Raw genomic sequence first — 57,671 nt, forward strand, 5'->3', positions numbered from 1 at the left:
GTGATCCGCGGCTACCAGGCCAATCTCGACCGTGATGAAGTCGGGCTGGGGCTGACGGTGTTTGTCGGGGTCAAGGTCGAGCGGCATAACGAAGAACGCGCCGAGGCTTTTTATGCCGCTGTCACTGCGTTGCCTGAAGTGGTCTCAGCGTTTCTGGTGTCTGGGGAGTCGGATTTCCTGTTGCAAGTGGTGGTGCCAGACTTGCGCGCTTACGACCGCTTTGTCAGCGCGCACCTGCTGAAGCTGCCGGGGGTGAGCGATATTCGCAGCAACTTTGCCATTCACACAGTGAAAGCGCCGGGGGCGTTGCCGTTGGGGCATCTGCCGCTGTAGACCGGGTGGCGCCATTCGCGAGCAAGGCTTGGAGATTTACATCTGCGTCGCCATCCCCTCGACATTCATCGCTGCCTGACGCAAAGCTTCCGAGCGCGTCGGGTGCGGATGGCAGGTCAGGGCAATGTCTTCAGCCGATGCGCTGAACTCCATCGCCACACAAAACTCGCCGATCATCTCGCTAACGCTCGGTCCAACGAGGTGCACGCCGAGCACTTCGTCCGTGCGCTCGTCGGCGAGGACTTTGGCAAAGCCTTCTGTTTCGTGATTGATCTTCGCCCGGCTGTTGGCAGTGAAGGGAAACTTGCCGACCTTGTAGGCGCGCCCTTCGGCCTTGAGCTGTTCTTCGGTCAGGCCGACGCTGGCCAGTTCCGGCTGGGTGTAGATGACGTTGGGAATCAGCGCGTAATTGACCTCGCCGGCCTTGCCGTGGATCTGTTCGACGCAGGCCATGGCTTCGTCTTCGGCCTTGTGCGCGAGCATCGGCCCGGACGTGACGTCGCCAATCACCCAGATCCCGGCGGCTTCGGTGCGATGTTGCTTGTTGGCGAGCATGCCGCGTTTGTCGGTACTCAGGCCGACGTTCTCCAGTCCCAGGCCTTGGGTGTACGGCCGGCGCCCGATGGCCACCAGCACATAATCGGCTTCAATCAGCTCGGCAGCGCCGCCTGCGGCAGGTTCGACACTCAGCTGCACGCCTGAAGCGGAGCTGGTGGCGCTGGTAACCTTCGAGCTCAATTTGAAGGCAATGCCTTGTTTGCTCAGCGCGCGTTGCAAGGTTTTGCCGGCCTCGCCATCGACGCCGGGGCAGATACGATCAAGGTATTCGACCACGGTGACCTGCGCGCCGAGTCGCCGCCATACCGAACCCAGCTCCAGGCCGATCACTCCGGCGCCAATCACCACCAGATGCCTGGGCACTTCACTGAGCGACAGCGCGCCGGTGGAATCGAGGATACGCTGGTTGTCGATCTCGACCCCGGGCAGGGGAGTGGGCTCGGAGCCGGTGGCAATGATGATGTCCTTGGCGCTGAGCTCGGTCTTATTGCCCTGAGCGTCGGTCACCGTGACCTTGCCCGGGCCGTCGATATGGCCCCAGCCCTTGATCCAGTCGACCTTGTTCTTGCGAAACAGAAACTCTATGCCCTTGGTCAGGCCGGCGACGCTTTCGTCTTTCTGTTTCATCATCTGCGCCAGGTTCAGCGTCGGTTTGACCTCGATGCCGAGGTTGGCGAATTCCGTACCCGCCGCAGCGGCGTACAGTTCCGAAGCGTGCAGCAAGGCTTTGGACGGCATGCAACCGACGTTCAGACAGGTGCCGCCCAGCGTCGATCGCCCTTCGACGCAAGCGGCTTTAAGGCCGAGCTGACCGGCGCGGATGGCCGCGTTATATCCACCGGGGCCACCGCCCAGAATCACCACGTCATAGTTGCTCATGCGCTTGCTCCAGATTGCTCGATGGGGATAGCCAAGATTAGTTGCGATAAAAATTATGTGCGTAATATGAGCGTTGACGAACATTTCGGTCAAGGCTTCAGGCAAGCGACAGCTGCGGCGTCTTTGAATAAGTGTAATTGTGTACGAATATTTCACAGCCTTCGTTATATCGTAACGTCAAGACCAATGTAGCCGGGGTGATATGCAAGTCGATCTTGAGTTGGACGCCACGCCAGTGACCGGGCTGCCGCGCTTTCAGCAAGCAGCCGCGCAGGGACGCCAGTTGCGTCGGCTGGCTTATGGCGTCGGTGGATTAGCAGCGGTGGGCTGGGTGTTGGCGTTTTTCGTCGGCCTGTTTGCGCCACGATCACTGTGGTTGCCATTGTTGATCAATCAAAGCGCAGCGTTGGTGGTGCTCGTCGCCGGGTTGCAATCGGCCTGGTGGGTGACGCAATGGCGCGCGCGAGTACTGCATCCGTTGAGTTCGCAACCGGCAGTTGTGGAGGAGGGCGCCACAGCTGATGGCTGGTACGAAAGGCTTCTGGAGCGCCTGAATCAGCGCAGCCGGCATCTGCTCGGACAAATCGGCGCGCCGACGTTGTGGCTCGGCGGCTGGGCGTTGCTGGTTCTGCTCAGTATCGAGCAAGTATGGAATCTGGCGTTACCCCCAGCGGCGTTGGGTATTTCGGCGAGCATCGGTGCGGCATTGGCGTTGTTGCTGGCGTTCGCCTTGCTGGTGCTGGAGCGGCACCTGGCACAGGAGCCGCCGGCGCAATGGCCGGAAGCGGCGGCGCTCGCGCAACTGGCCCGGGTGGTGATCTTCTCGCTTCTGATCGGTGCACTGTGTCTGCTGTTCGCCAGTGAACACGCGGTCTGGCCAGTTCGCATCGCGGTGCTCAGCGCGATTCTGCCGATGCTGGTTGCCATCGAACTGTTGTTGCGCGCGGTGCTGTCAGTCTTCAGCCCGCGCCGCGAACAACTCGAACCGACCCTGCTGGCGCGCAGTTTTATCGCCGATATGCTGCGCTGGCCGCCGCAACCGTGGCTGGCGCTGCAGCATGAAATGCACAACCGTTTCGGCATCGATCTGCGCCAGATCTGGGCGTTCAGTTACATGCGCCGGGCCCTGTTGCCAGTGATGGCAGTGGTCGCACTGGTCGGGTGGATGCTGACCGGCTTACATGAAATCCCTCTGCAAGGTCGCGGCATCTATGAGCGCTTCGGTAAACCGGAGCAGGTGTTCGGCCCAGGTTTGCACGCCGGATTGCCTTGGCCGTTGGGGCGCGTGCTGAGCGTTGAAAACGGCGTCGTCCACGAACTGGCAACCAGCGTCGGCGACAAGCCGTTGGCCGTGCAGTCCGATTCCGCTGAAGGCCCGGCACCGCTGACCGCCAACCGTTTGTGGGACGCCAGCCACGTCAATGACAAATCCCAGGTCATTGCCAGCAGCCGGGACGCGCAACAGGGGTTGCAGATCGTCAACATGGACGTGCGCTTTGTCTATCGCATCGGTTTGAACGACGAGGCGGCGCTTGCTGCGACCTATAACAGCGCCGATATCCCGACGCTGATCCGCAGCACTGCCAGTCGCATTCTGGTTCACGATTTCGCCTCGCGTACCCTCGACGGATTGCTCGGCGACGATAGGGCAGGGCTTGCCGAGGAAATCGGTCGCGCGGTGCAAAGTGATCTGAACCAACTGAACAGCGGTGTGGAGATCCTCGCCACCGTTGTCGAAGCAATCCATCCACCGGCCGGCGCGGCGAATGCCTACCACAGTGTGCAAGCGGCGCAGATCGGCGCCCAGGCGTTGATCGCTCGCGAACGCGGGGCGGCTGCGCAGGCCAGCAACGAAGCGCAGTTGCAGGCGAGCACGGTTCGCGACCAGGCAACGGCAAACGCGCGGGAGATCAACGCCGCCGCGCAAACCGCCGACCTGAAATTCAGTGCCGAACAGAAAGCCTTCGCCAGTGCCGGCCAGGCCTTCGTGCTGGAGCAATACCTCAGCCAGCTCAGTCAGGGCTTGAGTAAGACCAGGTTGCTGGTACTCGATCATCGACTCGGCGGCAGCGCCAATGCGCCAACCATCGATCTGCGCACTTTCACGCTGCCGGCTGATCCGTCGCCCGCACGTATCAACGCTCAACCAGGAGCCACCCATTGAGCCAGTCGCCTGTGCATGACGTTCACGACCACCGCGGCCACGACCATGGCCACGGCGGGCATCACCATCACCATGGTCATCACCATCATGGCGATGCCGAGGACGCCGGGCCATTTCCCTGGCGGCGCATGGGTTGGGCGGCGTTGCTGGTGGCGTTTGCCATCGCTGCCGCCAGTCTGGTGCAAGTGCGCTCCGGCGAAGCCACGGTCATCACCCGTTTCGGTAATCCCTCGCGGGTCTTGCTTGATCCCGGATTGAGCTGGCGCTGGCCTGCGCCGTTCGAGGCGGCAATTCCGGTGGACTTGCGTCTGCGGACAACCTCCAGCGGTTTGCAGGATGTCGGTACTCGGGACGGTTTGCGCATCATCGTTCAAGCGTATGTGGCGTGGCAGGTGCAGGGTGATCCTGAACACGTGCAGCGCTTCATGCGTGCAGTGCAGAATCAGCCGGACGAAGCGGCCCGGCAGATTCGTACCTTTGTCGGCTCGGCCCTGGAAACCACGGCCAGCAGTTTCGACCTGGCCGATCTGGTCAACACCGATGCCAGCCAAGTGCACATCAGCGATTTTGAAGCGCAGTTGCGTCAGCAGATCGATCAACAATTGCTCGCCACTTATGGCGTACGCGTGGTGCAAGTCGGTATTGAGCGGCTGACCTTACCTTCGGTCACGCTCAGTGCAACGGTCGATCGTATGCGCGCCGAGCGTGAAACCATCGCCACCGAACGCACAGCGATCGGCAAACGCGAGGCGGCGCAGATCCGGTCCGCTGCCGAACGCGATGCGCGAATTGTCCAAGCCGATGCCACGGTAAAAGCCGCCGACATCGAAGCGCAGTCACGGGTAGAGGCTGCGCAGATTTATGGTCGCGCCTACGCCAGCTCGCCGCAGCTGTACAACCTGCTGCGCTCGCTCGATACCCTCGGCACCATTGTCACACCGGAAACCAAACTGATTCTGCGCACTGATGCCGCGCCGTTCCGCGTGCTGGTCGATGGCCCCCCGAGTCTCGACAGCAAATCCGGATCGCAACCATGAATGAACAAGTTCCACGTGGAACACATGCGTTGAACAGTCCGTGGATTCAGGCGGGGCGTTTGGCGTTTATCGCCCTTTACGCGGTAACCGTGTTGGCCGCCTTGGCGTGGGCGTGCTCGAATGTGCGGCAGATCGATCCGCAGAACCGCGCCGTGGTGCTGCACTTTGGGGCGCTGGATCGCGTGCAGAATGCAGGTCTGTTATGGGCATGGCCGCAACCCTTTGAACAGGTAATTCTGTTGCCAGCGGCGGATCGGGTAATCGAGCGTCGGGTGGAAAATCTGTTGCGCAGTGACGAGGCGCTGAAGGCTGATCGTGGGGCTTCTTTCGCCACGCCATTGAGCGATGCTCTCGCCGGGTCTGGTTATTTATTAACCGGGGATGCCGGCGTGGTGCAACTGGACTTGCGAGTGTTTTACCAGGTCTCCGATCCCTATGCGTTCGTGTTGCAGGGCGAGCATGTGCTGCCAGCGCTCGACCGGGTGGTGACACGCAGTGCGCTGGCGCTGTCCGCCGCGCGGGATCTCGACACTATTCTGGTCGCTCGTCCGGAGCTGGTGGGCGCCGACAATCAGGCGGCCGAACGCCGCGAGCGATTGCGCGGTGATCTGGTGCAAGGCATCAACGCGCGTCTCGCTGAGCTGAAAGCGAGCGGGCAGGGCATCGGCATCCAGGTGTCGCGGGTGGATGTGCAATCGAGCCTGCCGGAACCGGCGGTCAGTGCCTTCAACGCCGTTCTGACCGCCAGTCAGCAGGCCGATAAAGCGGTAGCCAACGCGCGTACCGATGCAGAAAAACTCACTCAATCGGCCAACGAACAGGCCGACCGTGCGCTGCAAGTGGCCCACGCGCAGGCGGGTGAGCGTGTTGCAAAAGCTTCGACCGATACCGCAACCGTCTCGAGTCTCGCCACGTCTGCCGACCCGCAAATGCTCCTGCGTCTGTATCGCGAACGCGTGCCAGAGATTCTCGGCCAGGCCGGGTCGGTCACCACTGTTAACCCGAAAGACGATTCCCGGTTGATCATTCAAGGAGCCAGTCAATGACGGCGACCACCGCAGCTCCGAGTCTGTTGTCCTCGGCCGAACAACGCCGCGCCGCGCGCCAATTGACCCTGGCGATGCTCGCGCTCGGGCTGTTGGGTCTGGGGCTGGTCTGGCGCTGGATGCTGCCGGAGCAGGTAGGTGTCAGTCAGTTATTGCTCGGTTCTGCTTCTTTATTGGTAGCGGTTCCGGTGATGCGTTCGGCGTGGTACAGCCTGCGTTACCCCAGCCTGCACGGCATCACCGATCAGTTGATCGCGCTGGCCATGCTCGGCGCCTGGGCGACCGGCGATCTGCTCACCGCGGCGTTGTTGCCTATCATCATGATCTTCGGCCATGTGCTGGAAGAGCGCAGCGTCATCGGTTCCCAGGAAGCGATTCACGCACTCGGCCAGTTGACCCGCAGCCATGCGCGCAAGCTGCAAACAGACGGCTCGATCATCGAAGTGGACAACGGCACGCTCAGCACTGGCGATATCGTCGAAGTGCGGGCCGGCGATCGGGTACCGGCGGACGGTCGTGTGTTATCCGGACAGGCGAGCCTCGACACCGCGTCGATTACCGGTGAGTCGGTGCCGGTGGAAGCTGGCCTCGGCATGCCGGTCTTCGGCGGTGCGATCAACCTCGATGGATTGCTGCGCATCGAAGTCACCCGCACTGGCGGCGAATCGACCTTGGGCAAAGTCATCGCTCTGATGCAAAACGCCGAACGCTCGAAACCGCCGATCACCCGATTGCTCGAACGCTACGCTGGTAGTTACATGGTGCTGGTGTTGCTGCTGGCGGCGGTGACCTGGTTCGTCACCAATGATGCCCAGGCGATGCTCGCGGTGCTGGTAGCGGCGTGTCCCTGTGCGCTGGTGCTGTCTGCCCCGGCCACGGCGATTGCCGGTGTCGCCGTCGCCGCGCGCCATGGGATTCTGATTCGCAGCTCGGCGTTCCTTGAAGAACTCGCCGATCTGACCTCGCTGGTGGTCGACAAGACCGGCACGCTGACTTACGGCACTTTGCGTTTGCAGTCGATCGCCAGCCTGAACGCGGACGCCGGCGAAGTGCCGGAGCTGGCCGCCAGTCTTGGCGCGGCGAGCAGTCATCCGGTGAGCCGGGCGCTCTCTGGATTGGTCGATCAGCAAGCCTATTGGCCTCTAACCAATATCCATGAGCGCCAAGGCTTGGGTGTAGTGGCGATGACAGAGAAGGGCGAAGCTGCGCTCGGTCGGCCTGAATTATTCGCGCAGCTGGGTATCACAACGACCCTTGTTCCTGAACACGACGGCCCGATCGCGGGTCTGGCTTTGCACGGTGAATTCCTCGCATGGCTGTTGCTCGCTGACAGCATCAAACCTGAAGCACGCTTTGCCTTGAGCGAATTGCGCGAACTGGGCCTGGGTCGACAACTGCTGCTGACCGGTGATCGTCAGAGTGTGGCCCGAACCCTGGCGCAAGAAGTCGGACTCAACGAAGTCCAGGCGCAAGCGCTTCCCGAGGACAAGCTCAATCGAGTGCTCAAGGAAATCGATCACGGCTTCCGCCCGATGGTGGTTGGCGACGGTATCAACGATTCCCTCGCGCTCAAGGCCGGTGTGGTCGGCGTGGCGATGGGCGCTGGTGGCGCCGACATTGCTCTTGCGTCGGCAGACATCGTCTTGATCGGCAGCGATTTGCGTCGCCTCGGTACTTGCATCCGCTTGAGCCGTCAGTGCCGGCGTACCTTGCAGGTCAATGTGGTGATCGGCCTGGGCTGGACGCTGGCAATTGTGGTTTTTGCAGCTTTCGGTTGGCTCGGCGCGGCTGGGGCGATGATTGCGGCCCTGCTGCACAATCTGAGCACCCTGTTGGTGTTGGGCAACGCCGGACGTTTGCTGCGCTTTCAAGAGCCTTTGCTCAAGGCAGATGCTCAGGAGAGATGAAAGAAAATTCATCGAACCGCAGGCTGCAAACACAGTCATCTGTCGTAAGGCGCGTGGTGTCTGGCGTGCAGCCGCGGCGCCGGTAATGATAGACAAGGCTAATCGAATCGATAGCCTGCTATTTTTCCAGGTTGGTCTACCCTCAGATCAGACGTCTGAAACAAGGGGGGATTTTCCATGCTCGCGCAACTTCCACCGGCCTTACAGAACCTGCAGCTCCCACTGCGCCTGCGACTCTGGGATGGCCACGAGTTCAACCTGGGCCCGGCGCCCAGCGTGACCATCGTGGTCAAGGACCCGCAGATGGTCACCCAGTTTACCCACCCGAGCCTGGATGCGCTGGGTGCGGCGTTCGTCGAGGGCAAGCTGGAACTGGAGGGCTCGATCAGTGAAGTCATCCGCGTCTGTGACGAGTTGAGCAGTGCGCTGCTCGACGAAGACGAAGGCAGTCAGCCGGTGCGTGCGCATCACGACAAGGACACCGACGCCAAAGCCATTTCCTACCATTACGACCTGTCGAATGCGTTCTACCAGCTCTGGCTGGACAGCGACATGGCCTATTCCTGTGCCTATTTCGAAACCGGCAGCGAAACTCTCGAACAGGCCCAGCAAGCCAAATTCCGCCATTTGTGCCGCAAGCTGCGCCTGCAGCCGGGTGAGTATCTGCTGGATGTCGGCTGTGGTTGGGGCGGTCTGGCGCGGTACGCGGCGCGAGAGTTCGGCGTGAAGGTGTTCGGTATTACCTTGAGCAAGGAACAATTAGCGCTCGCGCAGGAGCGGGTCAAAGCCGAAGGCCTGGAAGATCAGGTCGAACTGCAGTTGCTCGATTATCGCGATCTGCCGCAGGACGGTCGTTTTGACAAAGTCGTTAGCGTTGGCATGTTCGAACACGTCGGCCACGCCAATCTCGCCGAGTACTGCAAAACATTGTTCGGTGCGGTGACGGAGGGTGGTCTGGTGATGAACCACGGGATCACCGCCAAGCACACCGATGGCCGCCCGGTTGGGCGCGGTGCCGGAGATTTCATCGAGAAATACGTGTTCCCCAACGGCGAGTTGCCGCATCTGGCGATGATCTCCGCCCAGATCAGTGAAGCAGGGCTGGAGATCGTTGATGTCGAGAGTCTGCGCCTGCATTACGCACGTACGCTTGATCACTGGAGCGAGCGGCTGGAGGACAACCTCGAAGCTGCGGCGAAACTGGTACCGGAGCAGGCGCTGCGGATCTGGCGCCTGTACCTGGCCGGCTGCGCTTATGCTTTCGCCCGAGGCTGGATCAATCTGCATCAGATCCTCGCCGTGAAAGCGCACCCGGATGGCAGCCACGAACTGCCGTGGACCCGCGACGACATCTACAACCCCTGAGACCGGGACGTTCAGAGTATCGGCGAAATCAGCCGGGCGATCCGCATGCCGACCTGTTGCAGGCGGTGGATCTCCCGGCTTTCTTCTTTGGCTACTTCATCGGCCTGAGCGAAATCATCATTGAGCATGTGTTCCACAGCGGCGGCGAACGCGCTGTCGACGGTGAGCAGCATCACTTCGAAGTTCAGGCGGAACGAGCGGTTATCCAGATTGGCGCTGCCGATGGCGCTGATCTCGCTGTCGATCAACACCACTTTCTGATGGAGGAAGCCCGGTCGATAGCGGAACACCCGAACGCCGGCCCGCACCGCTTCAAACGCATACAGGCTGGACGCTGCATAGACGATTCTGTGATCCGGCCGCGACGGCAACAGCAGGCGCACATCGACCCCACGCAAAACCGCCAGCCTCAGGGCGGCGAAGACGGCTTCGTCCGGGACGAAGTATGGGCTGGTGATCCATACCCGCTGCGTCGCCGCGTGAATGGCTTCGACGAAAAACAGCGAGCAGGTTTCGTAGGCATCGGCCGGGCCGCTGGCGAGCAATTGACAGAGCACGCCGTCCGCCGGGTACTCATCCGGCAGAATCAACGGCGGCAAAGTGCGTGCGGCCCAGAACCAGTCTTCGGCGAACGATTCCTGCATGCACGCCACCACCGGCCCGCGTACTTTGACGTGAGTATCGCGCCAGGGCGCCAGCGGCGGTTTCTCACCCATGTATTCGTCGCCGACGTTATGCCCGCCGACAAAGCCGACCACGCCATCGACCACGACGATTTTGCGGTGGTTACGGAAATTCACCTGAAAGCGGTTGAGCCAGCCACTGCGCGTAGCGAAGGCTTTGACCTCGACACCACCATCGCGCAACGCCTGCGCGTAGTGATGGGGCAGGGCGTGACTGCCAATGCGGTCGTAGAGCAAGTGAATGGACACCCCTTCGGCGGCTTTCTTCAACAGCACATCACGCAAGCGCTGGCCGAGGCGATCATCGTGGATGATAAAGAACTGGATCAGCACTGCTTCCTTCGCTTGTTCGATCGCCTGAAAAATCGCCTCGAAGGTCGCTGTGCCGTTCACCAGCAGTTGCACCTCGTTGTTCGCCAGGCACGGCATGCGCCCCAGTTTCGGCATCGCACGTAATGAGGCGTAGGCGCTTGAGGCCCGGGCGGCCAAGGCTTCTTCCACCCACGGGCGCCAGTTCAGTTCGGATATCGCCAAGCGCATCTGCTCGTTGGCCTGGCGCCGCGCCTTGATGTAACCATCGAAGGTGCTGCGACCGAACACCAGGTACGGAATAAGCGTGAGGTAGGGAATGAAGATCAGCGACAATGCCCAGGCGATCGAGCCTTGTGCGGTGCGCACGGTAAGCACTGCATGGATCGCAGCGATCGAACCGAGTGTGTGCAACAGGGCGATCAGGTAACCGAAAATATGCGGTCCGAAAAAATCCATGGGGCAGCCTTGCTCCGCGAGATGCAATGCTTAACAGACCATGTTCTGCTGCGAATGTCTCTATTTAATCGGTGCATGAACCGACGCAACCGGCCGGCGTCTAACGGCCACAACTGATCAGGAGTTTCTCGATGAACGTTCGTCTGCTGGGTTTGGCGCTGGGCCTGGGTTTGGCATTACCGGTGGTTGCGCAGGCGCAAATGCTGCAGCCGGGGTTGTGGGAGATGACTTCAAGCAATCTGAAGGTCGATGACCAGGCCATGGACGTGCAATCGATCCTTGGCCAGATTCAGGGCCAGATCACCCCACAGCAGCGGGCGGCGCTGGAAAAGAACGGCATCAATATCGGCGGTAAAGGCATCCGCGCCTGCCTGACGCCACAGCAAGTGGCGACCAACGATATCCCGTTGGCCGATCCGCAATCGGGCTGCAAGCAGCAGATCACCGAGCGTACCGGCAACCAATGGAAATTCCGCTTCAGCTGCCCGAAGGCCCAGGGCACCGGCGTAGCGACATTCCTCAGTGACCGCGAATTTACCACCGTCGCCAATGGCACCTTCAATGCCATCGGCATCAACCAGAAGGGCAGCCTGGAAACCCGTGCGGTGTGGCTGGGTCAGGATTGCGGCACAGTTAAACCCCGCGCCTGATTCCTCCGCAGCGCTCCCACAGTCGAAACCCATTCCAACTGTGGGAGCGAGCCTGCACGCGAATAGATCGGAAGTTCGCCTCAGGTCATGGCTGACTCAACGCCTTGTACAGCGTATTGAGGTTGTATTCGAACAGCCCGGTAAAGGTGCTCGCCGGGCCACTCGCCGCCAGCGCATCTGAATACAGCGTGCCACCGATGTGCGCGCCGCTTTCATCCGCGATCTGCTTGAGCAGACGCGCGTCCTTGATGTTCTCCATAAACACCGCTTTGACTCTGGTCCGGCGAATCTGCGTGATCAACGCTGCGACTTCAGCAGCCGACGGTTCGCGTTCGGTGGACAACCCCTGCGGCGCCAGAAAGTCGATGCCATAGGCTTGGCCGAGGTAGCCGAACGCATCGTGGCTGGTAACGATCTTGCGGTTGCCTGGCGGCAGCGCACCGAGTTTGTTTTTGGCTTCGGCGAGCAGCGCGTAGATCTGTTTGAGATAGTTCTGGCTGTTGCGCTCGTAGTCGGCCTTGTTGGCCGGGTCGGCAGTGACCAGTGCCTTGGTGATATTGCCGACATACAACTCAGCATTCGCCAGATTGTGCCAGGCGTGTGGATCCGGCACGGTTTCGCCGTCCTCATCGAGCGAACGTGGAATCACCCCGCGACTGGCAGTGATCACCGTCGCCTTACTGTCGGTGCTGGTCACCAGCCGATCCAGCCAAGGCTCGAAACCGAGCCCGTTCTTGATGATCAGCCGCGCCCTGAGCAGGGCCTTGGCATCGTCCGGGGTCGGCTCGTAGGTGTGCGCATCGGCGTCCGGGCCAACCATGCTGGTGATTTGCACATGCTCGCCGCCGACCTGCTGAACCATGTCGGCGAGGATGCTGAAGCTGGTGACCACCGGCAGTTTTTCGGCGGCCGACAACGTCATCGACAGCATCAGGCTGAACAGCACGAGTAGAGCGCGCATCGGGAAACACCTCATTGGGATGTGAGCAAGGGCGGACGGTGCAGCAAACCGTGAACCGGCCCGAACACCACCGAAAGCAGATAGCCGACCCCGGCGACCAGCACGATGGCCGGGCCGCTAGGCAGCGAGTAGTAGAACGACAGCAGCAAGCCGAGCCACACCGACAGGCAACCCATGACGGCGGCGACAGCAATCAGTACCGGCAGGCGGCGGCTCCAGAACCTTGAGGCAGCCGCAGGCAGCATCATCAGTCCGACCACCATCAGTGCGCCGATGGCTTGAAAGCCGATCACCAGATTCAGCACGACCAGAGTGAGAAACACGGCATGGGCCAGCGGCCCGAGACGGCTGACCGTGCGCAAGAACAGCGGGTCTAGTGTGTCCAGTAACAACGCTTTGTAGATCGCGGTCATGGCCACGAGGCTGAGGGCCGAGACCCAAAGCATGCCGGTCAGCGTCGGCCCGTCCACGGCCAACGCAGAGCCGAACAGCAAATGCAAAAGGTCGAGGCGTTTGCCGGCCATGCCAAGAATCAGCACGCCGCTGGCCAGTGAGATCGGATAGACAGCGGCGAGGCTGGCGTCTTCGCGTAGGCCCGTGCGCCGGGTGATCCAGGCGGCGAGACCGGCCATGCTCAGACCGGCGCCGAGGCCACCGAGCGTAAGGGCGGGGAGGCTCAAACCGGCGAACCAGAATCCCAATGCCGCACCGGGGAGAATGCCGTGGGCCACCGCGTCGCCGATCAGGCTCATTCGCCTGAGAATCAGGAACACGCCCAAGGGCGCCGTGCTGCATGCCAGCACCAGTCCGCCGAGCAAGGCGCGGCGCATGAATACGAATTCGCTGAAGGGCTGCCAAAAATGGCTGACGGTCATGAGCATCAGGCCACCCGCATGGACGGTGTCGGCTGGATCAATTCTCGGCTGGTCCCGTACACGCAGTGGCCGTTTCTGATCAGCAGCGCATGCGGAATATGTTGTCGCACCGCGACCAGGTCATGGCAGACCACAACCAGTGTTCGGCCCTCCGCCTGCCAGTGGTGAATGTGTTGCCAGAGCAATTGCTGCCCGAGTTCATCGAGTGCGGCATGCGGTTCATCCAGCAACAGCACTGGGGCGTCTGCGAGACTCAATCGGGCGAGCAGCGCGCGCTGTAATTCACCGCCGGACAGGGCCATCAAAGGACGCTGTTCAAGTCCACTCAAGTGCCAGTCTTCCAGTGCGTTTTTCAAGCGCTGCGTGCGCAATTGAGTCGAGAGCCGACGACCCCAGAAACCTGCAGCGATTAGTTCTTCGAGGCTGATCGGGAATTGTCGATCCAGGTGCTGCTGTTGCGGCAGAAAGGAAATGCCGCTTTGCCGTGGAACAGCCATTTCGACTTTGCCAGCCAAGGGCTTTTGCAATCCGGCGATGATTTTCAACAAACTGCTTTTGCCGCAGCCGTTGGCGCCGATGACGGCAGTCAGGCTGGCGCTTTCGAACTCCAGGCTCAGAGGTGTCGTCAACGGTTGTCCGGGCGCGCCCCAGACCAGCGATTGGCAGCGGATCATGGTTGCTCCCGCCGCCAACTGCTCTCGGCAACGGCGTCGTGAGCGTGCAGGCTTTCGGCATGGATCACGCGGATATGGAATCGGTTGATACCCGGCGTGCGCTGCAGTGCCAGGTTGAGACGGCGGGCTGCGTCTTCGCAGAACATCAGATTTTGCCCGTTGGCGAGAGCGAAGGCCTGCTCGTCCGGGCGTTTTACGGCGGTCTGGACAGCGGTGCCAAGGGCTGCTTCGGCGTCATTGATGATTGCCGTCAGCGGAAGCTCATCGATGAAGTCATCAAGATGCAGGTGAAGTTGCGCATAACTGCGTTGGCTATGCGGTGTCGCTACGATCCCTTTGGTTGAGCCCAGCCATGCCAACACCTCAGCGTGTTGCAGAGACTTATTGGCGAAATCGTCGACGAATTGCTGCTGGATCAATTGCCTTGCCAAGGCTGCGGAGCACGGGCATGTCGAGGAATAAGGCACCTCGACTTTTAGTTCCACGTGGAACATCCGCTGTTTCAGGCTGGCTGAGATGGTAGCCGGATAGGATTTCCAGCCTGCCAAGGGACTGATCAGCGCGGGTCGTTTCAGTAGCAAGTCAGTATGAATGTTCAGATATGCGCAGTCGGACAGACCTTGATGACTGGCCAGAAAACGCTTAAGTACTTCCCGCAACTGCGCCGGGGAAAGGCTTCGCTGCTCGAGCGTATCGAGTGCCAAGTACAACCGCGACATGTGAATACCGCGCGCTTCACCATCATCAAGGCTCACGCCAGCGTCTACTTTGGCACTGAGGCGTTGGCCTTCAAGCAAAACGGGTAGGGCAATCCCACGCATGCCTACCCAATCGAGTGGCAATGCCTGGCGTGCAGATTGGTTGGCGATATCCGGTAGCGTAAGAGCGTTCATGGTTGAGACCGTCGTGTTGATCTCATTTTACGTTACATTATAACACTGCATTCAGCGAAGCTTTTTTCATGAAAAGGTTTTCACTAGCAGCCCGTCATCCGGCTGCAAGTGAACCTTGCGCTGCTGCCTCCCGAGCTTGAGAAGCGGTTGATGGTCGTCCAGCCAACACGCCGGGTATAGCCGACCCAAGCCTCGCCATCCGAGGCAATGCCGGTAAAAAACGTCAGTTGGCCGAACCGGCTGTTGGTTTGCGCCCAGTAGCGATGGCCATTCTTTTCGAATCCCCTGAGATACAGCGTGGTGCCGACCGTATTGACGCTATAGGCGTTGCCTTCGGCGTCCACGCAAGCCAGCAGGTTAGCGCTGCGCGTGCAGTGCGCGAGACCGGGAACGTGCGCTTCGGCTTGGCCGGTGAGCGCCATGCCGGAACTCAAAAGCAGGTATTTCAGCGCATTGTTCATCGCGGTTTCCAGGATAGGTGGCGAGACAAATCGTGAAATCTTCCCGCTCGGGCTAGCAACTTTGTATTGTTACACTATAACATAAAGCGCAAACCAGCCGGAGCTGCCGATAACAACCGTTGCCTTCTTCACTACCAAGACATTAAGCGCAATACGTCATGCGCAAATCACCAAAGCGCATATCGGCGGCTATCAACGAGGATTATCCAATGTCAGAGAAATTGCCCGTCACCGTACTTTCAGGATTTCTCGGCGCCGGTAAAAGTACGCTTTTGGATTACGTACTACGTAACCGCAAAGGTCTGCGCGTTGCGGTAATCGTCAACGATATGAGCGAAATCAATATTGATGGTAGCGAAGTCCAGCGTGATGTCAGCTTGAACCGCGCAGAAGAAAAACTCGTTGAAATGAGCAACGGCTGCATTTGCTGTACGTTACGTGAAGACCTGCTTGAAGAGGTCAGCAAGCTCGCAAGGGAAGGACGTTTCGATTACCTGCTGATCGAATCCACCGGCATCTCCGAACCGCTTCCAGTCGCCGAAACTTTCACCTTCCGCGATGAACACGAACAAAGCCTCGCCGACATCGCCCGTCTCGACACCATGGTCACAGTCGTCGACGGCGTGAACTTCCTGCTCGATTACCAGGCCGCCGAAAGCCTCGCCTCTCGCGGCGAAATCCTCGGTGAAGAAGACGAGCGTTCCATCACGGACCTGTTGATCGAACAGATCGAATTCGCCGACGTCCTGCTGATCAGCAAAATCGACCTGATCAGCCAGCATGAGCGCGAAGAGCTCATAGCGATCCTCAAGCGCCTGAATGCCCAGGCTGAAATCATTCCAATGGTGATGGGCGAGGTGCCGTTGGAGAAAATCCTCAACACTGGCCGTTTTGATTTTGAAAAACCCGCACAAGCACCCGGATGGCTACAGGAATTACGCGGTGAGCACGTCCCGGAAACTCAAGAGTACGGCATCGCCTCGACGGCGTACCGCGCCCGCAGGCCCTTCCACCCACAGCGCTTTTTCAGCTTCATCGACCGCCCATGGCTGAACGGCAAGCTGCTGCGCTCCAAAGGCTTCTTCTGGCTCGCCAGCAAGCCTACCGATGCTGGCAGTTGGTCGCAGGCCGGTGGTTTGATGCGGCATGGATTTGCCGGTCGCTGGTGGCGTTTCGTGGCGAAGAATCAATGGCCTGAGGATCAGGAAAGCGTACAGGCCATCATGGGAAACTGGACTCCGAGCGTAGGAGATTGCCGCCAGGAACTGGTTTTCATCGGTCAGAACATCGATTTCCTACAGCTCGCAGCCGAGCTGGATGCCTGTCTGCTCACCGATGAAGAAATGGCAGTGGGTGTAGAAGGCTGGCGCTTGCTGCCTGATCCCTTCGGCCCTTGGCACGAAGAGGCCGCCTGATGCTCGCACTCAAAGATCAGCACCTCCTTACCCGTCATCAGCATCAGGGCCTGAGCCCGCAAACGCTGACGCGAATCCTTGAGGACGGAACCAATCTCGCGATCTGGCAACGCCAGCTGCCTTTGCACATCGCCGATTTCGCACAATTAGTGCTGTCGCTCAACGAGCCCTTGGCCGAGTCGCTTTGCCTGGAATTACCTGACGAAGACGCCGAACCGGATCTCGACGGACTGGCTTCAGGGCTGCGTGATCTTCAAGGTTACGAAGGTTTCATGAGCGACCTTAAATGGCTGATCAGTGCCTTCGCCTGCCTGCTCGGCGCGCGGCGTATCGGCGTGCGCTTGCGCGTGCTGGACAAGGCCATGTGTCCGCGCTTCCACGTCGATCACGTACCCGTGCGCCTGATCACGACCTATGCCGGGGTCGGTAGCCAGTGGCTTGAAGAGGGGGCGATGGATCGCATGCGACTTGGTCAGGCCAATGCCGAACCGCAAGATGCAGCGACGATTCGTCAGCTCGACAGCGGCGACGTCGCGCTGGTCAAAGGCGAAAAGTGGCACGGTAATGAAGGCTTCGGCCTGATCCATCGTTCGCCGCAACCGGCACCCGGTGAGCGCCGTCTGTTGCTCACCCTCGACTGGCTCGGCTGACACTCAGGGCTTGCGCCAGGCACCCTGGCTCTGGCCTACGCAATACGGCTTGAGATACGCCGCATCAGTGGCCACGCCGTAATAGTGGATATCCTGGCGATAGGGCATATTGGCGACTTGCGCGTTGCTGCACACACCGAAAGCCCCGCTCGGGCACTGATCGACGTATTGCACCTCGACCTTCTGCCCGGCCAGCGTCGGTTGGCAGAAGCCGTCGTTGAACAATTTCTGCGGAATCGTCCTGTTCTGCTGACAGACTTTGACGTCGAGCCGTTCGCCCTGTGTGTGCACCACGCAGGCCTGGGCCCACGCTTCACTCGACAGCAGCGTCAACAGCAACGACCATCCCCACCAGCGCATCATCAGTCTCCTCAATAACTGTCCGCAGAAAAGTACCCGCCATGTTGCAGAACATTCCGACCCACGTCATCGCCGGCCCGTTGGGCGCGGGCAAGACCAGCCTGATTCGCCAGTTGTTGGCGCAGCGGCCCGCGGACGAACGCTGGGCGGTGCTGATCAACGAGTTTGGCCAGATCGGTCTGGATGCCGCGCTGCTGACTCGCGATGCCGATGGTATCGCACTGGGTGAGGTGGCCGGGGGCTGCCTGTGTTGCGTCAATGGCGCGCCGTTCCAGATCGGCCTTGGCCGCTTGCTGCGCAAGGCCAGACCGGATCGACTGTTTATCGAGCCATCCGGGCTGGGCCATCCGGCACAGTTGCTCAAGCAATTGAACACGGCGCCGTGGCTGGGCGTGCTGGCGGTTCAGCCGTGTGTTCTGGTCCTGGATGCTCAGGCATTGCACGCAGGTAGAGGCTTGCCGGAAGCCCAGCAGCAAGCGTTGGCCAGCGCAGGGTTGTTGCTGCTGAACAAGGCGGAAAATCTTGATGAAACGGCTCGGGAGAACATTGGCAGCGAGTTGCCACCGGTCAGGATGATCTGGACCCAGCAAGCCCAGTTGCCTCTGGATGAGCTGCCGGGGATGACAGAAAAAGCAACCGAAGGCGTGGTTAATCTGCCACTGCCCACGGGATTGGCGCAGCTGCCGGCCGTCTGGAGCGACCCGAGCGTGCCGATTTGCCTGAGCCAGGCGCAGGAGGATGGCTGGAGCATCGGGTGGCGCTGGCATCCTGGACAGATATTTGACCAAGGACGCATCGCTGATTGGCTGGCCGCTCTCGAGTGGAAGCGGGCCAAACTGGTCATCCACAGCAGGGATGGCTGGGTTTCAGTCAATGCGCTGGAAAATGCAGATCTGATTTGGCAGGCCAGCGAATGGCGAAAAGATTCGCGAATCGAGCTGATCTTTACCGGGCCGCAGAACATCGAACAGCTAGAAGCCGATTTGACTCAATGCCGAGTTCGGTGAATCAGCTCAAGGCTTCCACTTGGTATGTTCCTGCCGCCACTGGCTCAGCTCGATGACTTCCGCGCGAGGCTTGTGCACTTCGACCACCGGCGGCGTATCGTCGAACGGTGCCGGGTAGGGTGCCAATTCAATCTGCGCACTGTGCGCGCCGAATTGGGTCACGGTGCCGTTGTGGCGGCTCTCGCCAGTCACGGTGAATTCGAAGTTGTACACCCGCGCCAGTCGGCGGCGACCGTTGGCATCCTTGATCAAACCGATCTTTTTCAGCGCGACGTTACCGTCCAGCAATTCGACGCCGACGTTGGTGCAATGTTGCTTGACCCGCTCCAGCGCGCGCTCGCGCAAGCCGTGGTTGTGCCAGAACCAGGCACCGGCAGCGGCGAACAGCATCAGCACGAAGATGTTTTCCAGGGTCAGCATCTACATCGAACTCCAAAAGATGGCGTCAGCTTAACTGTCTCGCCGGTCTGTCGTACAGGCTGTGTTTCGTCGCATACTGCGCGGCTTGAATTTCAATCGTTTTACGGAATGACCCGAATGAAACGTACGCCTCATCTGCTCGCCATCCAGTCCCACGTGGTGTTTGGCCACGCCGGCAACAGCGCTGCGGTTTTTCCGATGCAGCGCGTCGGGGTCAATGTCTGGCCGCTCAACACCGTGCAGTTTTCCAACCACACCCAGTATGGTCAGTGGGCTGGTGAAGTGCTGGCGCCGCAGCAGATTCCCGAACTGATCGAAGGCATCGCCGCGATTGGCGAGCTGGGCAACTGCGACGCGGTGCTGTCCGGCTATCTCGGCAGCGCCGCGCAGGGCCGGGCGATTCTCAGCGGTGTGGCGCGGATCAAAGCAGTCAATCCGAAGATGCTGTACCTGTGTGATCCGGTCATGGGCCATCCCGAGAAGGGTTGCAGTGTGCCAAGCGAGGTCAGCGATTTCCTCCTCGATGAGGCCGCAGCTGTGGCTGACATCATGTGCCCGAACCAGTTGGAGCTGGACAGTTTTTCCGGGCGCAAGCCGCAGTCGTTGTTTGATTGTCTGGCGATGGCCCGGGTACTGCTGGCGCGCGGGCCGAAAGCGGTACTGGTCAAGCATCTGGATTACCCGGGCAAACCGGCGGATGGCTTTGAAATGTTGTTGGTGACGGCTGAGGGCAGTTGGCATTTGCGCCGTCCATTGCTGGCGTTTCCGCGTCAGCCGGTGGGCGTGGGCGATCTGACATCCGGCCTGTTCCTGGCGCGGATACTGCTGGGCGACACGCTGTTGGCGGCATTCGAATTCACTGCAGCGGCGGTGCATGAGGTGTTGCTGGAAACCCAGGCGTGCGCCAGTTACGAGCTGCAACTGGTGCGGGCGCAGGACCGGATTGCGCATCCGCGGGTGAAGTTCGAGGCGACAGCGATCAGTCTCTAAGAGCTAGTCGTCTGTATTCGCGAGCAGGCTCGCTCCCACAGGAAGAATGCATTCCCAATGTGGGAGCGAGCCTGCTCGCGAAAGCGATCAATCGAGCGCTCTCCATTTCAAGCGTCGCCCTTGATCTCCTGATAACGCTTCTCCAGCTCCTGACGAATCTGCCGACGCTGTTGCGCCTGCATGAAGCGGCGCTTGTCTTCGCTGTTCTGCGGTTGCAGCGGCGGTACGGCGGCCGGTTTGCGCTGGTCGTCCACGGCGACCATGGTGAAGAAGCAGCTGTTGGTATGGCGCACCGAGCGTTCGCGGATGTTTTCCGTGACCACTTTGATGCCGACTTCCATCGACGTGTTGCCGGTGTAGTTGACCGAGGCGAGGAAGGTCACCAGTTCGCCGACATGAATCGGCTCGCGGAAAATCACCTGATCAACCGACAGTGTCACCACGTAGCGCCCGGCATAACGGCTGGCGCAGGCGTAGGCCACTTCGTCGAGGTATTTGAGCAGGGTGCCGCCGTGGACATTGCCAGAGAAGTTGGCCATGTCGGGGGTCATCAGTACCGTCATCGACAGCTGGGCGTTTCCGGGTTCCATAACGTTCTCACGGGTCAAGGCTGATGGCTGGAAGCGCCTCTGCGGACGCTTGGTGGCTTTTCAGAAAGCACCGTTATCGGGACGCCAGGCAACGCGCCGCCGTCACGCCGGTAGCGATCTGTTTCCATATATTGCACCGGCTTCCAGAGCGAAGTCGCGGTGTTAACCTGCAAAAGCCCTGCCCAAGGGCAATTCCCACATCTAAAGCGGATTTTTAACCTGCTCGCGCGGACTTTTCTGACGTCTGCCTGCGACTGTCGTGATCAAGGAGCCCACGCCATGCATGCCATCAGTTTTATTCAGGATCTGGCAGTGATCATGCTGGTCGCAGGTGTGGTCACCGTGCTGTTCCACCGTTTCAAGCAACCGGTGGTGCTCGGCTACATCGTCGCCGGGTTCATCATCGGCCCGCACACACCACCGTTCGGCCTGATCCACGACGAAGAAACCATCAAGACCCTGGCCGAACTCGGGGTGATTTTCCTGATGTTCTGTCTCGGTCTGGAGTTCAGCCTGCGCAAGTTGTTCAAGGTCGGGGCCACAGCGTTTATTGCCGCGTTCCTCGAAATCATTTTGATGATCTGGATCGGCTACGAGATTGGCCGCTGGTTCGACTGGAACACCATGGATTCGCTGTTCCTTGGCGCGATTCTGGCGATTTCCTCAACCACCATCATCGTCAAAGCCCTCAACGATCTGAAGATGAAGAACGAGCGCTTCGCGCAGTTGATCTTCGGGGTATTGATCGTCGAGGACATCCTCGGCATCGGCATCATTGCGCTGCTGTCGAGCATCGCGGTCAGCGGCACGGTGAGCTCGGGCGAAGTGTTCTCCACGGTCGGCAAACTGTCGCTGTTCATGATCGTCGCGCTGGTCATCGGCATCCTCCTGGTGCCGCGTCTGTTGGCGTATGTAGCGAAATTCGAAAGCAACGAGATGCTGCTGATCACTGTGCTTGGCTTGTGTTTCGGCTTCTGCCTGCTGGTGGTCAAGCTCGAATACAGCATGGTCCTCGGCGCCTTCCTGATCGGCGCGATCATGGCTGAGTCGCGACAGCTGCTGAAAATCGAGCGCCTGGTCGAGCCGGTTCGTGACTTGTTCAGTGCGATCTTTTTCGTCGCGATCGGGCTGATGCTCGACCCGCTGATTCTCATCGAATACGCCTGGCCGATCGCGGTGATCACCGTCGCCGTGGTGCTGGGCAAGATGTTGTCCTGCGGCCTCGGAGCATTTATCGCTGGCAACGATGGACGGACCTCGCTGCGGGTCGGCATGGGCCTGTCACAGATTGGCGAATTTTCCTTCATCATCGCCGCGCTGGGCATGACCTTGCAGGTGACCAGCAACTTCCTCTATCCGGTCGCGGTGGCCGTGTCCGTGATCACCACGCTGCTGACGCCGTACTTGATTCGCGCGGCGGATCCGCTGTCGATCAAGCTCTCGGCAGCCGTGCCCAAGCGTCTCGGCCGGGTGCTCGGCATGTATGGCGAATGGTTGCGCAGCATTCAGCCGCAAGGCGAGGGCGCTATGCTGGCGTCGATGATCCGGCGGATTCTGTTGCAGGTCGGGGTCAATCTGGCGCTGGTGATTGCGATCTTCTTCGCCGGCGCGTATTTCGCCGAGCGCATGTCGTTGTGGCTGCAGGACTGGATCAGCGATCCGAGCTGGCAGAAGGCGTTGATCTGGGGCGGGGCGCTGTTGGTTTCGCTGCCATTCCTGATCGCCGCATATCGCAAGCTCAAAGCGCTGTCGATGCTACTGGCGGAGATGGGCGTCAAGCCGGAGATGGCCGGGCGTCACACGCAGCGAGTGCGACGGGTGATCGCCGAAGTGATCCCGATTCTCTCGCTGCTGGTGATTTTCCTGCTGTTGGCGGCGTTGTCGGCCAGTATCCTGCCGACCAACAAGCTGCTGGTGCTGATCGCCGTAGTCGCCGCTGCGGTAGCGGCGCTGCTCTGGCGCTGGTTCATCCGCGTGCACACGCGCATGCAGGTGGCCCTGCTGGAAACCCTCGACAACCACAACGAGTCGTCGGGGCACTGACCACCCGGGGCGTCTGGCGGATCAGCTCTCCAGCCAGACGTCCCGCGCCCAGTGCCATACCGATTCCCAGGTTTCCTCGGCGATCAATTCTTCTTCGGCCTGCCACAGCACCACGGTGCCATCTTCTTCGACACAGTAGTAGTCGTCGCCGTCCTGACAGATCGGGATCAAGCTGCGATCAACGCCTACATCCCACGCATTGGCCGCGACGTCCGGCAAATAGGTGTGTGACTGCGGGTCGGTGACCGTCACGGGTTCGAGGCTGCCATAGACCACATCGCTGACGGTCAGCAAAAATTCCTTGAAGACAAAAGGAATGTCGATGAACAGTTGTTCTTCGATTTCCACCAGCAGGTCTTCGTCAGGCAATTCCAAAGGAACCGGCACGGGTTCGTTGGCTTCGCGCAGTTGTTCGATAATTTCTTCCACGTCCGGGATCCTCTTGCTTGAATGGCGCGGTTTATATGGGCCGGTTTATACAGTAGCTCGCTACAGATGCAACCGTGAAATGAAAAACCCCGGCCGGGGCCGGGGTCTGTTACCGCAAGTGAAGCGCAGCAGGGATCAGCCGTTCTGGCGGATACCGGCGACCAGCCAAGGCTGGTTGTCGCCCTGCGGACGTTCCATGTTCCAGCTCTCGCTGAACACTTCGCCCTGGTCGAAACGCGAGGTTTTCGACACGCCGGTGAAGGTCAGAGTGGCGATGGTCTTGTCGGCACGATCGTCGACGCCGTCCAGCTGCACCTGCAGATTGTCGATGTAGGTCGACTGGAAGCCGTCGCCCAGATCGGCACGCTCACGCTTGAGGAACTCGAGCATTTGCGGGGTCACGAACTCGGCGATCTTGTCCATTTCGTTGGCGTCCCAGTGCTGCTGCAGCGACTGGAAGTGGCTGCGTGCGGCTTCAAGGAAGCGCTCTTCGTTGAACCAGGCCGGTGCGTTGATCACCGGACGGGCGGCAGCCGGAGCAGCCGAACCACCGAAGATCGAACCCATGGCGGCTGGCTTCTGCTCGAACACTTCACGCTGCATCGGCGCGCCGGCCGGAGCGAATTGCTCCTGCTGCTTGCGACGACGGGCGGCAATGAAGCGGAAGATCACGAACGCGATCAGCGCCATGATCAGGATGTCGAAGATCTGCATGCCCTGGAAGCCGTCGCCCATGAACATCGACGCGAGCAAGCCACCGGCGGCGATGCCCGCCAGAGGGCCGAGCCAGCGAGAAGCACCGCCGGCCTTGGCCGCGGCGCCAGCAGCACCGGCAGCGCCAGCGGTCGCTGCTGCACCGCCCACGCCTGGAGAAGAAGGAGCCATCTGGCTGGTCTGGTGCGTCGGCGCAGCGCCGGCGCTTTTGCCACCACCAAAGCGCTTGGCGTTGGCGTCGAGGCTCATCGTCAGGCCGATGCACAACGCCATGGCGATGCTAAGAAAACGTTTCATAAAGGGTATTCCCGTTTTGTGGAGACACGCGCGCCATGTTGCACAGCTGAAGTGTTACTGGCTAGCGAGAGAGTGTTTCGGGCTTTTGCCTGACAGGTTGCGTTCAGCTTGGCGAGGCAATCAGCCGATGTACTTTTGTCTGTAGGAAAAGGCGATAGGTTCAGAGGGATTGTGGGTCAGAACACCGAACCCTGTGGGAGCGAGCCTGCTCGCGAAAGCTGCACCGCGGTGTATCAGATCAACCGCGTTGATTTCATTCGCGAGCAGGCGCGCTCCCACAAAAAAACAAACCGGGGTCAGATGGCTTCCAGCTTGGCATAGCCGAGCATCAGCCATTTGCTGCCTTCGCTGAAGTTCACCTGGACTCGGGCCTGGGCGCCGGAACCTTCGAAGTTGAGGATCACCCCTTCGCCGAAGATCGAATGACGTACGGCCTGACCCAGCACAAAACCGGTTTCCGGGATCTCGCTGCCGCTGAACAGATTGCTGCCGCTCATCGACTGGTTGCCGCCGAACGGTCGGCTGACGCTATTGGACAGACGCACTTCCTGAATCAGGCCTTTCGGCACCTCGCGTACGAAACGCGACACCTTGTTGTAGGTTTCGCTGCCGTACAGACGCCGGGTTTCCGCGTAGGTCATCACCAGATTCTGCATGGCCCGAGTGATACCGACGTAGGCCAGACGCCGTTCTTCTTCAAGACGCCCGGGCTCTTCCAGGCTCATCTTGTGCGGGAACAGGCCTTCTTCCATGCCCACCAGGAACACGTAAGGGAATTCCAGACCTTTGGCGCTGTGCAGGGTCATCAGCTGAACGCTGTCTTCGTGCTCGTCGGCCTGAGTGTCGCCGGCCTCCAGCGATGCGTGGCCGAGGAATGCCGCCAGTGGCGTCAGCTCTTCGTCCTCTTCGGTGTTCTCGAAGTTGCGCGCGGCGCTGACCAGTTCCTCAAGGTTTTCCACTCGAGCCTGACCTTTTTCACCTTTTTCCGCTTCGTGATAGGCGATCAGGCCGGACTGCTCGATGACGGTTTGCGTCATCAGGTGCAGCGGCATCTCGGCGCACTTGGCGGCGAGGTTCTCGATCAGCTCGATGAATGCACCGAGCGCACTGGCGGCGCGGCCGGTCAGGCCTTTGTTGGCGACCAGTTGGCGCATCGCTTCCCACATCGATACATCGCTGTGTCGCGCGTGCTCGCGGATCGCTTCGACGGTTTTCTCGCCGATGCCACGGGCCGGCACGTTGATCACCCGTTCCAGCGCCGCATCGTTGCCGCGACCTTCAAGCAAGCGCAGGTAGGCCATGGCGTTCTTGATTTCCGCGCGTTCGAAGAAGCGCTGCCCGCCATAGATGCGGTACGGAATCCGCTCGCGCAGCAGGGCTTCTTCGAGCACTCGCGACTGGGCGTTGGAGCGGTACAGAATCGCGATATCGCTACGGGCCAGGCCGGTTTTCAGCGCACTTTCGATGGTTTCGACCACGTAGCGTGCTTCGTCGTGTTCGTTGAACGCCGCGTACAGGTTGATCGCTTCGCCGTCGCCGCCGTCGGTCCACAGCTCTTTGCCCAGGCGCCCGGTGTTGTTGGCGATCAAGGCGTTGGCGGCTTTGAGGATGCCGGCGGTGGAGCGGTAGTTCTGCTCCAGGCGAATCGTCTCGGAATCCGGAAAATCCGAAGAATACTGATGGATGTTTTCAATCTTCGCGCCGCGCCAGCCGTAAATCGACTGATCGTCGTCGCCCACCACCATCAGGCTGTCACCGCCCTTGCCGAGCAGGCGCAACCATGCGTACTGCACGGCGTTGGTGTCCTGGAACTCGTCGACCAGAATATGACGGAAGCGCTTTTGATAGTGGGCCAGCAGGCCCGGATGATCACGCCACAGGTCGAGGGCGCGCAGCAGCAGCTCGGAGAAATCGATCACGCCGGCACGCAGGCACGCCGCCTCGTAGGCTTCGTAGATGCCGCGCATGGTGGCGAGGAACAGGTCGCCGCTGGCCTGAATGTGTTGCGGTCGCAGACCTTCGTCTTTCTGGCCGTTGATGAACCACTGCGCCTGACGCGCCGGCCAGCGTTGCTCATCCAGACCCAGTTCGCGGATCACCCGCTTGACCAGACGCTGCTGGTCATCGCTGTCGAGAATCTGAAAGGTCTGGCTCAGGCCCGCTTCCTGCCAGTGCGCCCGCAGCAAGCGGTGCGCGAGGCCGTGGAAGGTGCCGACCCACATGCCGGCCGGGTTGATGCCCAGCAACTGCTCGATGCGATGACGCATCTCGGCAGCGGCCTTGTTGGTGAAGGTCACCGACAGGATGGAGTGAGGCGAGGCGTTCTCGACCTGGATCAACCAGGCGATACGGTGCACCAGCACTCGGGTTTTACCGGAACCGGCGCCGGCCAGGACCAACTGACGGCCAACGGGGGCCGCTACGGCCTGGCGTTGGGCATCGTTGAGGGAGTTCAGCAGAAGGGAGAGATCATCGCGCATCGGGGCATTCTAGGGTGCGCCGCGGGCCCGGGCAAACCGCGCGTTGCATTAGCCGATGAAAGTGCTGCCGAGGACGACCGGTCGGTCATTGGCTGCAGGCTTCGGCCTGTCTCGCCTGGGGGGTGGCAGCGGGGCGTTGGCGGCGGAAATTTTCCCTGCAATTGTGATCGGCAGCAGTTTGGCAACGGGGTCGGCTTGTGTATGCTCCGTCCACGTTTCGGGCGCACGCCCTCCTTATAAGAACAAGAACGTTGCCCATGACCCTCAGCGCCGAACTGTCGGGGCCCTCCGTGGACCCTCGGGTGATCCGCAAGCACTATGCCGTCGAAATGGCGGTGGAGCGCACGCGTCTGCTGTATCAGGGCTCGTTGTTGCCCACGCTGTTCATGTTGATCAATGGTCTGGTCTGCGCCGCTTTGCTCTGGAGCCCGCAGCGCTACTTCGTGGTCAGCGTCTGGCTGGTGTGGCTGCTGTCGCTGGTCGCGCTGCGGGTGATTCAGGTGGCCGCGTTCGATTCGGCGATTCCCGATCGCCAGGCCCGGCCGATCTGGTTTCGCATGTTTCTGCTCGGTTCGACCATGACCGGTCTGACTTTGGCCGGTGCCGGCATCGCCCTCGTTCCCGCCGACAATTTCATTCAGCAGGCCTGGGTATTCGGCCTGATCGGCGCGGCAACGCTGTCGGCCAGTGTCGCCTACGCCGTGAGCCTGCCGGCGTTCCTGTCGTTTACCTTGCCCTGTCTGCTGCCAGCGATCGGCTACCTGTTCTGGGGCGGCGACGATCAGGCACGGGGCTGGGGCTGGCTGGGGTTGATCCTGCTCGGTTCGCTGAGCGTGGTCGCGTGGCAGGTCAATCGGCTGATCGATCGCGGTTTGCTCCGGCGTTTCCAGAACCAGCACCTGATCGAGCACCTTCAGCAAGCACAGGCCCGCAGCGAACAACTCAATCAGGAACTGGGCAAAGAGATCGAGCAGCGCCGCTGTGCCGAAGCCCGGTTGCGTGAAGCGCAGGTTGATCTCGAAGATCGCGTGGCCCAGCGCAGCCGCGAACTGGATGCAGCCAACCAGGCCTTGAGCAAAAGCGAAGCGCGGTTGGCGCTGGCACTGAAGGCCAGTGAGCTCGGCTTATGGGACTGGAATCTGCAGACCGACGAAGTCCACCACACGCAGGTTCAGGAACTGTTCGGCCTCGCCCCGGAATACGTGACTGCGCTTCTGCGCGATCTGAAACCGCGACTGCACCCCGAAGACGTGCCGTCACTCCAGTTCGCGCTGGTCGAGCATTTGAAGGGGCGCACCGAGGATTATCAGGTCGAATATCGCTTGCGCCACGGCGACGGCCACTGGGTGTGGATCGAGGACCGCGGCCGCGCCGTCGAGCGCAGCGCCAGCGGCCGGGTGATCCGCATGGTCGGTACCCGCCGCGATATCAGCGCCGGCAAAAGCCTCGAAGAGCAGCAACGGCTGGCGGCGACGGTGTTCGAGGCGGCCAGCGAAGGCATCGTGATTCTCGATCCTGACTACGCGTTGATTGCGATCAATCAGGCTTTCAGCCGGGTTACCGGTTACGAGATCGACGACATGCTCGGGCGCAACGTTGTCGAGTTGCCGTGCAGCCGCGATGCCCGTCGTCACTACGTGGCGATCCGGCATGCGCTGGAGCAGCACGGCAACTGGCAGGGCGAACTGGTGGAAACCCGCAAGAACGGCGAGTTGTACCCGCAATGGTTGCAGCTCAATGCGGTGCGCGACAGCCGCGGCAATGTCAGCCATATCGTTGGTTTCTTTGCCGATCTCTCGGCGCGGCGGGCGTCGGAAGAACGTTTGCGCTATCTGACCCATTACGACGAGCTCACCGGTCTGGCCAACCGTTCGCTGTTCCGCGAGCGCCTGCATGAAGCCCATCAGCGGGTTCGCCAGGGCGGGCGCCGCAGTCTGGCGTTGCTGCACATCAATCTGGATCGTTTCAAATTGCTCAATGACAGCCTTGGTCATGAAGTCGCCGATCAGTTGCTGCAGAAGATGGCGCGCCGGCTGGTCAATGCCTTGCCGGAGGCCGACACCATTGCGCGCTTGTCGGGAGACGAGTTTGCCGTGCTGTTCGATGCCTACGGCAATCTGTCGAGCCTGGCCCGGGTGGCGACACGGTTGTCGGCCAAGCTGCGTTTGCCGCTGAGTGTTGACGGGCATGAGCTGGTGGTGAGTGCCTCGATGGGCATCAGTCTGTTGCCCGACAACGCGCGGGAGATCTCGACGCTGGTCAGCCAGTCGAACATGGCCATGCAACATGCCAAACATCTGGGCGGCAACAACTTCCAGTTCTACACCGACAGCCTGCAAGCCAGCACACTCGAGCGTTTGCAGCTGGAAAACCACTTGCGCCGAGCCATTGAAGAAGGGCAACTGACGGTGTTCTACCAACCGAAACTGTGCCTGCAAAGCGGTCGTTTGAATGCTGCCGAGGCGCTGGTGCGCTGGGATCATCCGAGCATGGGCCAGGTGCCGCCGGCGGATTTCATCGGCCTCGCCGAAGAGACCGGGCTGATCGGCCCGATCGGCGAATTCGTCCTGCGTCAGGCGTGCTGGCAAGCGTGCGAATGGCAGCGTCAGGGCCTGGCGCCGATCCGCGTGTCGGTGAACCTGTCGGTGCATCAGCTGCGCCAGGGCAAACTGGTCAGCCTGGTTCGGCAGGTGCTGGAAGAAACCGGGCTGGCGCCGCACTGCCTTGAGCTCGAGCTGACCGAAAGCCATTTGCTCGACAGCGTCGAACACATCATTGCGACGTTCCAGCAACTGCGCGATCTGGGGGTGAAACTGGCGATCGATGATTTCGGTACGGGGTATTCGTCGCTCAGTTATCTCAAGCGTATTCCGGTGGATTACGTGAAGATCGATCAGGCGTTCATTCGCGGCTTGAGCGCGGGCAGTGCGGACGCTGCGATCACTCGCGCGATCATCGCCATGGCGCACGGGCTGGCCCTGAAAGTCGTGGCCGAGGGCGTCGAGCGGCAGGATCAGCTGGAATTTCTCCGCGTCGAGCGCTGCGACGAGGTGCAGGGTTATCTGATCAGCCGGCCGGTGGACGCTGCCAGTCTGGCCGGGCTTTTGCGCGATCAGGAAAATCCGCAGTAAGGGCTACATGCACCTCAGCAGGCCTGATACAGGGACATTGAGTTACGCATTGAGCAGGCAAAATGCCCATTCATGTAGTATAACTACAAGCTTGCTACATCCTTGCCCACAAGAAGAGTCCAGCCCCTTGAATCTGCTGCAACACATCGCCCAGTCACGTCACCTGTTACGCAAGTCGGAGCTCAAGGTCGCCGACCACGTGCTGCTTGACCCTGCGGCAGTGATGCACAGTTCCATGGCCGACCTTGCTCACAGCGTCGGCATCAGCGAGCCGACCATCGTGCGCTTCTGCCGCGCCATCGGTTGTTCCGGCTTTCAGGATCTCAAATTGAAATTGGCTCAGAGTCTGGCCGCCGGTGCCAGCTTCGGTCAGTTCGCCATCCACGAAGACGACTCCGTCGCCGACTACAGCCTGAAGATTTTCGACACCACGCTGCACACCTTGATGGAAGTGCGCGAGAAACTCGACCCGGTGGAGTTGCAACGCGCAGTCACGCTGATGTCCCAGGCGCAACGCGTCGAGTTCTACGGTTTCGGTGCCTCGGGCGCGGTGGCGGCGGATGCGCAGCACAAGTTCTTCCGCTTGCTGCTGACCGCAGCGGCGTATTCCGATCCGCACATGCAGGCGATGTCGGCGGTAACGCTGAAGCCCACCGACGTGGCGATCTGTATTTCCCAGTCGGGGCGTTCCAAGGATCTGCTGATCACCGCCAACCTCGTTCGCGAGAGCGGGGCGTCGCTGATCACCTTGTGCCCGAGTCAGACGCCATTGGCGGAGTTGTCGACGGTGAACCTGGCGATCGATGTGCACGAAGACACCGAAATCTATACACCGCTGACCTCGCGCATCGCTCACCTGGTGGTGATCGACGTGCTGGCGATGGGCGTGGCCATGGCGCGCGGACCGAGCCTGGTCAATCACCTCAAGAGCGTGAAGCGCAGTCTGCGCAGTTTGCGCTTGTCGCCCAAGGCTGTGAAAGCGCTGGACGATTAAGATCAAAAGATCGTCCGATCGCGGCCCGAGCCTTCGGACGATCTTTCGCTTTTTGACGGAAACTTTCATCAAACCGTCATCCCCCACGCCTATCGTGAAACTCCCGTACTCGCCTTGGGAGAATCGAAATGGCTCAGCCCTACGAAGAACGCAACAGCGCCGCGAAAACCCGTCGTCAGCAGGAAGATCAGCGCCGCATGGAATTCCGCCGTGCGATTGAAGATCGCTTCGAACTTCGCCAGCTTCAAGCCGAGATCGGCGATTTTCCCGAGATCACTCACTGGCAGGCAGCGCCCGCAGCTTCCCGTCGAAACGCTCAACCAACGCAATAATCTGCGCCCGCTCGCTGCGGATAAATGCCAGGAACGCATGCGCAACCGGTGACAACCGTTTGGCTTTGGCTTGCACCAGACACCAACTGCGCATCAGCGGCAACTCTTCGACCGGCAGCTCGACCAGGCCGCCGGTCGCCAGCTCCAGGTTCAGGGCGTGGCGCGTCAACAGCGCCAGGCCCAGACCCGCCAGCACGCATTCGCGCTGAGCTTCGGCGGACGCCACTTCCTGGGTCTGGGTGAAGTGCACGCGCTTTTCCTTGAAGTATTCCTCGCAGGCCAGGCGCGTACCCGAGCCCGGCTCGCGGATCAGCAGCGTGTACGGTTCCAGATCCTGCAAGCGCAGCGGGCCGGTGTGCGCCAGCGGATGATCCGGGCGTGCCACGGCGACGATCGGATTGTTGAGAAACGGTAGAAATTCCAGGCCCATGTCCTGTGGCACCATCGCCATGATCACCAGATCATCGCGGTTGTCCGAGAGGCGGCGGATGACCTGGCCACGGTTGACCACGGTCAGCTGCAAATTGACTTCCGGATGCTGACGCTTGAACGCGGCGAACAGGTGCGGTACGAAATATTTGGCACTGGACTCCACCGCCAGTTTCAACTGACCCTGCAGCGACCCCTGCATGTCCGACAGCTGCATATCGAGGTTTTCCAGCCGTCCGAAAATGTCGCGGCTGGCGCGCTGAAGCGCTTCCGCCGCCTCGGTCATATAGAGTTTTTTACCGACATAATCGAACAACGGCTGGCCAATCAGCTCTTCGAGCTGACGAATCTGTAGGCTTACGGCCGGTTGTGTGAGAGACATTTCCTCGGCTGCGCGGCTGTAGGAACGTAAATCGCACACCTCATTGAAGATCTGCAGTTGACGCAATGTCATACGCATCAATGACTTACGCATAGGGTTCGGGCTCGGTCGGCGGGCAGATGTTTCAACTATAAGTGTTTACTTATGCCTGACCCAATTTTTATTCATTTTTGTTAATCCCTTGGCAGCGCTAGTGTGGTCCTGCGACCGAATTGAAACATTTGGTCACGCGTCGACCTGGGTCTAGCAGGTCGTGGTGCCACCGGCTCAAGGGAACCTCCAAGTGATAAAAAAGATCCTGATCGCCAACCGTGGTGAGATTGCCGTACGAATCGTGCGAGCCTGCGCCGAAATGGGCATTCGCTCGGTTGCGATTTTCTCCGACGCCGATCGCCATGCGTTGCATGTGAAGCGTGCGGACGAGGCCCACAGCGTCGGAGCCGAGCCGCTGGCCGGCTACCTGAACCCGCGCAAGCTGGTGAACCTGGCGGTGGAAACCGGCTGTGATGCGCTGCACCCCGGCTACGGTTTCCTTTCGGAAAACGCCGAGCTGGCGGAAATCTGCGCCGAGCGCGGCATCAAATTCATTGGCCCGTCGGCGGAAGTCATCCGGCGCATGGGCGACAAGACCGAAGCGCGGCGCAGCATGATCAAGGCCGGCGTACCGGTGACGCCCGGCACCGAAGGCAATGTCTCCGGCATCGAAGAAGCCCTGGTCGAAGGTGACCGCATCGGCTATCCGGTGATGCTCAAGGCCACCTCCGGTGGTGGCGGGCGCGGTATCCGTCGCTGCAACAGCCGCGAAGAACTCGAACAGAACTTCCCCCGTGTCATATCCGAGGCCACCAAGGCGTTCGGTTCGGCGGAAGTGTTCCTGGAAAAATGCATCGTCAATCCCAAGCACATCGAAGCGCAGATCCTCGGCGACAGCTTCGGCAACGTCGTGCACCTGTTCGAGCGTGACTGCTCGATCCAGCGCCGCAACCAGAAGCTGATCGAGATCGCACCGAGCCCACAGCTGACCCCGGAGCAGCGCGCGTACATCGGCGACCTGTCGGTACGTGCGGCCAAGGCTGTGGGTTACGAGAACGCCGGCACCGTGGAGTTCCTGCTCGCCGAGGGCGAGGTGTACTTCATGGAGATGAACACGCGGGTTCAGGTGGAGCACACCATCACCGAAGAAATCACCGGCATCGACATCGTTCGCGAACAGATTCGCATCGCTTCCGGCCTGCCGCTATCGGTGAAGCAGGAAGACATTCAGCACCGTGGTTTCGCCTTGCAGTTCCGGATCAACGCCGAAGACCCGAAGAACAATTTTCTGCCGAGCTTCGGCAAGATCACCCGCTACTACGCTCCCGGCGGCCCGGGCGTGCGCACCGACACGGCGATCTATACCGGGTACACGATTCCACCGTTCTACGACTCGATGTGCCTGAAGCTGGTGGTCTGGGCGCTGACCTGGGAAGAAGCGATGGACCGGGGCCTGCGTGCCCTCGACGACATGCGCCTGCAGGGCGTGAAGACCACCGCCGCGTACTACCAGGAAATCCTGCGCAACCCGGAATTCCGTAGCGGCCAGTTCAATACCAGCTTCGTTGAAAGCCACCCGGAACTGACCAACTACTCGATCAAGCGCAAACCCGAAGAGCTGGCCCTGGCCATCGCCGCCGCCATCGCCGCCCACGCAGGCCTGTGAGGAATCAAGAATGAGCAAGAAGATCTTTGTCACCGACACCATCCTGCGCGACGCTCACCAATCGCTGCTCGCCACCCGCATGCGCACCGAAGACATGCTGCCGATTTGCGACAAGCTCGACAAGGTCGGCTACTGGTCGCTGGAATGCTGGGGCGGGGCGACGTTTGACGCCTGCGTACGTTTCCTCAAGGAAGACCCGTGGGAGCGCCTGCGCCAATTGCGCGCCGCGCTGCCCAATACCCGTCTGCAAATGCTTCTGCGCGGGCAGAACCTGCTCGGCTATCGTCACTACAGCGATGACGTGGTCAAAGCCTTCGTCGCCAAGGCCGCGGTAAACGGTATTGACGTGTTCCGCATCTTCGATGCAATGAACGATGTGCGTAACCTGCGCGTTGCCATCGAAGCAGTGAAAGCTGCCGGCAAACATGCGCAAGGCACCATCGCCTACACCACCAGCCCGGTGCACACCATCGAGGCTTTCGTCACCCAGGCCAAGCAAATGGAATCCATGGGCTGCGACTCGGTGGCGATCAAGGACATGGCCGGTCTGCTCACTCCATACGCCACCGGTGAACTGGTGCGTGCTTTGAAAGCCGAACAGTCGCTGCCGGTGTTCATCCACTCCCACGATACTGCTGGCCTGGCCGCCATGTGCCAGCTCAAGGCGATCGAAAATGGTGCCGATCATATCGACACCGCAATCTCCAGCTTCGCCTCGGGCACCAGCCACCCGGGCACCGAGTCGATGGTCGCCGCGCTCAAAGGCACCGAATACGACACCGGCCTGAATCTGGAGCTGCTCCAGGAAATCGGCCTGTACTTCTATGCCGTGCGAAAGAAGTACCACCAGTTCGAAAGCGAATTCACCGCCGTCGACACTCGTGTGCAGGTCAACCAGGTGCCGGGCGGGATGATCTCCAACCTCGCCAACCAGTTGAAAGAGCAGGGCGCCCTGAACCGCATGGGCGAAGTGCTCGCAGAAATTCCGCGCGTACGTGAAGACCTCGGCTTCCCGCCGCTGGTGACCCCGACTTCACAGATCGTCGGCACCCAGGCGTTCTTCAACGTACTGGCCGGCGAGCGCTACAAGACCATCACCAACGAGGTGAAGCTGTATCTGCAGGGCGGCTACGGCAAGGCACCGGGCGTCGTGAATGAAAAACTCCGGCGTCAGGCGATCGGCAGCGAAGACGTCATCGACGTACGTCCGGCCGATCTGCTCAAGCCGGAAATGACCAAGCTGCGTGCCGATATCGGCGCACTGGCCAAGTCCGAAGAAGACGTACTGACCTTCGCCATGTTCCCGGACATCGGCCGCAAGTTCCTCGAAGAACGTGCCGCCGGCACCCTCACCCCGGAAGTGCTGCTGCCTATTCCGGAAGCGGGCGCCGTGGCCTCGGCGAGCGGCGAAGGCGTGCCGACCGAGTTTGTCATCGACGTCCACGGTGAAACCTATCGCGTCGACATCACCGGCGTCGGCGTCAAGGCTGAGGGCAAGCGCCACTTCTATCTGTCCATCGACGGCATGCCGGAAGAAGTGGTGTTCGAACCGCTCAATGAATTTGTCAGCGGCGGCAGCAGCAAACGCAAACAGGCCTCGGCGCCGGGCCATGTCAGCACCACCATGCCGGGCAACATCGTCGATGTGCTGGTCAAGGAGGGCGATACCGTCAAGGCAGGCCAGGCGGTACTGATCACCGAAGCGATGAAGATGGAGACCGAAGTCCAGGCTGCCATTGCCGGCAAAGTCACCGCGATCCATGTGGCCAAGGGCGACCGGGTCAACCCGGGCGAAATCCTTATCGAGATCGAAGGCTGAGATAACGGCCGCGATCCAACGCTTTAAACCTCGGGGGGGCATGTGCTCCCCTTTTTTTGCCTGTGATTTACCGCGATGACGAAGATCCCTTGTAGGAGTGAGCCTGCTCGCGATGGGGCCGTGTCAGTCAATGATTGCTCGTCTGACACACTGCTATCGCGAGCAGGCTCACTCCTACACAGGAACGCGCTCCGTCAGAACGCCATGCGCCATTGGCCCGCCACGCCATACGTTCGGCTGTCATTACCCAGCTCACCGGTTAAGCCCACGCCCAGCGTGTGCGCCGCCGACAGGCCAAGATCGAGCCCCGCATCCACCGACAGACTGTTCCGGTCCAGCGCCGCGCCGGTCACTTCGAAACGCTTGCCGCCCTTGCGCAGTTGCTGGCGGGTGTCGCTGTCGATGTCGCCGAAGGTATGTTTCCAGCCTGCGCTCAATCGCGGCGTCAGGCGCATGCCGTTATCCAGCGTGTTGACCTGCGCAAGCCGTAGACCGAAGGTGCTGCTGAAGTTGTCGCGGGTCTGCCCATAAACTTTCAGCGCTGCGTCGCCACCTTTCTCGTTATAGCTGTCGCGTTGATAACGTTGATAGCCGAGGCTGGCGTAGGGTTCGAGGGTTACGCTGTCGCGGCCCAAATTGAACCCGGCTTCGGCGAATGCCTGCTGAGTATTGGCGTCGTAGTTGCCCTTCAGACGATCGCTGAAACCCTTGAACGCGACCCGTCGTGTGCTGCTACCGTCATGGCTGGCGTAGGTGGCGCCGAGACGCAACGACAGTGGGCCGTCCTGACGCACGGCGTAGGCGCCCAAGTGCCAACTGTCGAGATCGCCGTCGTACTGGCGAGCATCCAGTTTCGTCTGTGATTTGCCGCCGAGCAGGCCGACGTGCCACTGCTCGTCGAGTCGCCAGTCAGCGCCCACGACCAGACCTTGCGTGGAGTGTTGGAGGATGCCGTCACCGTCCCGATCAACCTTGCCGCCGTTACCCAGCGCTTGAATCCACACCCGCCCGGAGTCTCCGCTGCCTGCGGCCTGACCCGGTGAACTGCGCGATCCGTCCGTTGCGCCGGGACGGTTGTCCAGTTGCCGCATCGCCGAGAGCATGCTCGCACTGACCGGTGTGACACTGTTCAGAGTGGCTTTGGCGAGGTTGGCATTGCTGCCGGCAGCGAGTTGGTCGAGCGCGATAGGCGCGGTGGTTTTATCGCTGGTCAGCAGTGCGGCTACAGCGGCGTTAGCAGGCTTTGTAAGTTCAGGCACAGGCTGGGCGGCGGCTTCGCTGGTTTGCGCAGTCACGATTTCGTTTAGTGTCGATGATCCCACCAATGCGGAGTCTTCAATCAAGTTCGCAACTGAGGTCGGGACCGGCGCTGGAGCTGCGATCACCGCTGTCAGTGAGGCGGGAGCAGGCGTTGGCGATATGGGTGTTGAGATCGGGTCGGGCTCTGGCTCGATGATACTGCCTGCAAGCGCGCCTGCATTTTCGGTAGGCGCGAGGCTTTCAAGCGCTACGTCATTGCGAGCGTACGTCAGTGCAACCGATTTCTTGTTGTATTGAGCCGTGGCCGTCATATACGCCAGATCATTCTCGATCCTGCCAAACTCGCCTTTCACCTCACGGGCTTCGATGATTTTGTACTGGCTGCTCTGCGGAAATTCACCCGCAGCTGCGACGACCTTGAGGGTGGCGCCGTCAAGCTGGGCTGTGCCATCAACCTTGATTGTAGGGCTACCGGTGGGTGTGACCTCGTAAGCCAGTTCGGCACCAGGCGCCAAATGCAAATTGCCTTTTACTCGGGGAGCGCCAAGCGCTGCATTGACGGTGAGCAGCCCACCCACCTCAAGATTTGCCACCGTGCCTTTACCGGCGAAACTGCCGCCATTCTGTACATACACATCACCCTTGATGCTGCCGAGGTTGGTCAGCGCTCCGCCACTATTGACCATAACGCCTTCATGAAAATCACCTTTGGGACTCAGCGTCCAGTCTCCTTGGGCGACGAATAATCCATTGAAGTTGCGTGTGTCGCTCAACGTGCCGCCGTTCGCAGCATCCAGGAACAGCACATTGTCGCCCTTGCCCCCATCCAGTCGGCCAGTGAAGCTCGCGCCGTCTTTAAGGGTAATCAAGTCGTTGACGTCAGTACCCTTGAATACAGTTTCCGGTGTAATGAAGGTAATCGGAACCGTGCTTGCGGCGTTGAGAAAACCCTGGAGCCGTTCCAACGCCTGTTGCTTGGGGCGGGTTTCGAGCTGCTCTATCGTTTCCACGCTTTGAGGCTGCTCGATTGCTTCGCTGGATTGCTCGGCATTAGCCAGCGCTACGCCACCCAGCGCCAGTGAAATAGCCAGAGCCAGGTGTTTTGGTGCGAATAGGTGTTGAGTGGGCATGAGGTTCGATTTCCGTATCGAGAAAACCCAACTCTATTGCTGCCCGAAAAAAACCGATGTCGGCTGCTTCCCCCAGCCACGCAGGCGACGTCGGATCGTTTTGTGGAAAATCCTCACTGGCTTTCGCAAACAATTCTTTTGCGCGGCGCCAGTTGTTCTTTTTCCTACAGCTTTCGCTTGAAGAAGGCATTTTTATCCGCGTGATGTTAAATGCTTTTCTGCATTATTTTGCACTTAGTAAGTCAATAGCGAGGGCTGATGTGCATTTTGTTGCAGATTCACAGCGTGTTTAGCTGCAAGAATGCACTATATTGCAATTATCGAAGATTTCGCTTTTTTGAAACGCATTAAAATGCACACGGAATCAACATGTATAACCTGACACTCCAGATCTTCACCGCCGGGCAATGGCACGACGCGATGACTCTCGACTTCGATGATCCGGAAAAAGGCTTTGAAAGCCGCTGCAGTTTTGGCTATGAAGCGGACTATCTGGTGGAAAACATCGAGTTGATCGGGTCGCCTTTTTCCCAAGCCGTGAGTGCCCTGTATCCGCTGGATTGGGAAGGTCGGCGCGCGAAGACACCAGCCTTTGTCCACGACATCGCACCGGCAGGCGCAGCCAAGCGGTTTCTGCTCGCCCGCCTGGGTCAGGAAAGACCCGCCGAGATCAGCGCCGATCTGTTTCTGCTGGGCCGCAGAACACCGGCTCCCATTGGCAACATGCGAATAAAGGAATCGGCGGAAGCAGTCGATGAGAGGAAGCCGATCGGATTCAAGCGCGAAGAGGTCATTAGCCGCGACAACCGCTTTCTTGAATATGCCTACGAGCTGGGCGCGGCCATCGGTGGCGCGACGGGGGCAGGTGGTGAAGCTCCGAAGCTATTACTGGCAGAGAACAGCGCCGGGCTTCTGTATCCCGACGCGGTATTGGACGATGAAGAAGTGCGACAGCACTGGTTCGTGAAATTCGCCAGAAACAGGGGCGGGCAGACCGATCAGGACATCCTGCGCAGCGAATTCCATTACTACAAAGCGCTGCAGACATTGGGCATCGAAACGGTCGCGGCAGAAGGCCTGGCCTTGGAAGAGGCGAACAAACCGAGTTTGTGGATGCGGCGTTTTGATCGACAAGTGGAAGATGGGGCGGTGTCGCGTTTTGCCGTCGAATCGATTTATTCGCTGGCTGAAGTGACGACGCCTGGCAGCGCCATGAATCATCTGGACGCGATCCGCATGCTCGCCGGGCTATGGCGCAAAGCGGGTCAGGCCAGCCAGATTCCCGGCCTCGTCGCCGATTACCTGCGTCGCGACCTGATCAATAAAATCCTCGGAAACTCCGATAACCACGGTCGTAACACGGCGATCATCCGGCAAGAGAACGCTTTCCAACTCGCGCCTATTTATGACCTCGCCCCGATGGTCATGGATGACGAAGGCGTGACGCGTACGACCAAATGGACAAAAGAGTTGGAGCGGGCGGGCGATGTCGATTGGCGAGGTGTCTGCCGCGTATTGGCCGATAGCGCAGATCCGCACGATTCGTTGGCGGGGCTGGATGCCTCTGCGCTGTTCGAAGGCCTGCGCGCGGATGCCCGCCGTCTGGCCGCACTGCCGGATATTCTTGCGGCCAGCGGTTTGCCCGCCAGAACCATGAATCACCCGAGCGTTCACCTGAAAAACCTCGAGCAACGTTTGAAAGAGTGGGACCTGCAATGAGTCTGACCGTCCTCGAGCGCACGGCGCTCATCGAAAGCATTCAGCAATCACTGGCCGAAGGCACTCTGGAAATCGGTGACGCCGTGCGCCGTTTACGGGTCGAAGTCACCGGTCTGCATCAGACCCAGTTTGCGAAAATGTGCAAGATTTCAGTGCGCACGCTGGTGCATATCGAACATGGCGAAGGCAACCAGACATTGAAGTCGCTGAACGCGGTGTTCCGCCCATTCGGCATGAAAATGGGTGTTGTGCGAATACGCCGGGACACCGTTTAAAACCTGCGCGACTGTTTAACCACGCCGCAAATACGCCTTGCCGTAATGCCGCTCCATCCTTGCCTGAATCAGCTCCAGCCCGATCGACATCAGCCAGTAGATGATCGCCGCCGTGGTGAGCATTTCAATGTAGCGATAGCTTGAGCGGCCGTAGGACTGGGCGAGAAACATCACTTCCCAGACGCCCATCACCGAGATCAGCGACGAGTCCTTGAGCATCGAGATGAACTGATTGGTGGTCGGCGGGATGATCGTGCGCATGGCCTGGGGCAGGGTGATGCGCCAGAAGATCACGCTTTCGCGCAGGCCCAGCGCCAGGGATGCTTCGCGTTGGCCGTGATCGACGCCGAGGATGCCAGCGCGGAAGATTTCGCTCAGATAGGCGCCGTAGTTCAGCGACAGGGCAATGATGCCGGCGACGATGGCGCCGGGGACGATGCCCAGTTGCGGCAGGCCGAGGTAGATCAGCAGGATCTGGATCAGCAACGGCGTGCCACGGAAGAACGAGGTGTAGAAACTGGCAATGCCAAACGCCACGGCGCTGTTGGACAGGCGCGCCAGCGCGGTGATGAAACCGAGCAGCGACGAGGCGATGATCGAGCAGGCGCAGAGGAACAGCGTCAGCGCTGCGCCCTGCAGGAAGCCGTTCGGCGCCAGCTTCAGGCCAACGAGGTTGGGCAGCTTGTCGAGGATGATCGCGAACTTCAGGTCGAAGCTGAGGAAAAATCCGGCAAACAGACAGAACAGCGCAGCCCACGTCAGGTACAGGCGCGTACGGAACCCGAAAAGCTTTTGCAGGCGGGTTTCAGCCACCGGTTGCGGTGGCTGTGGCGGGGTTGGAAAAGAGCTCATTGGCTGATGTCGGCGCCGATCCATTTCTGCGACAGCTTGCTCAGGGTGCCGTCCTGTTTCAGCTGGGCGAACACCTCGCGCACCCTGGCGTCCCACTGCGGGTCACCCTTTTCGATGGCCACCGAGTTTGGCTCCGAGTACAGCGGTTCGCCGGCCAGTTTGAAGCGCTGGTCCTGGTTCAAGCGCGGTTGTGCGGTGACCAGATTGGTGAGGATCGCATCCAGGCGCACGCCGGCGCCGAGACCCAGATCCTGAAAGGCGACGTTGTCGGTGTCGTACGGAGCGATCTGCACATCCTCGAACGGATACTGCAGCTGTGTATCCTCGGCGCCTTCGATGACCAGATTCTTGTTCAGATAACTTTCATAGCTGGAGGCGCTGGTCAGGCCGACTTTCTTGCCGCTCAGGTCCTTGGCGCTGTGGATCCGCTCATCCTTGGCGTTGACCACAATCACCGCTGGCGACGCGTAGTACTCGACCGGGAAGTCGAACACTTCGGCGCGGGCCTTGCTCGGCGTCATCGAGCAGATGCAAATGTCGTAGCGCCCGCTCCAGCGGCCGGCGGCGATGACGTCCCAGGACGGCGTTTCCAGACGAAGTCTGACGCCGAGCTTATCCGCCACCGCTTTGGCAACGTCGACATCGAAACCGTCGAGTTGATTCTGTTCATTGAGGAACGAGAAGGGCGGATAACTCTCCATCAGCACGCCAACCAGTTCTTTTTTCTGCTCGACACGGTCCAGCGTCGCGCCGCCGAAGGCTTGGGTGGAGGCCAGAACGGTCAGGCCCAGGGCCAATAGCGGTTGGAATTTCCCAGTCGCTTCCTGTTGAAAAAAGAGGTTGTTATTAACCGAGTGGTGCGTATTAAATAGTTATAAGAACGGCTCCGATAGTGAGTTATTTTCATAAGCATATGAGTGAAACGCATATGAGCGCAGCAGGAACGGTCATTCTCGATGGCGGCATGGGCCGTGAGTTGCAACGCGCCGGTGCGCCATTTCGCCAGCCCGAGTGGTCGGCACTGGCGCTGAGCGAAGCGCCGCTAGCGGTCGAGGCGGTGCATGCCGCTTACATCAATAGCGGCGCCAATGTGATCACCAGCAACAGTTACGCAGTGGTACCGTTTCACATTGGTGAAGAGCGCTTTGCCGCTGAAGGTCAGGCGCTTGCAGCACTGGCGGGGGAAGTGGCGCAGCGCGCGGTGCAGGCTTCAGGTAGATCCGTACGCGTTGCCGGCTCATTGCCGCCGCTGTTCGGCTCGTACCGTCCGGATCTGTTCGAGGCTGCTCGCGTGACCGAACTGTTGACGCCTTTGGTTAACGGTCTGGCCCCATATGTCGACCTGTGGCTGGCAGAAACGCAAAGCTCGATCGTCGAGGCGCGCGCCATTCACGCCGGGCTGCCGAAGGATGGCAAACCGTTCTGGCTGTCATTCACCCTCAAGGATGAAGACACCGATGAAGTGCCGCGCCTGCGCTCCGGTGAGCCCGTTGCCGAAGCGGCTGCGGTGGCGGCTGAGCTCGGCGTTGAAACGTTGCTGTTCAACTGCAGCCAGCCTGAAGTGATTGGCGCGGCCATCGACGCGGCGCGCGCAACGTTCGAGCGTCTCGGCGTGAACATCAACATCGGCGCGTACGCCAATGCGTTTCCTCCGCAACCGAAGGAAGCCACGGCCAACGACGGACTCGACCCGCTGCGTGACGATCTTGATCCGCCGGGGTATCTGCACTGGGCGCTGGACTGGCAACAGCGCGGCGCCACTCACTTGGGCGGCTGCTGCGGGATCGGGCCGGAGCATATTGCGGTGCTGGCGCAGGAACTGCGTCGATAAGCCTGACCCCGCCAATTGTGGGAGCGAGCCTGCTCGCGAAAGCGGTCAGTCAGTCAACATTCGCAGTGACTGACATACCGCCTTCGCGGACAGGCTCGCTCCCACAGGGTATTTGTGAAATTCAGTTACGGCACTCGGCCAAGCCTTTCACTTGGCCACCCGGCGTCTGGTTTTCATCGCTCAACCAGCGCTCGAACCCGGCACCAATCGCCGGCCATTCCGCATCCAGAATCGAATACCACGCGGTATCGCGGTTCTGTCCCTTGACCACCATGTGCTGGCGGAACACTCCTTCGAAGCTGAAGCCCAGACGCTCGGCCGCGTATTTGGAGCGGGCGTTGCCGTTGTTGCACTTCCATTCCAGGCGCCGGTAACCCAGCTCGAACGAGTACTTGGCCAGCAGGTACACCGCCTCGGTGCTTTTCGGCGAGCGCTGCATGGGTGCGCCGAAGGTGACGTGACCGATTTCAATACGACCTTGGGCCGGGACGATCGACATCAGGCTGAGGATGCCCTGGACCTGATCAGTCGCGCGGTCGATGACGCTGAAGAAATACGGGTCGCTGTTGGCCGCATGGTTGTTCAACCAGTCGTTGAACGCGCTGCGCTCGCGAAACGGCCCGTAAGGCAGATAATCCCAGAGTTTCGGATCGGCGCCCGGCCCTTCGAGGGCAGCGAAGAGTTGCTCGCCATGCCGCTCCGGGTCGAGTTTCTCCAGACGAATGAAGCGGCCGTCGAGCAGGGTGGCGGAGGGGGCGGGGACGCCTTTCCAGTCAGCGAGTGAAGCGGTCATGTGCGCGTCTCCTTAAAGGGCTTGGCGAAACTGAATGAGGCCTGGGCGTTCGGCGATGCGCTCGTAAAGCTGGATCGCGGTGGCGTTGGTTTCGTGGGTCAGCCAGTGGACTTTGCAGCAGCCATCAGCCTTGGCGGTAGCGTAGACATGTTCGATCAACAGGCGACCGACACCCGTGCCCCGCGACTCCGGCACGACCAACAGATCCTGCAGGTAGCAGGAGTTTTCGATGCTCCAGTTCGAGCGATGATAGATGTAATGCACCATGCCCAACGCTTTGCCATCAGCCCAGGCGATGGCCGCGTGGGTCGGTTCGTTCGGGTCGAGAAAGCGCTGCCAGGTGCTTTGGGTCACGGTGTCCGGTAGCTCGGTGTTGTAAAAGCGCAGGTAGGCCTGCCACAGCGGTAGCCAGGCGGCGTGGTCATTGGCGCTGACCGGGCGAATGTCGATCTGGGTCATGCGGGTTTCCTTAGCGCATCAAGCGGGCGAGGGTCTGGTCGTTGGCGTCGGGGCTGGCGGCGAGGCCTTCGCGCACCCCGGCAATGTCTTCGGCGCTGCGGTTCTGGCTGAGCTTGCGTTTGCCTTCGAGGCCATCGATGGGAATGGCAAAACCGACAATGGCCTTGAGCATGCCGTCGATGTAATCGGCCGGCGCATCTTCCACCGACCAAGGCTGGGCGCGGCCCGCTTCGTGACGGTCGGTCAGGGTGCTGACGATGTCGAGCAGCCGCCCGCCATCGCTGAAGGTCTCGGCATGACCGTAGGCGTGTACGGCGATGTAGTTCCAGGTCGGCACGACTTTGCCGTGTTCGGCTTTGCTCGGATAGAAGCTCGGGCTGACGTAGGCGTCTGGGCCAGCGAAGATCAGCATCGCTTCGGCGCCGTCGCGCAGGTCTTTCCACTGCGGGTTGGCTTTGGCCAGATGACCGTAGAGCGTGCCGTATTCGCCCTGTTCGCGATGCAGCAGCACTGGCACATGGCTGGCTTGCAGTCCGCTCTCACCGTGGCTGACCAGAATGGCCAGGCGAGTGGCAAGGATCAGTTCGTGCAGTTGGGACAAGTCTTCGATGGCAAAGGCGCGTGGTGTGTACATGGACAGATTTTCCTTGGCGAATGCCTGCATCCTAGGCAGGCTATTGGTCTGTTGTAAGAGCCATTGCCGAGCCATTTCATAGGTCCATTGCCATGTCTGATCTGCCACCGCTGTCGATGCCGTTCAATCCGGCCGGAATCGCGCTTGATCGCCGTCAGGGCTTGAGTCGCCAGCTCTATCAGGCCCTGCGTCTGCGGGTACTCGACGGACGTCTGGTCAGTGGCACGCGATTGCCGGCCAGCCGCGACCTGGCCTCTGCTCTGGGAATATCCCGCAACAGCGTGGTGCGCGCCTACGATCAGTTGTATGCCGAGGGCTTTATCGAAGGACGCGTGGGCGACGGTACCTATGTCGCGCAATTGGCTCAGGGTTCCACCTTGAAGAAAAAACTATCCACAAATCCATCCACAGGCTTGTCAACAGGCTTACCCACAGCCTTATCCACAAATTGGCTGGATTTACCTGTGAATCCATCCAGCAAAGTTATCCACAGCGGTGGATTTTCCCGTATCGAAAAGCATCATTTGCCCCGACCACCGAGCGGTCCGCCGCGGGCTTTTCGGGTGGGCGTTCCAGCGTTCGATCTGTTCCCTTTCGAGGTGTGGGCCAAGCTGAATGCGGCTTTCTGGCGCAAACCGGATCTGCAGCAACTGTGTTATGGCGACCCGTCCGGTGATGCGCGGCTGCGCGCAATGATCGCTGCTTATCTGCGCAGCTCGCGGGGCATGCAGTGCTCGGCTGAGCAAATTGTGATCACCAGTGGCGCGCAGCAGGGCATAAGCCTTTGTGCACAGCTGCTGGTCGAGCCGGGCGACGGGGTGGCGATCGAGAATCCGGGCTATCGCGCCGCCGGGCATGCCTTCGCCGTAGCGGGGGCGAAGTTGCACGGCGTGGCGGTAGACGGCGAGGGCATCGATTGCAGCGCCATGGCTCAGCTCAGCGACTGCCGTGTGGCCTACGTCACGCCGTCTCATCAGTACCCCACCGGCGTGGTGATGAGTCTGGCCCGGCGTCTGGAGTTGCTCGCCTGGGCCGAGCGCGTCGGTGGCTGGATCGTCGAGGATGACTATGACGGCGAATATCGATACACCGGCGCGCCGCTGGCGCCGTTGGCCGCACTTGATCGTCAGGGTCGTGTGCTCTACGTCGGCACGTTCGGCAAAGTCGCCTTTCCGGCGTTGCGCCTCGGTTATCTGGTGCTGCCGCCAGCACTGGTCGAGGCGTTCTCGCAACGCCGTGCCGTCGACGTGCGGCATTCGGAAGTCAGCACCCAGGCGGTGATGGCCGAGTTCATGGCTGCCGGGCATTTTCAGCGGCATATCCGCCGGATGCGCCGGGCTGCGCTGAGCCGGCGCAATTGCTTGCTCGAAGGTTGGCCGACAGCAATCGCCGGTGTCGGTCAATTGCCCGCCGTGTCCGCCGGGCTGCACCTGACCGTCGCTGTGGACACCGTAGAGCGCGAGCAACAGTTGATCGCTCGGGCCGCGGATGTCGATGTCGAGATCAACGGCCTGAGCACTTACTGGTTGCCGGACTCAACCACACCCATGGCCCGGCGCGCCGGCCTGGTGCTGGGTTTTGCCGCGGTGCCGGAGGCTGCGATCACAGCGGCACTGGCGCGCTTGCGCCAGGCTTGGGGAGGTTGAAGAACAACGCCTCGGCCGAGCGACTGGAAATTTCGCTGCGATGGATTTCAATCAGTTGCTGGTTGCTTGGCTGGCTGGGCTCGTAGGCGCCGCCCATTCGCTGTTGGGCGACGGTTTTCATGTGCCCGCGAACGAACGATGGATCATGCGCCTCAGCGCTGCTGTAGTGAAAATGGGCATAGCACAGGACCTTGTCATTATGGGCATCACGAATCCGGTACTCGTCGAGGAAATCATGCTGACGGCGTCTGATCGGCCGCCGGGTCACGGTTTTGTCGATGGTTATTTCTCCCTTTTCCTTGAGCCATTGCATGCCCGCCGCCGTGGGTAATTGCTGTTTGACCAGGCGAATGCGCGTGCTGGTGCCTTTTTCTTCCAGGGTTTTCGCTGCTTTGTCGAGTGCGTGGCTGAGCGTTTCGGAGGGTTCATGCGGGCCCGCGGTGAGGTTCCTGGCGGTCAGTGCTTCGTCGATCGCCGCAATGGCCTTGCGCAAGAGTGCGGCATGCTGGTGGTATTCCTCCTCGACCTCCACCGGAATCCGCGCGCCGCGCTTGAGGCGCGCCTCGATGCGCCGATGAAATGCCGCCAGGCCATCGATCAGTGCCTGGCCCTCGCGAACACTGTTTTTCAAGTCGACGGGAGAGGTTGGCGCCGGCGCCGGCGGCGTACGCTGTTCGACCCAGACACCGGGCGACTCTTCGTGGAATGTGGCAATGACGCCCGTCAGATGGGTGCGCACTTCCATCGTTTCGGTAGCGTCATCGCCGACGCTTTTCTTGCGTTCGCCGACCACGGTGCCCCTTGATCGTGTGTGGATGATCTGTCGATTCGAGGCAGACGCGGATGGCGTTGACGGACCAGCCTGCGGCACCAGCAGATGCCGGTAGCGCAACAGGTCGGCGAGGCGATTGTCGGCGGCGGCCTTGAAGGCAATCACCCGCGCTTGTACATGTTTGAGTCGGTCTGTGTGGAGCTGGTCGGAATATTCGCTGGCCAGATCGCTGAAGCGTTTGTTCACTGAATCGAACTGCTGGGCAACGTTGCTCAAGGCATCGATGCGTCCACGCAAGTCGCCCAGGCTTTCATCGGCGCTCAAGTCCAGCGAGCTCTGGATATTCAGCGCAGCGTCTTCGATGAGATCGGCCAGTGCCTGTTGAGCGCTGGCATGGTCCGTGGTGTCGCCCGGCTTGATACATATTCTCTCGGCGAGGCTGATTTGCAGCACTTTGAGGTCGTTCAACCGGTAATCCGGCAAAGCGTCCCGATAGACACGCATGGCTTGCACGGCGTCTTTTCCCAACAGCTTCATTTCTTCGAAGCAGACGTGTGCCGCCTCGATTTTCTCGATGATGCTCTGAGTGGTGTCATTCAGGCTGACCGCCGCCTGGCTGAATGCTTCAGGCTCGACGGTGCGCCCATCCGCGATCATTGTCTGCATGGCCTCGACACTTTGTTGAAAGTGTGAGGAATGCTCGTTGAGCCACTCCTGGCCCAGAAACAATTGCATTTGCAGGCGCTCGGTCATGACGGTGCGGTAATTGGGAATGGTCTGATTGAGATTCAACTCTCTGATCTGCTGAATGTTCGCTGCGTACTCCTTGTACTGGGCGTCGAGTGTGGCGAGGTACTGAGTGCGCGCCTGTGACTGCGCCTGCGGCAAAGCATCGCTCAAGGCATCACGGTCCGCGTTCAGACGTAGCTCCTTGGCATGCATGGTGTCATCGAAGGCGGTGATTTTTTCGGTCAACGCTTTGGCGACGGTCTGCCTGCTGCCACGGGATTTTTGCAGTGCCGAGTCCAGCCCCCCGCCGCGCAGACGCAGGCGCATATCGATCACCCACTCGCCCCTGACGGAATAGGCCAGTGTCGGACCGAGGCGGCGTGGTTGCTGGCGCGAGTCGATAATCTGCACTTTATCGTGTTCGTTGCGCATCACCTCGAACCAGCGCTCGCCGACCTGCACGTACCAGGTGTCGCGGTGAGGGCGCAGGCCCCGGTGCGCGCCGTCGCTGGCGGCGGCGCCAAGATCTTTCGGTCGGTCGAGCTTGAAGCTGTCGAGAACCTTGGCCAGTGCCTGCGGCGAGCGTTTCAGTGCGGTGACGATATCGATGGTGGTCGCGTGTACGCCGGTCATTTCAGCGCCGATGACATCGGGCAATTGCAGCGCACTGGGCACTTTTACGGCCGGGTTGAGGGGCGTTGTTTGTTTTTCTGGCTGCGCCAACGATTCATGTGCTGGTGCCTCGCCGACTGCCGCGCGATGCGCAAGGACCATGCCCAGGGCCAGAAGGATGTCGGCAATTGCCGTCCACGCGATCTTGCCCGACTGCTGATTGGCAACGTCGGTGACTTCTTGCAGATCGTCCATGATTTGCCAGATCCACGCCGCCGTGCCGACGCTGCGCCCCAGAAACGGCAGAGCGGCATTGAACATCAGCCAGCCGCCCTGTTTCAGGGTGGCCCAGCGTGCCTCGGCGTTGGACACCGATTGCCGGTCGGCCTGGGTCAGCAGGGCCTGTACGTTGCGGTCATGAAGGGTCTCCAGCACGTCGCCGGTCAGCACTTGGGTACCCAGCGCGACGGGGCCCGACATGTCGAGTGCCGTCGTCGGATTGACCAGCATCTGTGGAATTGTCCACACCGACGGCAGCCTGGCGGTAAAGACAAACTGGCTGTAATTGAAACGTACGTCATCGGGCAACCACGCCAGCACCGAATCGCGTAAATGTCGCGAATGCTCGATCGCGTAGAGGAGGTTGGCGTGCCCGGGATATTGCATCAACGGCATCTCGAACAGTGGACGGTACAGCAGGCAGGGGCCCTTGTTCGCTTCGCGCGGGCCGATGACGTACATGTTGACGACGCTGTCGGCCACGGAACTGCTGCGGTGCGCGACAAAGGCCAGCGGGCGGATCACGATTTCCTCGCCATCGACGTAGCGCTCTGCGCCGGTCGTCGCCAGCGCCGCTGCCACGTAGCGATACCCCGACTCATCAAGGCCGCCCCGGCCCTGGATCTTGTGCTGCAACGCCAGCAATGGCAGCTCGATGCGTAACTGGCTCTTGTATAACTCTTTCAAGGCCGACGCCTGATCGGTGTCGTCTACCAGGCATGCCTTCAAGTGCGCTGGATAGGTCTTGCCGATATCCACCGTCCTGATCAGTTTTTCCAGGTAGGCCACGGTCATCCACGCAGGCACTGCGCTGGCGTTTTTATAGCTCACGGTCTTGTTGCCCAGTGGCAGTCCGGCGAGATTCTGCAGGGCAAGTTCCGGCAACGTCAGGGATTGGACGCTGGTGTTGCCGGGCAATACGAACGTGCCCCAGACCACCAGGCTGGTGATGGTGATCAGAATGTCATCGGGGTTGATGTCCTTGGCGCTCGGCTGGTCCTTCGCCATCTGTTGCATCAAGGCGTCGCGGGTGTACGCGCGCAGGTCGATGACCTCGCTCTGGAACGATTTGCCGTCGTGTTCATGCGCAAACGTGGTCAGGTCCAGCAGATGCCGGCTATAGCGTGCCTGATCGACGGGCAGCGCATCGTTCAGCCACTGCGGCAGCATCGGTCGCAGTCGCTCGAAATGGGTCTCAAGGCGCGGCGTCGGTTCAGCCGTTTTGCCCAGGGTTCCGGTGTGCGGATAGACGCGGTTGAGCGACCTTTCAGCAAAAAAATTGATCTCCCCCAAGGCGTCGGCCTCAAGCGAAATCAAGGTGCAGGCCTGATGATCGAAGAAATTGCCCTGCGGTTCGACTAGCCGCCACCTGAGGTGCGGATCTGCGCAAGTGGCACCGAAGCGTTGCTGCAGATCCTCGCCAAGCGCTTGCAGCGAGTCGAAGTGCTGGTAACCGCGAGTGACCGCGTGAGTGAGAATCACGCTACGTTCCGCAACCGTGCCAATGATCACCGCCATATCGAGCAAGGCCAGGTGGGCGGGCTGTGCGGTGTCTTGCCGGTCGAGGTCGATCAGGCAGGCCCGTGTGTCGTAGGTGTCAGCGCTCACGCGTTGTTGCCTGTCGGGCTGGCGGAACACCGCCTCGGCGACGGCGGTTTGAGCGGCATCCCAGCCATGGCTGGCATCGGCTCTCCATAAGTTGCGCAACGCTTGCGATAACTGCTGCCAGCGCGGCTGTCCCGGGTAGGTGAACTCATCCCAGTAGATGACGTGACGATCCTTGTAGGCGATGAACAACAGCGGTGCGAGCTCGTTGAGCAGCAGACCGATGGCCTCGATTTTCACCGGCAACTGCACGGGGGCCGGCCAGGCAGGATGCTGGGTCAGATAATGCTCGCCGTCCAGATAGGTCACGGTTTTGCCGGTCATGCCAAGGCGTACCAGCGCATCGGTCAGCGATTCAACGTTGGGCCGACCGGCGAAGACTTGATCGTCATCGATCTCCCAGGTCGGTTCTACGACCATGGCCAATTGCGGGTCGATCTCAAGGTTGGGGTACAGCGTCTTGAGTGCCGGGCCCAGCGTTTTCGTGGCGACTTCATGGAGTGAGGGGCCGGTGACCAGTTGGGTCACGATATCGACGGCACTGGGGGAGGGGAGTTCGGGCATCAGTGATTCCTGCTCTGTCGGGCGCCGAATGCCGGCGGTTCAGGGCAAGTTAAAAGGCGCCACGTTCGCGCGTGCGGTACATAGATCTGCCGGGCAAAAAAAAGACCCGCGTGCGCGGGTCGTGGAGGCGGTTCGGGGATCAGGTTCCGGATTTGATTTTGGTCCACGCCCGCGTTCGTGCGCGTTCGGCATCCCGAGGCAGCGGCTGCAAGGTGTAGAGCGTGCTCATCGCCGCATCGGTCGGGTACAGGTTCGGGTTGTTGCGAATGGCCGGATCGACCAGACCGGTGGCGTCCTTGTTCGGATTGGGATATCCGACAAAATCGCTGACCGGGGCGATCACCGCAGGTTGCAGCAGATAGTTGATGAAGGTGTAGGCGTCCTCGGTATTCTTCGCACCTTTGGGGATGGCGAGCATGTCGAACCAGATCGGCGCCCCTTCTTTTGGCAGGCGCATGTCCACCACCACACCGTTTTTCGCTTCTTTGGCGCGGTTGGCCGCTTGCGAGAAGCTGCCGGAATAACCGACGGCCACGCAGATGTCGCCGTTGGCGATGTCGGCCATGTATTTGGAGGAATGAAAGTAGGTCACGTAGGGGCGGATCTTCATCAGCAGCGCTTCGGCCTTGGCGTAATCCGCCGGTTTCTTGCTGTTGGGGTCCAGACCCAGGTGTTGCAGGGCCAGCGGCAGAATCTCCGACGGTGAATCGAGCAGGGCGACACCGCACTGCTTGAGCTTGCTGATGTTCTCTTCCTTGAAGATCAGGTCCCAACTGTCCACTGGCGCGTTATCGCCCAGCGCAGCCTTGATCCTGGCCGGATTGAAGCCGATCAGGATGGTGCCGTACATGTAAGGCACGGCGAATTTGTTTCCCGGATCATTGGCTTCGATCAGCTTCATCAGTTTCGGATCAAGGTGATTCCAGTTCGGCAGCTTGCTGCGATCCAGCGGCTGGAATACTCCGGCCTCGATCTGTTTGGCGAGGAAGACGTTGGACGGCACTACCACGTCGTAGCCGGAATTGCCGGTGAGCAACTTGGCCTCAAGGGCTTCGTTGGTGTCGAAGATGTCGTAGATCAGTTTGGTCTGGGTGTTCTGCGCCTTGAACTCGTCCAGCGCTTTGGGGGTGATGTAGTCGAACCAGTTGTAGACGCGCAGTGTGCGTTCTTCGGCGTGGGCGCCGGCGCTCAGCATGGCCGCGCACAGCGCCGAGGCGATCAGTCGCTTTTTCATTGTTCAAAACCTTCCAGCACGTTCACGGCGTTGATGCCGATCTCTTCAACGGCGTAGCCACCTTCCATGACGAACAGGGTCGGTTTGCCAAGGGCGGCAATGCGTTTGCCCATGGCCAGGTAATCCGGGCTGTCGAGTTTGAACTGCGAGATCGGGTCGTCCTTGAACGTGTCGACGCCGAGGGAGATGACGATGATGTCTGCGCCATAATTGTCGATTTCATCGCAGGCCCGATCCAGCGCCGCGCTCCACACGTCCCAGCCGGAACCGGCCGGCAGCGGATAATTGAAATTGAACCCTTCACCGGCACCTTCGCCGCGCTCGTCGTCGTAGCCGAGGAAGAACGGAAACTCCGCTTCCGGGTGGCCGTGGATCGAAGTGAACAGGACGTCGCTGCGCGCGTAGAAAATCGACTGGGTGCCGTTGCCGTGGTGGTAATCGACGTCGAGGATCGCGACTTTCCGGTGACCCTGATCGAGGAACGCTTGCGCGGCGATGGCGGCGTTGTTGAGGTAGCAATAACCGCCCATCAAATCGCTGGCAGCGTGATGACCCGGCGGACGGCACAGGGCGAAGGCCGCGCGGGCGCCACCCTGGATTTGCGCTTGCGCGGTCAGGGCCACCTGCGCTGCGCTGTAGGCCGCTTGCCAGGTGCCGGCGGTGATCGGTGCGCCACCGTCGAAGCTGTAATAACCGAGCTGGCCGTGCAGGCTGGTCGGTTTGATCGCACGCAGCGTGCGCGCCGGCCAGGTGTAGGGCAGCAGGTCGCCGTCGGTGTTGAACGCGGTCCAGCGATCCCACGCACCTTTGAAAAATTCCAGATAGTCACGGCTGTGAATGCGCGCGATCGGCTCCAGACCGAAATCCCTCGGCGCTTCGACGGCACCGAGATTCTGCTTCTGCACCCGTTGCAGTACGTGGTCGGCACGGGAGGGCATCTCGAAGCATGGCTTGAGCTGGCCATCGATGAGCTCACAGCGGCCATGGTGCAAGTGGTGATCGTCTGAGTAGATCGTCAGCATTTGTTGTTCTCCGCAGGGCTGATTCGGTGGTCTTCAGTGTTGCGGGGCGAGGTGAATCGGGGAACGTCGGGAGCGGCCAAAAGGGGATCGAAATGGCCAAAACCTCTGACCGCAATTCGCCCCTTGATAACGCTGGCTCAAGGGTGAAATACGAACCCTTGTAGGAGTGAGCCTGCTCGCGATAGCGGTCCGTCAGGCAAAGAATGTGTTGGATGATAAATGGCCATCGCGAGCAGGCTCACTCCTACAGGGAGGATCAATGCGGGCGGAACTGACTCGGCGCCACGCCGCTCCAGCGCACAAAGGCATGGCGGAAACTGGCGGTCTCACTGAAGCCCAGCGTCTCGGCGATCCGATAGATCGGCAACTGATCCTCACACAACATCTGTTTGGCCCGCTCGAAACGCAATTCATCGAGCAGTTCCTGATAGCTGCTGCCCATGTCTTTCAGATGTCGGCGCAGGGTGCGCGGTGAACACTTCATCTGCTGCGCGAGCCCTTCGAGTCCCGGCGCGGCATTCAATTGCGCGCTGAGCAGCTGACGAATCCGCCCCAGCCAGGCCTGACGTCCGGTGAACTCCAGATTCTGCTTGCGGCAACGTTCGGCCATGGCCTGATGGGTAATAGCGTCGGCCAGCGGCAACGGCTGATCCAGCCAGTGGCGGTCGAAGGCGAAGGCGTTGTCCTTGGCCGAGAACTGCAGCGGCGAGTTGAAAGGTTCAGCATAACTGTTGCGGTAATCGGGCGCGGCGTGCTCGAAACGCGTAGCGCGCAGTGGCAGCGCATGGCCGAGTAAGTCGTCGCAGATGACTTTCAGCGACACCAGACAAAATTCGGCATTGAACACCGCCATGGCCGGGCTCTCGCGATAGTCGGCGGCGACGAACCATACCTGCTCGCCATCGTCTTCCAGGCTCAGTTCGAACAGCGTTCCCAACAGCGCCGGATAACGGATCGCCAGGCGCAAAGCGTCACCGAAGGTGGCACAGGTCAGCAGGGCGTAACCGAGCATGCCGTAACAGGAGACGTGCATGCGCCGGCCCAGTTCGAGGCCGATGTCACGCTTGAGCGCGACCGCGTTGGTGCAGACCTGCATCTCCTGATGGGTGGTGATGCGCGTGTCGGCCCGCTGCAGATCCGCCGCAACGATGCCGCTGCCAGCCAGCAACGCCTCGCTCGACAGGCCTTCGGCCTTGAAGGTGTTGAGGATCAGCGAGACCGCGTTGAGGGTGGTGAGGTGGGAGTGGAGCATAAGAAGTTCCCCGATCATGGATGGGGATACACCAGCAATTTATGTGCCGCTCAAGATAATTTGTAATGTCGAGATTATATTGGAAGTTAAACTTCCAATCTCTGACGAGAGATTTGCAAGTTGCAAGTTATGTTTTTAAAGTTGCCTCTAAGCCGTTGAGTAATCAGAGCAGGACATGGCCCATGACAATTCTAAATATTAAGCTGCGCTTGGTCTACTGTCAGAAATCACAGGTTTTTGGCGAATTGTTAACCGTTTGTCGAATATTTTTATTTATAGGTATTTTTTTTGACAGCTACATAAGTCGGGTCTAGTTTGCCAGTGGATGTCGCTAATTGTTTAGTGGATGTTGCGAGTTTTTCAGTAAATATGAATTTTGACCAATGTGTCGATAAGGAGATTTAAATGAGCGGTTCACAAGCTAAAAAATATTCGCTGGAATTTTTCAAAGGCAGCAAGAAGGCGCTTCAAGGCCAGATTACTGTGGAGGTTGACGGTCACAAGCAAATGTTTCCGGTCATTCACGCCGAAGTTCGTGCTAATGAAATTGTTTTCGACTTCGATATGAGCGGCGGAGATCCGGGCCGCAATAATATTATCGGCGTGGTAATCGGCAAAGCTTATTTGAATACGAAAGTGGAGTTTGTAGGGCACGGCGACCCTGTTTATTTGTTATTTCAGGATTCTGTGCAAGAGTGGGTGGCGACAAAGGGCTGGATTCGAGTGGAGTGGCAAGAGGGCAGTAAAAAGATAGCTGGGTTGCTGGATGATGTTCAAGGCGATAGAGACGGTAACTCCATACTCACCGGCGGAAAATTCGAAGTTACTTTAGATTAATTGTTTAAACCTTCCTGCATCAATTTTGCAGGAAGGTTTATTTATGATGAAAAGTGTATTGGACAGCGCTGGTCAGACCAGCTCTCCACACAGATCCAGCTCAACCAGTTGAAGAACTTCCTGTGTGTTAAGCCCTGCGCCAAGCAGACCATGCAACTTGCCGAACGCCGCTTCGCGGGTCATACCCCCACCGGACAACACGCCCACGCTTCGCAAGCGGCTGCCCGCTTCGTACACATCAAGCTCAACGCCACCTTCATGACACTGCGTGACTGCAACCACGACTACGCCGTTATCCCGCGCGCGGCCAAGGCTGGCGAGGAATTGCGGGTTGTCGCTCGGCCCTGTGCCGCTGCCGTAGCACTCCAGCACCAGACCTTGAATGCCGCTGTCGAGCAGGCCGTCGAGCACCTCGGCGCTGATGCCCGGGAACAGTGGCAACACCGCCACCTTGGCCAGTTGCTTCGGCTGGTTGTAGTTCAACGACGCTGGAATCGAAGGCGCTTTCAGGCCACCGCCCTGACGCTCAAGTCGTTTGAACGGATGACGGCCAAAACTGCGCACTTTCGCGCAACGGGTCGGAGCCAGCAGTTCGCCGTGGAAGTACAGATGCACGCCGGGCGCCAGGCCTTGGCCGAGGGCAACCAGCGCGCCGCCGAGGTTTTCCCAGGCATCGCTGTCGGTCACGCCTGCCGGCAGCATCGAACCGGTGAAGCACACGCGGGCGTGCAGACCGAGCAATTGAAAACTCATCGCCGCTGCGCTGTACGCCAGCGTGTCGGTGCCGTGCAGGATCAGCACGCTGTCGCAGCCTTTTACGTCAACGGCATCGACCACCGCTTCGCGCAGTTGCTGCCAGTAGGCCGGGGTCATGTTGGCGCTGTCGATCAGCGGCGACATCTCGCGAAATTGCCACTGCGGCACCACCAGCTCAGGCTGGCTGTGCAGGTAGTCACGCATCCGCGCTTCGAAACCGGACGCCGGGGCCAGGCCGTTGGCGCTGGCCTGCATGCCGATGGTGCCACCGGTGTAGAGCACCATGACGTGTTGGGCGGCGGGATAGGAATGGGCAATCATCTGAGGTCTCCACAAGAGATGACATTGTAGGAGTGAGCCTGCTCGCGATAGCAGTCTTTCAGCCAACATAAATGTTGAATGATCAATCGCTATCGCGAGCAGGCTCACTCCTACAAGTTATTGCATCACAATAACTGACGGGCGCAGCGGATGCGCCCGTCATTCACCTGTCAGCGTTGCGCTGCAGGTACGCCTTGCGGCGCAGTTTCAGTCTGGCCCGCAGCGGCTGGCGGGTTGACTGGCCAAGCGTTGCGATCCAGATCCAGATCGGCAAATTTGCTGGAGTCAAATACTGGCTGTTTGACGCCGGCGCGGCGCTGTTCGTCGTAGTCGCGCATCACGCGCAGGCCGACCTTGAACAGCATGGCCAGGGCCACCAGGTTGACGAAGGCCAGGCAGGTCATAGTGATGTCGGCGAAGGCGAACACGGTCGACAGGTCCTGCATCGAACCCCAGACCACCAGCGCCAGCACCAGGCCACGGAACAGCATCAGCAGGGCGCGGTTGCGGCTGAGGAACTGCAGGCTGTTTTCGCCCAGGTAGTAGTTGTAGAGGATGCAAGTGAAGACAAACAGCGACAGCGCGACGCTGACGAACATGCGACCCCAGTCACCGACTACGGCAGCCAGCGAGTTCTGGGTCAGGACGATGCCGTCACCTTCGAAGCCCGGCGTATAGAAGCCCGACAGCAGGATCAGCAGTGCGGTGCAGGTGCAGATCACGAAGGTATCGAGGAACACGCTGAAAGCCTGAACCACGCCCTGTGCACCCGGGTGCTTTACGGCGGCCACAGCGGCGACGTTCGGCGCACTGCCCAGACCCGCTTCGTTGGCGAACACGCCACGCTTCACGCCCATGACGATGGCACTGCCGAGCAGGCCCCCAAAGGCCGGATCGAGACCGAAGGCGCTCTTGAAGATGGTTTCCAGCATGGCCGGCACGTGTTCGATCTGCGTGCCGATCACGTACAGGGTCACGCCGATATAGGCCAGGGTCTTGATCGGGACCAGCAGGTCGGAGACCGAAGCGATGCGCTTGATCCCGCCGATGAAAGTGATGGCTAGCAGCACCGCGAGGACGATACCGGTGTGGCGCGGGTCGAAGTCAAAGGCGTTCTGCAGCGAGTGGGTCACGGTGTAGGACTGCAGGCCGATGAAGGCGAAACCGTAGGTGACCAGCAGCAGAACGGAGAACACTATCGCCATGCCTTTGAGCTTGAGCCCGTGCTGGATGTAGTAGGCCGGGCCGCCACGGTACAGGCCGTCGCCATCGGCGCGCTTGTAGACCTGGGCCAGGGTGCACTCGAAGAAGCTGCTGGACATGCCGACCAGTGCGGTCACCCACATCCAGAACACCGCACCCGGACCACCGAGGGTCACGGCGATGCCGACGCCGGCGATGTTGCCTGCACCGACGCGGCCGGCGAGGCTGAGCATCAAGGCCTGGAACGAGCTGAGTTGCCCGGCGCTGCCTTTGAGGCTGTCGCGGAACACCGCGAACATGTGGAAGAAGTGGCGCAGTTGAACGAAACGCGAGCGAATCGTGAAGTAGCTACCGAGCCCGACAATGAGCACGATCAGTACTTTCCCTGAGAGGAAGTCGTTGATGACTTCGAGCATGGATTTTTCCTCGCTGTTTTTTGTGGGTGCAAATG

48 protein-coding genes (1 of these 48 only partly in view) are annotated in these 57,671 nt (G+C 60.3%); 22 read left to right on the forward strand and 26 right to left on the reverse strand.

Going from position 1 to position 57,671, the window contains the following annotated elements; translation table 11 throughout:
- Window positions 1-333, forward strand: partial view of an Lrp/AsnC family transcriptional regulator gene (locus tag DCO47_RS00750; protein WP_116657218.1) — the 3' portion only. The gene continues 141 nt to the left of window position 1, outside the view; 333 of the gene's 474 nt are visible here — the last part of the coding sequence; the start codon falls outside the window, past its left edge; it ends in the stop codon at window positions 331-333.
- Window positions 334-369: 36 nt separating this feature from the next.
- On the opposite strand, the gene lpdA is transcribed toward DCO47_RS00750, so the two are convergent.
- Window positions 370-1,770 (reverse strand): dihydrolipoyl dehydrogenase, encoded by a 1,401-nt coding sequence (gene lpdA / locus DCO47_RS00755; protein WP_042608025.1) that lies wholly within the window; start codon window positions 1,768-1,770, stop codon window positions 370-372.
- A 202-nt stretch (window positions 1,771-1,972) separates the two neighbouring features.
- Here lpdA and hflK (DCO47_RS00760) point away from each other — a divergent pair, with 202 nt between their 5' ends.
- The 5 genes from hflK (DCO47_RS00760) (at window position 1,973) to cfaB (ending at window position 9,289) form a co-directional block, all read left to right on the forward strand.
- Entirely contained in the window at window positions 1,973-3,934 is a 1,962-nt protein-coding gene (hflK, locus tag DCO47_RS00760) for a protease modulator HflK (protein WP_116657219.1), read from the forward strand.
- Window positions 3,931-4,971 (forward strand): protease modulator HflC, encoded by a 1,041-nt coding sequence (gene hflC / locus DCO47_RS00765; protein WP_116657220.1) that lies wholly within the window; start codon window positions 3,931-3,933, stop codon window positions 4,969-4,971. Before hflK (DCO47_RS00760) ends, hflC begins: the two co-directional genes overlap by 4 nt.
- On the forward strand, window positions 4,968-6,017 hold the full coding sequence (gene hflK, locus DCO47_RS00770) for a protease modulator HflK (protein WP_116657221.1): 1,050 nt from the start codon (window positions 4,968-4,970) through the stop codon (window positions 6,015-6,017). The genes hflC and hflK (DCO47_RS00770) overlap by 4 nt, the downstream gene beginning before the upstream one ends.
- Window positions 6,014-7,924: a cation-translocating P-type ATPase gene (locus DCO47_RS00775; RefSeq protein WP_116657222.1), complete on the forward strand. Its 1,911-nt coding sequence runs from the start codon at window positions 6,014-6,016 to the stop codon at window positions 7,922-7,924. Before hflK (DCO47_RS00770) ends, DCO47_RS00775 begins: the two co-directional genes overlap by 4 nt.
- 177 nt (window positions 7,925-8,101) lie before the next feature.
- Window positions 8,102-9,289 (forward strand): C17 cyclopropane fatty acid synthase CfaB, encoded by a 1,188-nt coding sequence (cfaB, locus tag DCO47_RS00780; RefSeq protein WP_116657223.1) that lies wholly within the window; start codon window positions 8,102-8,104, stop codon window positions 9,287-9,289.
- An 11-nt stretch (window positions 9,290-9,300) separates the two neighbouring features.
- Here the strand turns inward: cfaB and cls are convergent, their stop codons facing one another.
- A complete protein-coding gene (gene cls / locus DCO47_RS00785) occupies window positions 9,301-10,740 on the reverse strand; it encodes a cardiolipin synthase (RefSeq protein ID WP_064365181.1) in 1,440 nt (479 codons plus the stop codon).
- Window positions 10,741-10,871: 131 nt separating this feature from the next.
- Between cls and DCO47_RS00790 the strand changes: the two genes are divergently transcribed.
- Window positions 10,872-11,390, forward strand: coding sequence for a DUF3617 domain-containing protein (locus tag DCO47_RS00790; RefSeq protein WP_042608032.1), 519 nt, complete (start codon window positions 10,872-10,874; stop codon window positions 11,388-11,390).
- 85 nt (window positions 11,391-11,475) lie between these two features.
- Here the strand turns inward: DCO47_RS00790 and DCO47_RS00795 are convergent, their stop codons facing one another.
- The 5 genes from DCO47_RS00795 to DCO47_RS00815 all read right to left on the reverse strand — a co-directional run bounded on the left by DCO47_RS00795 (window position 11,476) and on the right by DCO47_RS00815 (window position 15,254).
- Window positions 11,476-12,351 carry a metal ABC transporter substrate-binding protein gene (locus tag DCO47_RS00795; RefSeq protein WP_065616411.1) on the reverse strand — a complete coding sequence of 292 codons (876 nt, stop codon included), beginning with the start codon at window positions 12,349-12,351 and terminating at the stop codon, window positions 11,476-11,478.
- Window positions 12,352-12,362: 11 nt separating this feature from the next.
- On the reverse strand, window positions 12,363-13,226 hold the full coding sequence (locus DCO47_RS00800; protein WP_371919850.1) for a metal ABC transporter permease: 864 nt from the start codon (window positions 13,224-13,226) through the stop codon (window positions 12,363-12,365).
- 5 nt (window positions 13,227-13,231) lie between these two features.
- Complete coding sequence (locus DCO47_RS00805) at window positions 13,232-13,900, reverse strand: metal ABC transporter ATP-binding protein (protein ID WP_116657224.1); 669 nt, start codon at window positions 13,898-13,900, stop codon at window positions 13,232-13,234.
- Window positions 13,897-14,793 carry a GTP cyclohydrolase FolE2 gene (gene folE2 / locus DCO47_RS00810; RefSeq protein ID WP_116657225.1) on the reverse strand — a complete coding sequence of 299 codons (897 nt, stop codon included), beginning with the start codon at window positions 14,791-14,793 and terminating at the stop codon, window positions 13,897-13,899. The genes DCO47_RS00805 and folE2 overlap by 4 nt, the downstream gene beginning before the upstream one ends.
- Window positions 14,794-14,876: 83 nt before the next feature.
- Window positions 14,877-15,254, reverse strand: coding sequence for a glutamine synthetase (locus DCO47_RS00815; protein ID WP_065616408.1), 378 nt, complete (start codon window positions 15,252-15,254; stop codon window positions 14,877-14,879).
- 209 nt (window positions 15,255-15,463) lie between these two features.
- On the opposite strand from DCO47_RS00815, the gene zigA reads away from it, so the two are divergent.
- A complete protein-coding gene (zigA, locus tag DCO47_RS00820) occupies window positions 15,464-16,669 on the forward strand; it encodes a zinc metallochaperone GTPase ZigA (RefSeq protein ID WP_116657226.1) in 1,206 nt (401 codons plus the stop codon).
- A complete protein-coding gene (locus DCO47_RS00825) occupies window positions 16,669-17,319 on the forward strand; it encodes a DUF1826 domain-containing protein (RefSeq protein ID WP_042608039.1) in 651 nt (216 codons plus the stop codon). Before zigA ends, DCO47_RS00825 begins: the two co-directional genes overlap by 1 nt.
- A 3-nt stretch (window positions 17,320-17,322) precedes the next feature.
- Here DCO47_RS00825 and DCO47_RS00830 read toward each other — a convergent pair whose 3' ends face one another.
- Window positions 17,323-17,679 carry an NADH:ubiquinone oxidoreductase gene (locus DCO47_RS00830; RefSeq protein ID WP_116657227.1) on the reverse strand — a complete coding sequence of 119 codons (357 nt, stop codon included), beginning with the start codon at window positions 17,677-17,679 and terminating at the stop codon, window positions 17,323-17,325.
- Window positions 17,680-17,720: 41 nt separating this feature from the next.
- Between DCO47_RS00830 and DCO47_RS00835 the strand changes: the two genes are divergently transcribed.
- Complete coding sequence (locus DCO47_RS00835) at window positions 17,721-18,686, forward strand: GTP-binding protein (protein WP_116657228.1); 966 nt, start codon at window positions 17,721-17,723, stop codon at window positions 18,684-18,686.
- A 6-nt stretch (window positions 18,687-18,692) separates the two neighbouring features.
- On the opposite strand, the gene DCO47_RS00840 is transcribed toward DCO47_RS00835, so the two are convergent.
- The gene (locus tag DCO47_RS00840) at window positions 18,693-19,106 is read right to left on the reverse strand and encodes a DUF3301 domain-containing protein (RefSeq protein ID WP_116657229.1); all 414 of its coding nucleotides are present in this window, start codon (window positions 19,104-19,106) and stop codon (window positions 18,693-18,695) included.
- 117 nt (window positions 19,107-19,223) lie between these two features.
- Between DCO47_RS00840 and pdxY the strand changes: the two genes are divergently transcribed.
- The gene (gene pdxY / locus DCO47_RS00845) at window positions 19,224-20,096 is read left to right on the forward strand and encodes a pyridoxal kinase PdxY (protein ID WP_116657230.1); all 873 of its coding nucleotides are present in this window, start codon (window positions 19,224-19,226) and stop codon (window positions 20,094-20,096) included.
- A gap of 107 nt (window positions 20,097-20,203) precedes the next feature.
- Here the strand turns inward: pdxY and DCO47_RS00850 are convergent, their stop codons facing one another.
- On the reverse strand, window positions 20,204-20,686 hold the full coding sequence (locus DCO47_RS00850; RefSeq protein WP_016772447.1) for an acyl-CoA thioesterase: 483 nt from the start codon (window positions 20,684-20,686) through the stop codon (window positions 20,204-20,206).
- 279 nt (window positions 20,687-20,965) lie between these two features.
- On the opposite strand from DCO47_RS00850, the gene DCO47_RS00855 reads away from it, so the two are divergent.
- Window positions 20,966-22,729 carry a cation:proton antiporter gene (locus tag DCO47_RS00855; RefSeq protein WP_083353860.1) on the forward strand — a complete coding sequence of 588 codons (1,764 nt, stop codon included), beginning with the start codon at window positions 20,966-20,968 and terminating at the stop codon, window positions 22,727-22,729.
- 21 nt (window positions 22,730-22,750) lie between these two features.
- On the opposite strand, the gene DCO47_RS00860 is transcribed toward DCO47_RS00855, so the two are convergent.
- The 3 genes from DCO47_RS00860 to uvrD form a co-directional block, all read right to left on the reverse strand.
- Window positions 22,751-23,158, reverse strand: a complete 408-nt coding sequence (locus DCO47_RS00860; protein ID WP_038359443.1) for an SMI1/KNR4 family protein — start codon at window positions 23,156-23,158, stop codon at window positions 22,751-22,753.
- Between the two features lie 135 nt (window positions 23,159-23,293).
- Window positions 23,294-24,169 (reverse strand): Tim44 domain-containing protein, encoded by an 876-nt coding sequence (locus DCO47_RS00865; protein WP_016772449.1) that lies wholly within the window; start codon window positions 24,167-24,169, stop codon window positions 23,294-23,296.
- Between the two features lie 296 nt (window positions 24,170-24,465).
- A complete protein-coding gene (uvrD, locus tag DCO47_RS00875; RefSeq protein ID WP_064365169.1) occupies window positions 24,466-26,649 on the reverse strand; it encodes a DNA helicase II in 2,184 nt (727 codons plus the stop codon).
- A 257-nt stretch (window positions 26,650-26,906) separates the two neighbouring features.
- Between uvrD and DCO47_RS00880 the strand changes: the two genes are divergently transcribed.
- The 3 genes from DCO47_RS00880 (at window position 26,907) to DCO47_RS00890 (ending at window position 31,106) form a co-directional block, all read left to right on the forward strand.
- Window positions 26,907-29,780: a GGDEF domain-containing phosphodiesterase gene (locus DCO47_RS00880; protein WP_116657232.1), complete on the forward strand. Its 2,874-nt coding sequence runs from the start codon at window positions 26,907-26,909 to the stop codon at window positions 29,778-29,780.
- 127 nt (window positions 29,781-29,907) lie between these two features.
- Window positions 29,908-30,774: a transcriptional regulator HexR gene (gene hexR, locus DCO47_RS00885; RefSeq protein ID WP_007962240.1), complete on the forward strand. Its 867-nt coding sequence runs from the start codon at window positions 29,908-29,910 to the stop codon at window positions 30,772-30,774.
- Between the two features lie 128 nt (window positions 30,775-30,902).
- Window positions 30,903-31,106: a PA3496 family putative envelope integrity protein gene (locus DCO47_RS00890; protein ID WP_080769340.1), complete on the forward strand. Its 204-nt coding sequence runs from the start codon at window positions 30,903-30,905 to the stop codon at window positions 31,104-31,106.
- On the opposite strand, the gene DCO47_RS00895 is transcribed toward DCO47_RS00890, so the two are convergent.
- Window positions 31,048-32,010 (reverse strand): LysR family transcriptional regulator, encoded by a 963-nt coding sequence (locus DCO47_RS00895; RefSeq protein WP_064365166.1) that lies wholly within the window; start codon window positions 32,008-32,010, stop codon window positions 31,048-31,050. The genes DCO47_RS00890 and DCO47_RS00895 overlap by 59 nt on opposite strands.
- A gap of 190 nt (window positions 32,011-32,200) precedes the next feature.
- Here DCO47_RS00895 and DCO47_RS00900 point away from each other — a divergent pair, with 190 nt between their 5' ends.
- Together DCO47_RS00900 and oadA are read left to right on the forward strand one after the other, a co-directional pair.
- On the forward strand, window positions 32,201-33,616 hold the full coding sequence (locus DCO47_RS00900; RefSeq protein WP_024014853.1) for an acetyl-CoA carboxylase biotin carboxylase subunit: 1,416 nt from the start codon (window positions 32,201-32,203) through the stop codon (window positions 33,614-33,616).
- Between the two features lie 10 nt (window positions 33,617-33,626).
- On the forward strand, window positions 33,627-35,435 hold the full coding sequence (gene oadA, locus DCO47_RS00905) for a sodium-extruding oxaloacetate decarboxylase subunit alpha (protein WP_116657233.1): 1,809 nt from the start codon (window positions 33,627-33,629) through the stop codon (window positions 35,433-35,435).
- 194 nt (window positions 35,436-35,629) lie between these two features.
- On the opposite strand, the gene DCO47_RS00910 is transcribed toward oadA, so the two are convergent.
- On the reverse strand, window positions 35,630-37,825 hold the full coding sequence (locus tag DCO47_RS00910; RefSeq protein ID WP_116657234.1) for an autotransporter outer membrane beta-barrel domain-containing protein: 2,196 nt from the start codon (window positions 37,823-37,825) through the stop codon (window positions 35,630-35,632).
- 369 nt (window positions 37,826-38,194) lie between these two features.
- Between DCO47_RS00910 and DCO47_RS00915 the strand changes: the two genes are divergently transcribed.
- Window positions 38,195-39,544, forward strand: coding sequence for a HipA domain-containing protein (locus DCO47_RS00915; protein ID WP_116657235.1), 1,350 nt, complete (start codon window positions 38,195-38,197; stop codon window positions 39,542-39,544).
- Window positions 39,541-39,819 (forward strand): helix-turn-helix domain-containing protein, encoded by a 279-nt coding sequence (locus DCO47_RS00920; RefSeq protein ID WP_024014849.1) that lies wholly within the window; start codon window positions 39,541-39,543, stop codon window positions 39,817-39,819. The genes DCO47_RS00915 and DCO47_RS00920 overlap by 4 nt, the downstream gene beginning before the upstream one ends.
- Window positions 39,820-39,834: 15 nt before the next feature.
- Here DCO47_RS00920 and DCO47_RS00925 read toward each other — a convergent pair whose 3' ends face one another.
- Window positions 39,835-40,671: an amino acid ABC transporter permease gene (locus DCO47_RS00925; RefSeq protein WP_064365163.1), complete on the reverse strand. Its 837-nt coding sequence runs from the start codon at window positions 40,669-40,671 to the stop codon at window positions 39,835-39,837.
- Window positions 40,668-41,468, reverse strand: a complete 801-nt coding sequence (locus DCO47_RS00930) for an ABC transporter substrate-binding protein (RefSeq protein ID WP_116657236.1) — start codon at window positions 41,466-41,468, stop codon at window positions 40,668-40,670. Before DCO47_RS00930 ends, DCO47_RS00925 begins: the two co-directional genes overlap by 4 nt.
- Window positions 41,469-41,599: 131 nt before the next feature.
- On the opposite strand from DCO47_RS00930, the gene DCO47_RS00935 reads away from it, so the two are divergent.
- Window positions 41,600-42,502 (forward strand): homocysteine S-methyltransferase family protein, encoded by a 903-nt coding sequence (locus DCO47_RS00935; protein ID WP_065616396.1) that lies wholly within the window; start codon window positions 41,600-41,602, stop codon window positions 42,500-42,502.
- Window positions 42,503-42,623: 121 nt separating this feature from the next.
- Here DCO47_RS00935 and DCO47_RS00940 read toward each other — a convergent pair whose 3' ends face one another.
- Genes DCO47_RS00940 through DCO47_RS00950 form a run of 3 tightly spaced genes read right to left on the reverse strand, consistent with a single transcriptional unit; the run spans window position 42,624 to window position 44,388 of the window.
- Window positions 42,624-43,295, reverse strand: a complete 672-nt coding sequence (locus tag DCO47_RS00940) for a GNAT family N-acetyltransferase (protein ID WP_116657237.1) — start codon at window positions 43,293-43,295, stop codon at window positions 42,624-42,626.
- Between the two features lie 12 nt (window positions 43,296-43,307).
- Window positions 43,308-43,754, reverse strand: coding sequence for a GNAT family N-acetyltransferase (locus DCO47_RS00945; protein WP_116657238.1), 447 nt, complete (start codon window positions 43,752-43,754; stop codon window positions 43,308-43,310).
- Between the two features lie 10 nt (window positions 43,755-43,764).
- Window positions 43,765-44,388 (reverse strand): FMN-binding negative transcriptional regulator, encoded by a 624-nt coding sequence (locus DCO47_RS00950; RefSeq protein ID WP_116657239.1) that lies wholly within the window; start codon window positions 44,386-44,388, stop codon window positions 43,765-43,767.
- A 92-nt stretch (window positions 44,389-44,480) separates the two neighbouring features.
- Here DCO47_RS00950 and DCO47_RS00955 point away from each other — a divergent pair, with 92 nt between their 5' ends.
- The gene (locus tag DCO47_RS00955) at window positions 44,481-46,034 is read left to right on the forward strand and encodes a PLP-dependent aminotransferase family protein (protein ID WP_116657240.1); all 1,554 of its coding nucleotides are present in this window, start codon (window positions 44,481-44,483) and stop codon (window positions 46,032-46,034) included.
- Here DCO47_RS00955 and DCO47_RS00960 read toward each other — a convergent pair.
- The 4 genes from DCO47_RS00960 to DCO47_RS00975 all read right to left on the reverse strand — a co-directional run bounded on the left by DCO47_RS00960 (window position 45,991) and on the right by DCO47_RS00975 (window position 54,103).
- Window positions 45,991-50,595, reverse strand: a complete 4,605-nt coding sequence (locus DCO47_RS00960) for a dermonecrotic toxin domain-containing protein (RefSeq protein WP_116657241.1) — start codon at window positions 50,593-50,595, stop codon at window positions 45,991-45,993. The genes DCO47_RS00955 and DCO47_RS00960 overlap by 44 nt on opposite strands.
- A gap of 139 nt (window positions 50,596-50,734) precedes the next feature.
- Window positions 50,735-51,829: a polyamine ABC transporter substrate-binding protein gene (locus DCO47_RS00965; RefSeq protein ID WP_064365155.1), complete on the reverse strand. Its 1,095-nt coding sequence runs from the start codon at window positions 51,827-51,829 to the stop codon at window positions 50,735-50,737.
- Window positions 51,826-52,851, reverse strand: a complete 1,026-nt coding sequence (locus DCO47_RS00970) for a histone deacetylase family protein (protein WP_116657242.1) — start codon at window positions 52,849-52,851, stop codon at window positions 51,826-51,828. The genes DCO47_RS00965 and DCO47_RS00970 overlap by 4 nt, the downstream gene beginning before the upstream one ends.
- Window positions 52,852-53,107: 256 nt before the next feature.
- Window positions 53,108-54,103 carry an AraC family transcriptional regulator gene (locus DCO47_RS00975; RefSeq protein WP_083353848.1) on the reverse strand — a complete coding sequence of 332 codons (996 nt, stop codon included), beginning with the start codon at window positions 54,101-54,103 and terminating at the stop codon, window positions 53,108-53,110.
- Window positions 54,104-54,508: 405 nt separating this feature from the next.
- Between DCO47_RS00975 and DCO47_RS00980 the strand changes: the two genes are divergently transcribed.
- Entirely contained in the window at window positions 54,509-54,940 is a 432-nt protein-coding gene (locus tag DCO47_RS00980) for a hypothetical protein (protein WP_116657243.1), read from the forward strand.
- Window positions 54,941-55,012: 72 nt separating this feature from the next.
- Here the strand turns inward: DCO47_RS00980 and DCO47_RS00985 are convergent, their stop codons facing one another.
- Window positions 55,013-56,017, reverse strand: coding sequence for an asparaginase (locus DCO47_RS00985; protein ID WP_116657244.1), 1,005 nt, complete (start codon window positions 56,015-56,017; stop codon window positions 55,013-55,015).
- A 170-nt stretch (window positions 56,018-56,187) separates the two neighbouring features.
- Complete coding sequence (locus DCO47_RS00990) at window positions 56,188-57,636, reverse strand: sodium:alanine symporter family protein (protein ID WP_116657245.1); 1,449 nt, start codon at window positions 57,634-57,636, stop codon at window positions 56,188-56,190.
- Window positions 57,637-57,671 lie beyond the last annotated feature (35 nt).

This window comes from Pseudomonas sp. NDM, assembly GCF_003105095.1.
GTDB classification, from domain to species: Bacteria; Pseudomonadota; Gammaproteobacteria; order Pseudomonadales; family Pseudomonadaceae; genus Aquipseudomonas; species Aquipseudomonas moraviensis_A.

Coding starts and splice junctions, on each gene's coding strand:
- lpdA (WP_042608025.1), bottom strand. CDS start 1,770: ATGAGCAACTATGACGTGGTGATTCTGGGCGGTGGCCCCGGTGGATAT.
- hflK (WP_116657219.1), top strand. CDS start 1,973: ATGCAAGTCGATCTTGAGTTGGACGCCACGCCAGTGACCGGGCTGCCG.
- hflK (WP_116657221.1), top strand. CDS start 4,968: ATGAATGAACAAGTTCCACGTGGAACACATGCGTTGAACAGTCCGTGG.
- DCO47_RS00775 (WP_116657222.1), top strand. CDS start 6,014: ATGACGGCGACCACCGCAGCTCCGAGTCTGTTGTCCTCGGCCGAACAA.
- cfaB (WP_116657223.1), top strand. CDS start 8,102: ATGCTCGCGCAACTTCCACCGGCCTTACAGAACCTGCAGCTCCCACTG.
- cls (WP_064365181.1), bottom strand. CDS start 10,740: ATGGATTTTTTCGGACCGCATATTTTCGGTTACCTGATCGCCCTGTTG.
- DCO47_RS00790 (WP_042608032.1), top strand. CDS start 10,872: ATGAACGTTCGTCTGCTGGGTTTGGCGCTGGGCCTGGGTTTGGCATTA.
- DCO47_RS00795 (WP_065616411.1), bottom strand. CDS start 12,351: ATGCGCGCTCTACTCGTGCTGTTCAGCCTGATGCTGTCGATGACGTTG.
- DCO47_RS00800 (WP_371919850.1), bottom strand. CDS start 13,226: ATGACCGTCAGCCATTTTTGGCAGCCCTTCAGCGAATTCGTATTCATG.
- DCO47_RS00805 (WP_116657224.1), bottom strand. CDS start 13,900: ATGATCCGCTGCCAATCGCTGGTCTGGGGCGCGCCCGGACAACCGTTG.
- folE2 (WP_116657225.1), bottom strand. CDS start 14,793: ATGAACGCTCTTACGCTACCGGATATCGCCAACCAATCTGCACGCCAG.
- DCO47_RS00815 (WP_065616408.1), bottom strand. CDS start 15,254: ATGAACAATGCGCTGAAATACCTGCTTTTGAGTTCCGGCATGGCGCTC.
- zigA (WP_116657226.1), top strand. CDS start 15,464: ATGTCAGAGAAATTGCCCGTCACCGTACTTTCAGGATTTCTCGGCGCC.
- DCO47_RS00825 (WP_042608039.1), top strand. CDS start 16,669: ATGCTCGCACTCAAAGATCAGCACCTCCTTACCCGTCATCAGCATCAG.
- DCO47_RS00830 (WP_116657227.1), bottom strand. CDS start 17,679: ATGCGCTGGTGGGGATGGTCGTTGCTGTTGACGCTGCTGTCGAGTGAA.
- DCO47_RS00835 (WP_116657228.1), top strand. CDS start 17,721: ATGTTGCAGAACATTCCGACCCACGTCATCGCCGGCCCGTTGGGCGCG.
- DCO47_RS00840 (WP_116657229.1), bottom strand. CDS start 19,106: ATGCTGACCCTGGAAAACATCTTCGTGCTGATGCTGTTCGCCGCTGCC.
- pdxY (WP_116657230.1), top strand. CDS start 19,224: ATGAAACGTACGCCTCATCTGCTCGCCATCCAGTCCCACGTGGTGTTT.
- DCO47_RS00850 (WP_016772447.1), bottom strand. CDS start 20,686: ATGGAACCCGGAAACGCCCAGCTGTCGATGACGGTACTGATGACCCCC.
- DCO47_RS00855 (WP_083353860.1), top strand. CDS start 20,966: ATGCATGCCATCAGTTTTATTCAGGATCTGGCAGTGATCATGCTGGTC.
- DCO47_RS00865 (WP_016772449.1), bottom strand. CDS start 24,169: ATGAAACGTTTTCTTAGCATCGCCATGGCGTTGTGCATCGGCCTGACG.
- uvrD (WP_064365169.1), bottom strand. CDS start 26,649: ATGCGCGATGATCTCTCCCTTCTGCTGAACTCCCTCAACGATGCCCAA.
- DCO47_RS00880 (WP_116657232.1), top strand. CDS start 26,907: ATGACCCTCAGCGCCGAACTGTCGGGGCCCTCCGTGGACCCTCGGGTG.
- DCO47_RS00890 (WP_080769340.1), top strand. CDS start 30,903: ATGGCTCAGCCCTACGAAGAACGCAACAGCGCCGCGAAAACCCGTCGT.
- DCO47_RS00895 (WP_064365166.1), bottom strand. CDS start 32,010: ATGCGTAAGTCATTGATGCGTATGACATTGCGTCAACTGCAGATCTTC.
- oadA (WP_116657233.1), top strand. CDS start 33,627: ATGAGCAAGAAGATCTTTGTCACCGACACCATCCTGCGCGACGCTCAC.
- DCO47_RS00910 (WP_116657234.1), bottom strand. CDS start 37,825: ATGCCCACTCAACACCTATTCGCACCAAAACACCTGGCTCTGGCTATT.
- DCO47_RS00915 (WP_116657235.1), top strand. CDS start 38,195: ATGTATAACCTGACACTCCAGATCTTCACCGCCGGGCAATGGCACGAC.
- DCO47_RS00920 (WP_024014849.1), top strand. CDS start 39,541: ATGAGTCTGACCGTCCTCGAGCGCACGGCGCTCATCGAAAGCATTCAG.
- DCO47_RS00925 (WP_064365163.1), bottom strand. CDS start 40,671: ATGAGCTCTTTTCCAACCCCGCCACAGCCACCGCAACCGGTGGCTGAA.
- DCO47_RS00935 (WP_065616396.1), top strand. CDS start 41,600: ATGAGCGCAGCAGGAACGGTCATTCTCGATGGCGGCATGGGCCGTGAG.
- DCO47_RS00940 (WP_116657237.1), bottom strand. CDS start 43,295: ATGACCGCTTCACTCGCTGACTGGAAAGGCGTCCCCGCCCCCTCCGCC.
- DCO47_RS00945 (WP_116657238.1), bottom strand. CDS start 43,754: ATGACCCAGATCGACATTCGCCCGGTCAGCGCCAATGACCACGCCGCC.
- DCO47_RS00950 (WP_116657239.1), bottom strand. CDS start 44,388: ATGTACACACCACGCGCCTTTGCCATCGAAGACTTGTCCCAACTGCAC.
- DCO47_RS00955 (WP_116657240.1), top strand. CDS start 44,481: ATGTCTGATCTGCCACCGCTGTCGATGCCGTTCAATCCGGCCGGAATC.
- DCO47_RS00960 (WP_116657241.1), bottom strand. CDS start 50,595: ATGCCCGAACTCCCCTCCCCCAGTGCCGTCGATATCGTGACCCAACTG.
- DCO47_RS00965 (WP_064365155.1), bottom strand. CDS start 51,829: ATGAAAAAGCGACTGATCGCCTCGGCGCTGTGCGCGGCCATGCTGAGC.
- DCO47_RS00970 (WP_116657242.1), bottom strand. CDS start 52,851: ATGCTGACGATCTACTCAGACGATCACCACTTGCACCATGGCCGCTGT.
- DCO47_RS00975 (WP_083353848.1), bottom strand. CDS start 54,103: ATGCTCCACTCCCACCTCACCACCCTCAACGCGGTCTCGCTGATCCTC.
- DCO47_RS00980 (WP_116657243.1), top strand. CDS start 54,509: ATGAGCGGTTCACAAGCTAAAAAATATTCGCTGGAATTTTTCAAAGGC.
- DCO47_RS00985 (WP_116657244.1), bottom strand. CDS start 56,017: ATGATTGCCCATTCCTATCCCGCCGCCCAACACGTCATGGTGCTCTAC.
- DCO47_RS00990 (WP_116657245.1), bottom strand. CDS start 57,636: ATGCTCGAAGTCATCAACGACTTCCTCTCAGGGAAAGTACTGATCGTG.